The sequence below is a fragment of the Halogranum rubrum genome (assembly GCF_900114455.1).
Lineage (GTDB): Archaea > Halobacteriota > Halobacteria > Halobacteriales > Haloferacaceae > Halogranum > Halogranum rubrum.
Window position 1 is genome coordinate 27964 of sequence record NZ_FOTC01000004.1, and the last position, 57305, is coordinate 85268.

General features: G+C 56.6%; 55 protein-coding genes and 5 pseudogenes. 41 read left to right on the forward strand and 19 right to left on the reverse strand.

Annotated elements, in window-relative coordinates; genetic code table 11:
- A partial coding sequence (locus BM083_RS23680; protein ID WP_218148977.1) for a toxin-antitoxin system TumE family protein occupies positions 1-382 on the forward strand: 382 nt, incomplete at its 5' end.
- A gap of 318 nt (positions 383-700) precedes the next feature.
- Complete coding sequence (locus tag BM083_RS22885; protein ID WP_143085754.1) at positions 701-925, forward strand: hypothetical protein; 225 nt, start codon at positions 701-703, stop codon at positions 923-925.
- Positions 926-962: 37 nt separating this feature from the next.
- Here the strand turns inward: BM083_RS22885 and BM083_RS16170 are convergent, their stop codons facing one another.
- Both BM083_RS16170 and BM083_RS16175 read right to left on the reverse strand, forming a co-directional pair.
- Positions 963-1937 carry a DUF7983 family protein gene (locus tag BM083_RS16170; RefSeq protein ID WP_089870603.1) on the reverse strand — a complete coding sequence of 325 codons (975 nt, stop codon included), beginning with the start codon at positions 1935-1937 and terminating at the stop codon, positions 963-965.
- Positions 1938-2202: 265 nt separating this feature from the next.
- Positions 2203-2421 carry a hypothetical protein gene (locus BM083_RS16175; protein WP_089870605.1) on the reverse strand — a complete coding sequence of 73 codons (219 nt, stop codon included), beginning with the start codon at positions 2419-2421 and terminating at the stop codon, positions 2203-2205.
- A gap of 330 nt (positions 2422-2751) precedes the next feature.
- Between BM083_RS16175 and BM083_RS16180 the strand changes: the two genes are divergently transcribed.
- Positions 2752-3513, forward strand: a complete 762-nt coding sequence (locus BM083_RS16180) for a hypothetical protein (protein ID WP_089870608.1) — start codon at positions 2752-2754, stop codon at positions 3511-3513.
- Positions 3514-4148: 635 nt separating this feature from the next.
- Positions 4149-5045: an SOSS complex subunit B family protein gene (locus BM083_RS16185; RefSeq protein WP_089870610.1), complete on the forward strand. Its 897-nt coding sequence runs from the start codon at positions 4149-4151 to the stop codon at positions 5043-5045.
- A 534-nt stretch (positions 5046-5579) separates the two neighbouring features.
- Here BM083_RS16185 and BM083_RS16190 read toward each other — a convergent pair.
- Together BM083_RS16190 and BM083_RS16195 are read right to left on the reverse strand one after the other, a co-directional pair.
- On the reverse strand, positions 5580-6383 hold the full coding sequence (locus BM083_RS16190) for a hypothetical protein (RefSeq protein WP_089870612.1): 804 nt from the start codon (positions 6381-6383) through the stop codon (positions 5580-5582).
- Positions 6384-6458: 75 nt separating this feature from the next.
- Positions 6459-7256: a hypothetical protein gene (locus BM083_RS16195; RefSeq protein ID WP_089870614.1), complete on the reverse strand. Its 798-nt coding sequence runs from the start codon at positions 7254-7256 to the stop codon at positions 6459-6461.
- 114 nt (positions 7257-7370) lie between these two features.
- On the opposite strand from BM083_RS16195, the gene BM083_RS16200 reads away from it, so the two are divergent.
- The 6 genes and pseudogenes from BM083_RS16200 (at position 7371) to BM083_RS22890 (ending at position 12007) form a co-directional block, all read left to right on the forward strand.
- Positions 7371-7829, forward strand: a complete 459-nt coding sequence (locus BM083_RS16200; protein WP_089870616.1) for a hypothetical protein — start codon at positions 7371-7373, stop codon at positions 7827-7829.
- Between the two features lie 153 nt (positions 7830-7982).
- A pseudogene (locus BM083_RS16205) lies at positions 7983-8488 on the forward strand (transposase); the annotation flags it as partial.
- Between the two features lie 163 nt (positions 8489-8651).
- The gene (locus BM083_RS16210) at positions 8652-9608 is read left to right on the forward strand and encodes a transcription initiation factor IIB (RefSeq protein WP_089870618.1); all 957 of its coding nucleotides are present in this window, start codon (positions 8652-8654) and stop codon (positions 9606-9608) included.
- A 129-nt stretch (positions 9609-9737) separates the two neighbouring features.
- The gene (locus BM083_RS16215; protein WP_089870620.1) at positions 9738-10610 is read left to right on the forward strand and encodes a biosurfactant protein 1; all 873 of its coding nucleotides are present in this window, start codon (positions 9738-9740) and stop codon (positions 10608-10610) included.
- Positions 10611-10833: 223 nt separating this feature from the next.
- Positions 10834-11238, forward strand: coding sequence for an SWIM zinc finger family protein (locus BM083_RS16220; protein WP_089870622.1), 405 nt, complete (start codon positions 10834-10836; stop codon positions 11236-11238).
- A gap of 202 nt (positions 11239-11440) precedes the next feature.
- Positions 11441-12007 (forward strand): hypothetical protein, encoded by a 567-nt coding sequence (locus tag BM083_RS22890; RefSeq protein ID WP_143085755.1) that lies wholly within the window; start codon positions 11441-11443, stop codon positions 12005-12007.
- Positions 12008-12417: 410 nt separating this feature from the next.
- On the opposite strand, the gene BM083_RS16225 is transcribed toward BM083_RS22890, so the two are convergent.
- From BM083_RS16225 to BM083_RS24230, 3 genes are all read right to left on the reverse strand, one after another.
- A complete protein-coding gene (locus tag BM083_RS16225; RefSeq protein WP_089870624.1) occupies positions 12418-13971 on the reverse strand; it encodes an FG-GAP repeat protein in 1554 nt (517 codons plus the stop codon).
- Positions 13972-14410: 439 nt separating this feature from the next.
- A complete protein-coding gene (locus BM083_RS23440; protein ID WP_245756912.1) occupies positions 14411-14563 on the reverse strand; it encodes a hypothetical protein in 153 nt (50 codons plus the stop codon).
- A gap of 224 nt (positions 14564-14787) precedes the next feature.
- Positions 14788-14988: a DUF7835 family putative zinc beta-ribbon protein gene (locus BM083_RS24230; RefSeq protein WP_089870627.1), complete on the reverse strand. Its 201-nt coding sequence runs from the start codon at positions 14986-14988 to the stop codon at positions 14788-14790.
- A 362-nt stretch (positions 14989-15350) separates the two neighbouring features.
- Between BM083_RS24230 and BM083_RS16240 the strand changes: the two are divergent.
- The 7 genes and pseudogenes from BM083_RS16240 to BM083_RS16265 all read left to right on the forward strand — a co-directional run.
- A pseudogene (locus BM083_RS16240) lies at positions 15351-15584 on the forward strand (hypothetical protein); the annotation flags it as partial.
- A 43-nt stretch (positions 15585-15627) separates the two neighbouring features.
- Positions 15628-15759: pseudogene (locus tag BM083_RS22895) on the forward strand (IS5/IS1182 family transposase); the annotation flags it as partial.
- Positions 15760-16888: 1129 nt separating this feature from the next.
- Entirely contained in the window at positions 16889-17872 is a 984-nt protein-coding gene (locus BM083_RS16250) for a formate/nitrite transporter family protein (RefSeq protein ID WP_089870631.1), read from the forward strand.
- Between the two features lie 250 nt (positions 17873-18122).
- Entirely contained in the window at positions 18123-18344 is a 222-nt protein-coding gene (locus BM083_RS22900; protein ID WP_143085756.1) for a hypothetical protein, read from the forward strand.
- A 202-nt stretch (positions 18345-18546) separates the two neighbouring features.
- Positions 18547-19038 (forward strand): DUF7995 family protein, encoded by a 492-nt coding sequence (locus tag BM083_RS16255; RefSeq protein ID WP_089870633.1) that lies wholly within the window; start codon positions 18547-18549, stop codon positions 19036-19038.
- Positions 19039-19206: 168 nt separating this feature from the next.
- Positions 19207-19470, forward strand: a complete 264-nt coding sequence (locus BM083_RS16260; RefSeq protein ID WP_089870635.1) for a DUF7389 domain-containing protein — start codon at positions 19207-19209, stop codon at positions 19468-19470.
- Between the two features lie 54 nt (positions 19471-19524).
- The gene (locus BM083_RS16265; RefSeq protein WP_089870637.1) at positions 19525-19746 is read left to right on the forward strand and encodes a DUF8129 domain-containing protein; all 222 of its coding nucleotides are present in this window, start codon (positions 19525-19527) and stop codon (positions 19744-19746) included.
- A gap of 29 nt (positions 19747-19775) precedes the next feature.
- Here BM083_RS16265 and BM083_RS16270 read toward each other — a convergent pair whose 3' ends face one another.
- Positions 19776-20216, reverse strand: a complete 441-nt coding sequence (locus tag BM083_RS16270) for an HVO_A0114 family putative DNA-binding protein (protein ID WP_089870639.1) — start codon at positions 20214-20216, stop codon at positions 19776-19778.
- Complete coding sequence (locus BM083_RS16275) at positions 20203-20511, reverse strand: toxin-antitoxin system TumE family protein (protein WP_089870641.1); 309 nt, start codon at positions 20509-20511, stop codon at positions 20203-20205. The genes BM083_RS16270 and BM083_RS16275 overlap by 14 nt, the downstream gene beginning before the upstream one ends.
- 432 nt (positions 20512-20943) lie before the next feature.
- Here BM083_RS16275 and BM083_RS16280 point away from each other — a divergent pair.
- Positions 20944-21540 (forward strand): annotated as a pseudogene (locus BM083_RS16280) (RNA-guided endonuclease InsQ/TnpB family protein); the annotation flags it as partial.
- Between the two features lies 1 nt (position 21541).
- Here the strand turns inward: BM083_RS16280 and BM083_RS16285 are convergent.
- From BM083_RS16285 to BM083_RS23450, 3 genes are read right to left on the reverse strand one after another with little or no spacing between them, the layout of a single operon-like run.
- The gene (locus tag BM083_RS16285) at positions 21542-23785 is read right to left on the reverse strand and encodes an amino acid permease (protein ID WP_089870643.1); all 2244 of its coding nucleotides are present in this window, start codon (positions 23783-23785) and stop codon (positions 21542-21544) included.
- Positions 23782-24258 carry a universal stress protein gene (locus BM083_RS16290; RefSeq protein ID WP_089870644.1) on the reverse strand — a complete coding sequence of 159 codons (477 nt, stop codon included), beginning with the start codon at positions 24256-24258 and terminating at the stop codon, positions 23782-23784. The genes BM083_RS16285 and BM083_RS16290 overlap by 4 nt, the downstream gene beginning before the upstream one ends.
- Positions 24259-24261: 3 nt before the next feature.
- The gene (locus BM083_RS23450) at positions 24262-24423 is read right to left on the reverse strand and encodes a hypothetical protein (protein WP_177197668.1); all 162 of its coding nucleotides are present in this window, start codon (positions 24421-24423) and stop codon (positions 24262-24264) included.
- A gap of 356 nt (positions 24424-24779) precedes the next feature.
- On the opposite strand from BM083_RS23450, the gene BM083_RS16295 reads away from it, so the two are divergent.
- The 10 genes from BM083_RS16295 (at position 24780) to BM083_RS16345 (ending at position 34629) form a co-directional block, all read left to right on the forward strand.
- Complete coding sequence (locus tag BM083_RS16295) at positions 24780-25559, forward strand: Lrp/AsnC family transcriptional regulator (protein WP_089870646.1); 780 nt, start codon at positions 24780-24782, stop codon at positions 25557-25559.
- A gap of 168 nt (positions 25560-25727) precedes the next feature.
- Positions 25728-26150, forward strand: coding sequence for a universal stress protein (locus BM083_RS16300; RefSeq protein WP_089870649.1), 423 nt, complete (start codon positions 25728-25730; stop codon positions 26148-26150).
- A 595-nt stretch (positions 26151-26745) separates the two neighbouring features.
- A complete protein-coding gene (locus tag BM083_RS16305) occupies positions 26746-27033 on the forward strand; it encodes a DUF211 domain-containing protein (RefSeq protein WP_089870651.1) in 288 nt (95 codons plus the stop codon).
- 7 nt (positions 27034-27040) lie between these two features.
- Complete coding sequence (locus BM083_RS16310) at positions 27041-27622, forward strand: VIT1/CCC1 transporter family protein (protein ID WP_089870654.1); 582 nt, start codon at positions 27041-27043, stop codon at positions 27620-27622.
- 2 nt (positions 27623-27624) lie between these two features.
- Positions 27625-30270 (forward strand): cation-translocating P-type ATPase, encoded by a 2646-nt coding sequence (locus BM083_RS16315; protein WP_089870655.1) that lies wholly within the window; start codon positions 27625-27627, stop codon positions 30268-30270.
- Complete coding sequence (locus tag BM083_RS23455; RefSeq protein WP_177197669.1) at positions 30260-30430, forward strand: hypothetical protein; 171 nt, start codon at positions 30260-30262, stop codon at positions 30428-30430. Before BM083_RS16315 ends, BM083_RS23455 begins: the two co-directional genes overlap by 11 nt.
- A gap of 371 nt (positions 30431-30801) precedes the next feature.
- The gene (locus BM083_RS24080; RefSeq protein WP_089870658.1) at positions 30802-31731 is read left to right on the forward strand and encodes a CBS domain-containing protein; all 930 of its coding nucleotides are present in this window, start codon (positions 30802-30804) and stop codon (positions 31729-31731) included.
- A 95-nt stretch (positions 31732-31826) separates the two neighbouring features.
- Entirely contained in the window at positions 31827-32294 is a 468-nt protein-coding gene (locus BM083_RS16325; protein ID WP_089870660.1) for a pyridoxamine 5'-phosphate oxidase family protein, read from the forward strand.
- A gap of 523 nt (positions 32295-32817) precedes the next feature.
- Positions 32818-33240, forward strand: coding sequence for a DUF7522 family protein (locus BM083_RS16335; RefSeq protein WP_089870663.1), 423 nt, complete (start codon positions 32818-32820; stop codon positions 33238-33240).
- An 825-nt stretch (positions 33241-34065) separates the two neighbouring features.
- Positions 34066-34629 (forward strand): DUF8170 family protein, encoded by a 564-nt coding sequence (locus BM083_RS16345; RefSeq protein ID WP_218148978.1) that lies wholly within the window; start codon positions 34066-34068, stop codon positions 34627-34629.
- A 235-nt stretch (positions 34630-34864) separates the two neighbouring features.
- Here the strand turns inward: BM083_RS16345 and BM083_RS16350 are convergent, their stop codons facing one another.
- Positions 34865-36100, reverse strand: a complete 1236-nt coding sequence (locus BM083_RS16350; protein WP_089870667.1) for an MFS transporter — start codon at positions 36098-36100, stop codon at positions 34865-34867.
- Between the two features lie 225 nt (positions 36101-36325).
- Between BM083_RS16350 and BM083_RS16355 the strand changes: the two genes are divergently transcribed.
- The 5 genes from BM083_RS16355 to BM083_RS16375 all read left to right on the forward strand — a co-directional run bounded on the left by BM083_RS16355 (position 36326) and on the right by BM083_RS16375 (position 42506).
- On the forward strand, positions 36326-39199 hold the full coding sequence (locus BM083_RS16355) for a bacterio-opsin activator domain-containing protein (protein ID WP_089870669.1): 2874 nt from the start codon (positions 36326-36328) through the stop codon (positions 39197-39199).
- Positions 39200-39317: 118 nt separating this feature from the next.
- A complete protein-coding gene (locus tag BM083_RS22905; RefSeq protein WP_143085757.1) occupies positions 39318-39461 on the forward strand; it encodes a rubrerythrin-like domain-containing protein in 144 nt (47 codons plus the stop codon).
- Positions 39462-39463: 2 nt separating this feature from the next.
- On the forward strand, positions 39464-40765 hold the full coding sequence (gene gdhB, locus BM083_RS16360; protein ID WP_089870671.1) for a glutamate dehydrogenase GdhB: 1302 nt from the start codon (positions 39464-39466) through the stop codon (positions 40763-40765).
- 466 nt (positions 40766-41231) lie between these two features.
- A complete protein-coding gene (locus tag BM083_RS16370) occupies positions 41232-41990 on the forward strand; it encodes a uroporphyrinogen-III synthase (protein WP_089870673.1) in 759 nt (252 codons plus the stop codon).
- Between the two features lie 138 nt (positions 41991-42128).
- Entirely contained in the window at positions 42129-42506 is a 378-nt protein-coding gene (locus tag BM083_RS16375) for a DUF488 family protein, N3 subclade (protein WP_245756913.1), read from the forward strand.
- 151 nt (positions 42507-42657) lie between these two features.
- On the opposite strand, the gene BM083_RS16380 is transcribed toward BM083_RS16375, so the two are convergent.
- A complete protein-coding gene (locus BM083_RS16380) occupies positions 42658-43059 on the reverse strand; it encodes a hypothetical protein (RefSeq protein ID WP_089870675.1) in 402 nt (133 codons plus the stop codon).
- Between the two features lie 138 nt (positions 43060-43197).
- On the opposite strand from BM083_RS16380, the gene BM083_RS16385 reads away from it, so the two are divergent.
- The 3 genes and pseudogenes from BM083_RS16385 to BM083_RS24155 all read left to right on the forward strand — a co-directional run bounded on the left by BM083_RS16385 (position 43198) and on the right by BM083_RS24155 (position 44337).
- Entirely contained in the window at positions 43198-43482 is a 285-nt protein-coding gene (locus BM083_RS16385; protein ID WP_089870937.1) for a hypothetical protein, read from the forward strand.
- Positions 43483-43671: 189 nt separating this feature from the next.
- The gene (locus tag BM083_RS16390; RefSeq protein ID WP_089870939.1) at positions 43672-44079 is read left to right on the forward strand and encodes a PPC domain-containing DNA-binding protein; all 408 of its coding nucleotides are present in this window, start codon (positions 43672-43674) and stop codon (positions 44077-44079) included.
- A 73-nt stretch (positions 44080-44152) separates the two neighbouring features.
- Positions 44153-44337: pseudogene (locus BM083_RS24155) on the forward strand (hypothetical protein).
- Between the two features lie 45 nt (positions 44338-44382).
- Here BM083_RS24155 and BM083_RS23830 read toward each other — a convergent pair.
- Positions 44383-44790: a TRAM domain-containing protein gene (locus tag BM083_RS23830; RefSeq protein WP_245756914.1), complete on the reverse strand. Its 408-nt coding sequence runs from the start codon at positions 44788-44790 to the stop codon at positions 44383-44385.
- 199 nt (positions 44791-44989) lie between these two features.
- Here BM083_RS23830 and BM083_RS16405 point away from each other — a divergent pair, with 199 nt between their 5' ends.
- The 3 genes from BM083_RS16405 to BM083_RS16415 all read left to right on the forward strand — a co-directional run bounded on the left by BM083_RS16405 (position 44990) and on the right by BM083_RS16415 (position 47672).
- Complete coding sequence (locus tag BM083_RS16405) at positions 44990-45916, forward strand: ArdC-like ssDNA-binding domain-containing protein (RefSeq protein ID WP_089870677.1); 927 nt, start codon at positions 44990-44992, stop codon at positions 45914-45916.
- 78 nt (positions 45917-45994) lie between these two features.
- The gene (locus BM083_RS16410) at positions 45995-46318 is read left to right on the forward strand and encodes a DUF6788 family protein (RefSeq protein WP_089870680.1); all 324 of its coding nucleotides are present in this window, start codon (positions 45995-45997) and stop codon (positions 46316-46318) included.
- Positions 46319-46505: 187 nt separating this feature from the next.
- Entirely contained in the window at positions 46506-47672 is a 1167-nt protein-coding gene (locus BM083_RS16415; RefSeq protein WP_089870683.1) for a pyridoxal phosphate-dependent aminotransferase, read from the forward strand.
- 321 nt (positions 47673-47993) lie between these two features.
- Here BM083_RS16415 and BM083_RS16420 read toward each other — a convergent pair whose 3' ends face one another.
- Both BM083_RS16420 and BM083_RS16425 read right to left on the reverse strand, forming a co-directional pair.
- Entirely contained in the window at positions 47994-48953 is a 960-nt protein-coding gene (locus BM083_RS16420) for a CPBP family intramembrane glutamic endopeptidase (protein ID WP_089870685.1), read from the reverse strand.
- 367 nt (positions 48954-49320) lie between these two features.
- Positions 49321-51048, reverse strand: a complete 1728-nt coding sequence (locus BM083_RS16425; RefSeq protein ID WP_089870687.1) for a glycoside hydrolase family 13 protein — start codon at positions 51046-51048, stop codon at positions 49321-49323.
- A 483-nt stretch (positions 51049-51531) separates the two neighbouring features.
- Between BM083_RS16425 and BM083_RS24160 the strand changes: the two genes are divergently transcribed.
- Positions 51532-51966 (forward strand): DUF488 domain-containing protein, encoded by a 435-nt coding sequence (locus BM083_RS24160; protein ID WP_089870689.1) that lies wholly within the window; start codon positions 51532-51534, stop codon positions 51964-51966.
- Between the two features lie 284 nt (positions 51967-52250).
- Complete coding sequence (locus BM083_RS16435; protein ID WP_089870691.1) at positions 52251-53591, forward strand: chymotrypsin family serine protease; 1341 nt, start codon at positions 52251-52253, stop codon at positions 53589-53591.
- A gap of 1319 nt (positions 53592-54910) precedes the next feature.
- Here BM083_RS16435 and BM083_RS16440 read toward each other — a convergent pair.
- Both BM083_RS16440 and BM083_RS16445 read right to left on the reverse strand, forming a co-directional pair.
- Positions 54911-55675, reverse strand: coding sequence for an IclR family transcriptional regulator (locus tag BM083_RS16440; protein WP_089870694.1), 765 nt, complete (start codon positions 55673-55675; stop codon positions 54911-54913).
- Between the two features lie 378 nt (positions 55676-56053).
- Complete coding sequence (locus BM083_RS16445; RefSeq protein WP_089870696.1) at positions 56054-57088, reverse strand: zinc-binding dehydrogenase; 1035 nt, start codon at positions 57086-57088, stop codon at positions 56054-56056.
- Positions 57089-57305: the final 217 nt, after the last annotated feature.

Consider the following 57305-nt stretch of genomic DNA (forward strand, 5'->3'; position numbering starts at 1 on the left):
GCGAGTCGCACAGCGGCTTGGGTCACAGCCCTTTGTCACGCAGGTCAATCCATTTCCCTCACACAAACCGGCGACTGTCGAGGTCGTCTTCGATGCGACAGCCTATCCAGACCAGGTCTCGCGGGTGTACGTCGACCTCGAAGTCGAACGCAGTGGCAACTTCTACATTCATTACGTCGAACAGTGGGACGGTCACCAGAAAGAATGTCGGTGGGACCGCCACGAGAATCCACATAACAACCGAGACCACTATCATCCGCTCCCCGATGCGTCCACTAACGACGCTGTAGATCGAGCGTATCCTGCTGACTTCGTTGCGGTTGTTGGAGAAGTGCTTGCGGAGATTCAGTCTCGATGGGGAGAGACGTTTGACGAAGTCTGAGTTACGCACGATGGGGTGTCGTCCTCGCCACGGGATGTCGTTAAGATTCGTTCTGCTGTATAGTCCACTATGGAACTCCCGAAATCCTCTCTCCTCAATGTTGCCCGCGGAGCTGGTGTACTCGCGTGTCTCAGCGGCGGGTATGGGTTCTTGTTCATGCTGGGCGCATTCGGGCCCGTCTCATGCTGGACGACGCAGACGGCCACCGAGAGTGCCAGTGGAAAGTCCACCACTGTGGTCACTCGTGGTTGTGAAGCAGGAATCGACTACCTCTTCGGGAGCACAGGCGGCAACGCCCCAGTCCTGTTTGGTTGGGCCATGGTACTGATCGGACTCGTCGCCTTTGGCGGAGCTGCTGCGTGGCTTGGCTATCGACACATCATCTGGGCGACCGTAGCCATCGGGACGAGTATCTCGATTCTCGGTATGCTGAGCATCGGATGGTTCTTCGTGCTTCCAACGCTGTGCCTACTGATTGCCGCGGTCGCGCTCACCGTCCAGGCCCGCCGAGAGAGTACTGGGAGACGCCCAACGGCGATTTGAGAACGAGATCCAAGACGGTAAGGCCCCAAATTCTGCATCAGGAACGTGAGCCGACTTCCGTCCCAGGCGTGAACTCGGTCAACTCCTCAATTCGGCGTTCGAGTGCCTCGACTTCCTCGCGTAACTGCTCGGCTTCTGGGTCATCACTTGCAGTGAGTCGATCTTTCAACCCTTGCAGTCGCGTTTGCTTGTGTTCGTCGTCGACGTCGGCTTTCCGGACGTACGCACGTTCTTCGATATCGTACACTGCCGACTCCGGAAGGTCGGTCACGTCGAGTGCGTCATCGACTTTCTCGCGGTCGATACCCATGACCTGTTCGCGAGGGACACCCGCATTTTCGAGGACACCCAATACTTCCTTGTCGTCCTTGAGGGTGCGATTGCGTCGCGTCGTCCGCTGGACGGATCCGTACTGACCGTGGACGGGTTGGTCGTGGTGGAGTCGGTCAAGCAGGCGTTCCCGGACCGACTGACGGAGGTCACCAGCGTTGCGCTGGACGTCCGAACACAGCGTGTAGAGATTGATGAGCACCGGCGTCTCGCACTCGGCGAGTGCCGTTGGGTCGTGCCGTTCGAGCGCGTCGATGAGAAGCAGCATATCCGCATAGACGTCGAGGTCGGGTTCGACGCGTTTCTCGTCAGCTGCAGTGGGCGTGCTTTCAACGAGTTGTGAACTCGTCGGGTCGTCGGTTGCAGTAATCGTTCCGGCCCGCTCGTCGCACTCGTAGCGAGGGTGAAGACTCAACACCGCCGCATAGGGTTCGGCGTCGGGTGGGAGTCGGCTCAAGTCGAACGTGCCACCGACCTCCTCGATCCGCTCGGCAAGTGTCGCGAACTGGTCGCGCTGCAGCGGTTGTGAGTCGCCGGAGTCGACGAACTCGATAACGACACGGTGTTCTTGGCTGTCGGTAATGTGGAATCGCGTCTCCGTGAGCGGCGTCACGAGTGTCGCCTCAGCGGGGAGTGCATCGCACTCCTCGAGCAACGTGTGCCAACTCCCAGTGAATGGCATACGCGACACTTGCCGCCAGTCGATAAAACGTCTCGGCTCGCTTTCGACGACGAGAAAAATTCTGGTTCGCTAGCGGGAGTCTCCACGTGTTGAAATCGGTCAACCGCGACGTCTCATACTCGCCCGAGAGCTTCGGAAACGGTGGAGTCTGTCGTCGGTGTTGCAGAGCAGTGTTAACCAACGCAAGCCGCACAATTCCGAGTTTGTTGGTTAACAAGATGGCAAGTGCTCAGTGTCTCGATGTTCTGGCTCTTGCCGGGACGTGTTACGGAGTAAGCCGGAGTCCGTTCGTCGATTCATAGACGTACCCCTTCAGCAACAGCTGTTCGAGGAGGTCCTCCGCCTCTGGCCGCTCGAACCCACCGTCAGTGAGGAGATCGACAGCTGCGTCGTGTGTAATCGTCCCGTCCTTATCGCTTCCCTGCGTTATCAGTTCCAGCGCAGTTTGCTGTGACGGCGTCAACGGGGTTGACGAATGCCGCATTATTCATGTCTCTGTTGGCGACCACCGAGACTGTTGGGGTTGTGTCGGCTTCTTGGGTTTCTGTTTGTTGTGTGAACCCGGGGTCACTGATTCTTCATCCTCGACGTCGGATTGTCTCATATCAGACAATATATAATAGCGAGACACGAAGTCTGACCAGATTTCGATGCCCTCCAACCAACAAGACGACTGTGAGAGTGAATACTGATGAGACGCCGTGGAGTACTCACATCGCTAGCGTGTGGGGCCAGCATGTTGGCTGGATGTGCGACCCGCGAGAGAGACAGCCGCAGTCCGGTCTCAACGTCTCAACCTACACCGCCACCAGATGTGACGACATTCACCGAGACGAAACCACTCCCCGAACCGAGTGACGTGTCTAGCCGTGCAGTTGCTCAATCGTTCGTTGAGACATACGAACAGCGCTACGTGTATAACGAACTTGTCGGTGGATTCGGGAGCTCAGGGGTAGCGGCGAAGATTACGGTTGAGCCAGCGCGTGTCGCTGTCGTCCACACGACTGACTCGGGGTACTACGTGTTGTCCTCCTGTCGGGGATCCGCACGCTACTTCGACCCAGATGGATCGCCGAGTAGCGCAACCCGTAACGCTTCGAGTGTTGCCCACTTCGTGAGCGATGAACTACACCGGCGAATCCCGTTCAATGCCTATCGGTGTGAGCGGCCTGTCGTTCAGACAGCCACTGCGAACAACAGCGACGAGCCACTCGCCCGGTTGCAGATCTACGACTTCGAGACTAAGCCCGATTACGAAGACTTTGAGCAGGGTGGACGAACAGTCGACGTCACCGTCCGGAACGCCGACGAGGAGGTCATCCTCGAGCAAGCATATCAAACATCGCTTCCGTTGACGGTTCAGCCCGCAGTCACCGAAACACCAGGGTCGTATACACTCGCTGCCTCGCTTACCGATGGACCGACGGTTCAGTATGAGTGGGACCTCTCAACACCGGGTACTCCCAGCTGGTGGGCACTCTGTCTAGTAATCACGGCTGGTGGCACGTTGGCTATCAAACTGTGGTACCCAAATGAAGAAGTTGGCGTGCCATCGAATGGCGTCTGTAGACACTAACGTGAGAAGTGCCCACCTTGTCGACGTATTTGGAGCGTTTGTTCGCTTCCGTATTGAGTATGGAGCGACAGTCGAGAATGAAAGCCCCCGAAAGCCCCCGGACGTTCGACGGCTGCGCCTCGCTGCGGTCCTCGCTCCGCTGTGGTCCTTACGTCGGCTCGCTCGCCGAGCGTCCGGCCCCTTTCAGTCCCACCCGGTGTAGAGTGGTTAGCGTCGCTTCATCACTGTCTACCAGGTGTGACGCTTCGGTACGCCCGCTCGCCGTCCGGTCGGCCGGTCGCCTGCACTCGGCTCACGCTGTTCGCCTCGGCACGCCGCGGGACTCCCGGTGGTCGTCCCGCGCGTCGTTCGCTTCTCCCGAAGCGCCAGCGGGTTAGTCAGTCGACGCCTGCGCTCCGGTGGGTGCTCGTCGTCGACGAGACTAACTCCGCTGGCCACTCGGACCGGCCTGTCCGGCGCGCGTGCTTGTCTGTGTCCTCCGTATAGGCGCGCTCTCGCTCGCGCCCCAGGGGGCGCTCACGAAGGCGCGAGCGAGAGCGCGGAGACGAGTCTGTCGGGTGACGGTGTGAGAAGTCCGCGATGTTAGTGCATCGCGGTGTCGGGCGCGTGAGCGCCTTCAGGTCTTGGTGAGACCAATGTCAAGTAACAACGCAACCAGTAATGTAGTTTCGGTCGATGAACAGGCGTTCGAGAAACAAGACGAAGCGGAAGTCGACGAGGACGGCTTCGAGGTCGTCGATGAGACGCCGAAATTCAGAGCGACGGTGCAGATGGAAGTGCAAGCGAAGGTGGATGCGAACCACCCGGACGGAATCGTCGACACGAGTGACGAGCGCATCTACGGGGCAACCCTCGAACAAGAAGAGCGCATTCGGGGTCGCGAGGAAGAGCTAGAGCGCATCAGTGCCAGAGCGACGTTTGGAACGCAAGCGGGACGAGAAGAGCGGTCGCGAGACGTGGCGGCGACACGGAGTGTAGAGCGACGGACGAAGTTCCAGAAGCGAGCGGCGAGTGTGGATGTGTGGGCCGACCCAGAGCGAGCTGATCCACGTGAAGAGCTGACTCAGGACCAGTTGGCGGCGGTGAACACACAGGCGGTGCGATTGAGTGAGAAGCTCGATGGCTGGTCGCGAGCGGCGATTGGGCGGCGACTCGGTGAAGTCGTCGCCGGTGAGACGGACATGATGAGCGCGGTCGTCAGCGTGTTCGAGGCGTTGCAGACGGCGCCGGGACAGGTGGTACCCATCGGGAAGCTCGAGGATGTGAATCGCAAAGAGGTGAGTGTTGAAGGGCGCGTCGAGAAATTGTGGGTACCCTCCCATCCAAGTATCAGCCAAGTGGGTCTCATCGCGGACGACAGTGGACGAACTCGAGTGACGGTCTGGAAGGCGTCAAATGCACCCCTGATGGACGAGGGCGAGCAGGTGCGCATCGATGGCGCGGCGCGAAATTGGTACGAGGGACGTGTCTCCCTGGCCGTCACTGGGTGGTCGAGTCTCACCTTCCCTGAGCGCGGTCGGTGGTGGGAATAGCCGGACGACGTGGCCTTCTTTTTGTTACGTGCCCGTTCGCCCGCTTCCCGCCGCCCCACCCAACCTCCACGGTCCGGGCGGCTCGCAGAGCCGCCGGGCTTTCGCTATCGTTCGGTGGTGAACTCGTTCCGTATCGGCGGTCTTGGATTGTTCTCGGTTGGTGATAGGTTTCTGTAGCCGTGCTAAATCGAGACCGCAGTCTCGCATATCTGAAAATTACAGAAGACATAGATCCCAAGTAATTCACGCTAAAAGTATGGGTGGTTCTCATCGAGGTGCTCTCCATTTGCTGGGTACAGGCTCATGGCCGGGTTAGCGGGATGCAGTATTACTACAGTCCTTGAGGTCAAGAAAGGCTTGAAAAGCGTACTGCCGAAAACTACGCGACACACTTTCTGAGATGGGCGTAGCGGAGGAATCAGACACCACCGATCGAGGGCATCTCTAGCAGGATGTGTTTATCATCGGCCATCAGAAACCGGATGAATCACACAAAAAACTTTGCTAACGATGCTATTAACGTGTGTGACTCTGCTACATGCAGTTTGCCCAGTTGTGGTCTGCTTCGCTCCAATCTTTCTGGGTGTGGCCCATGTAGTCCTTCTCCCCATTGGCGCAAAAGTCCCAAGACATCCCACCACCAGCATCGACTGAGAAACCGCAGAGTTCGAGTGATTTGTAGGTGTGGACGTATTTCCCAGCGATGGTTGTCGAGTCACTATACCCGCTCTCGGTACGAACGTGGACGCCACCGTACCCCCAGTCGCTGTCGTTCCTATCGATGTGCACCGCGTCGTGATACTTAAAGCTCAGACCGTTCAGCATGTTGCTGCGGTCATAGAATTCAACGTTGCTACTATTGACCCAACTGTCGTTTTCGATTTCGAATGTGTTGTCAGGCCATCCGATCGAGAACCCGTCTTTTGATTCGACGCCCCAAGCATTGTCACCAGTGTTAAGATCGAAAGTATACTCGAAGTAGATATCGTACGGGTCAGGGTTGCAGTTCCTGTGCCAGGCCGTTATGTTGAGCGTACCGGTCATGTTACCGTCGTACAATCGGCTGGTGGATAGCCCGTCTTCTTCCCCCCAGTGGCTTGACTGCATAGGGCTTTGGGTAGAAGTAGTCCAGACTGGGTACCCCTTCTTGCGGAGGTATTTGACGAATTTATCGTTGTCACCGGTCTTCTCACGGAGCCTTCTGGCACGTTCTAAATCGCGCCGGAACTGGTTCTCCTGTGCGGCAGTGACAGTGCCGGCCGTCGAGAGACCAATGGTGCTTGCGCCGATCGTCTTCAGTACCTTTCGTCGACTAGTCTGTCTGTTGTTTTCCTTCATTTGTGTGATAGTGGTGTGGGTTGGTAAATTCGTGTTAACTTGTCTATATTGATGGATACTTTGCAGTCTGATTAGTTATTGGCAGTTTGCCCAATACTGGTCAGCCTCGCTGTAGTCCGTCTGCGTGAATCCCATGTAGTCCTTCTTCCCGTCGTTGCAGAAGGACCACGACGGTTCTCCTGACCCACTCGCAGAGGCTCCACAAATGGTTAGGTTATCATACGTATGAGCCCACTTCCCGGCAAAAGTGGAGCTATCGCCGTATCCACTTTCTGTATTCATGTAACAGCCACCGTACCCGGAATCGTAATCATCTCCCCAATACCCACCGAGGCCCGTGTCGTCATATTTGAAGAAAACGGCGTTCAAGCTGTTATCCCGCGTGTGGAAATCGACGTTGCTACTCGATGTAGCTGAGTTCTCTTCGTACTGGAAATCCGACGCAGGCCATCCAACAGAGAACCCATCTTTGTCACCATCCCCACTACCGCCGTTCATGTTCCACTCGAAGTAGTATTCTGCATAGACATCATACGGGTCTGGGTTACAGTTTCTGTGCCACGCACTCACGTTGATAGTCGCGGTCAACTCGTCACTTGAAAGCCGCTGCGTTGACGGCCCATCGTTCCCTCCCAAATGAACCTTGTCGTGCACTGTGTTCGATTTTACAGCGTAACCCTTCTTCTGGAGATATTCAATGAACTTGTTATTCTCCCCGGTCTTCTCCCTGAGTTTGCGTGCCTGGTCAACGTCGCGTCGGAATTGGTTCTCACGTTTAGCAGTGACGGTGCCGACCGTTGAAAAGCCGATTGCGCTCGCGCCAATGGTTTTCAATACATTACGCCGGTTCGTATTGTCTTGTTTCCGAACCATCACCTATTACTTTCAGATGATTTTATATATATCTTTTCATCCAATTGGTTTGGTAATTCTATATTGGAATCAAGAATAAGATATTTGTATTTGGGTTATAAACACAATCTTGAAATGTACCGTCGGAAATTCCTCGCAACGAGTAGTGCCCTCCTGAGCCTCGGAATAGCCGGATGTCTCGCCGGCGCCGATGGAACAGACAAGACACAGAATAAAACTGTAAGCGACGAGGCCCAGAATCAAGCTGGAAAAGTTCAACTAAAACGAATCCGCATAGAAAACCACTCGGGAAAGCAGACCCTTTTCAATGTTGACCTCGCCCGTAATGGAGACCATCCGTATCACAGTCAACTGGATATCGGACCCAATGAAACAGTCACCATCTCGGATTGGACCCAAACCGGCAGAACCTTTACCGCCGTCGGTATGTCAAAGCGGTTTGGAAATTACGAGATGGTAGCTGTCAATTCAGCCGAAGAGCAGTCGATGAAAACATTGGAGATCCACTTCACAATTGATGAACAAGGCGATGTTGCCGGAACAGTCAAGCCAATTAGCGACTCGAATGCATGAGCGTTTGACTGTAAATTGATTCCCGGATTTGAAAGGCGACGTGCATGTTGTCTATTGGATTATCGTAGCCAACCGGATATTCAGAGACAGACTCTTTGACAACGGCACTCGGTTCTGCATCAAGAATCTATGAACTCCTACGATAATCCCTATGGATACGCCGCTCTTGATAGCACGTTCTTCGACCGCCGCCGTGCGTCTCGTACTTCCGCCAGCGGTCGGGGAGCACCGTACAGACGCTTAAATTAACGACATTAACTGATGTGGAGTACTCTTGGAGTTCTCGGCGTTCACATCACAGCGTGGTGGAAACACGATACGAAAGCCAAATCGCAGGTCGTCCGCCGGTACGAACGCGGAGACCTGCAGTCCGTGGCTGCCGACAACGGATTTCAAGAATGGCACATCGATACGAGATTGCCGCATACGACATTGAGTACCTTGTTCACTACCGTGGATCATCACCGAAAGCAGCGGTGAACAACGTGCTCAACCAGACAAAAGGCTACTCTCAGCGTTGGATGGCCGAAACGTCGTACTCAACAACGAAGCGCTCGCTCGGCGATGCCGTGCGAGCGCTGGGTTGGTATCGTCAGTTCCGTGAAATTGTCTTGATGTTCGCTATCACCAACATAGAATCGCTGTGTGAGTCGCTTTAACTGTCACGCAGCATCTATTCAATAGAGCAGATATTCTCTATTCAGCACGCACCTTCTGTCAGCACTTGGAAAATTCGACGAGACAGCAGTGTTGTTTTTCTGCCCCTGAGGGGTGAGGGGCGCGTGGAGACGTGCGATTCGTCTAGTGTCCTTCGTGAGTACCATGGCAACGAGAAACATCTACGAAACGGCGTTCGACGAAGACGTCCAGTGTGAGTCCAGTTCGAACAGCTGTCCCGAATGCAACGGTCACGTGGCAACGAACGCCCTAGAAACAGTCTGTGAAGACTGTGGGCTCGTCATCGCAGACCAGCAAATCGACCACGGCCCCGAGTGGCGCTCGTTCGAAGACGACGACACCAACCGCGAACGGACGGGCACCCCACTCACAGCGGCCCGTCACGACCGGGGCTTGTCGACCACGATCGGGCGCAGCACCGATGGGAAGAACAATGCACTCTCCAGTCAGAAACGATGTCAGCTTGCCCGACTGCGACGTGAACACAGTCGTAGCCGGTTCCAGTCGAAAGCCGAGCGCAACCTCGCACACGGGTTAGGTGAAGTCCGAAGAATCACGAGCACGCTCGAACTCGGTGGCTCGATTCGCGACCAAGCGTGTCAGCTCTTCCGGAGTGCCCAACGCGAGGACCTCTTGTTGGGTCGGTCGATTGAAGCGATCGCCGCCGCCAGCGTCTACGGAATCTGTCGGTGTCACGGACGGCCACTCGCACGTGACGATCTCGTCGACGTTGCTCGTGTCGACCACTCAAGTGTCACGAACGCGTACAAGACGCTCAACAAAGAACTGGGTCTCCCGACACAACCCGTCGCCCCACAATCGCTCATTCCGAAGCTCGCCTCGGAACTCAATGTCAATTCACAGGTTCGTCGTCGGGCACGGGCGCTTGCCGAGCGCGCGCATGAGACGTCCATTACGAACGGCTATCAGCCGTCTGGGGTTGCTGCAGCCTGTCTCTATCTCGCCAGTCGTGAACACGGAGAGTCACTGACACAGACACAGGTTGCAGCGGCCGCTGGAACGACGCCGGCGACATTGCGAGCACGACATGCAGAACTCATCGAGCTAATCGACGGGGAGGTCCAAGTCGCATCAACGTAGGATTCATTCAGGAGAGGACAGCGTCGACAGACAAGACGAGTGCTTCTGTGGCCGAACGCAACCCGAGTACGCTTCGTCGGGGTCGTCTGGATATTGAAATACGAGGACGGATGAAATCGAGACAAGCCGATGACTGACCACTACGCCGACTACGAAACACTTCGTCCCGTGGGTGAAGCGACCCGGATGCCGGATCGCGAACTCGATGCTCGTTTCGACGCTCAGAACAACAGTCGTTCCATCGCAGGCTACCCAGCCGAGGCTCAACAACGAGAGACAACGTGTGCTTCCTGTGGGACGTCGATCCCACCCGGCCAGCCAAAGTGCCGATTCTGTCTCACACACCATCTCGATCCATCGGACGAGCAGCATCACTCGGACACTGAGCTGTCGCTGCTGCACGTTGTGCACCTGTTCGTCGAGTCGTCGACGTACTACGGCGCCGTCGCAAAAGGAGCCGCTGCAGCGAGACTGCTTGTGACGAATGCGTCCGATCCCGCCGTCGACGAGTGCCAGCTCATCTACGACTTCGACGAGGAGCCTGCTGCACAGTTGACCGACGCGTGGCCAACACTCTCCCCTGCGCTGCGAGTCGCTTCGAAGTATGGTGAGGAGGTGCTTGCAGTTGCCCGTGAGCGAACGACCTGGGGAAGCACAGCTCGCTCATTGAATCAACACGCGACGTACCTCTACGACGAGAGTGGGAGCGCCATTCGAGATCAAGCGAAACTCTCGACGCTCCTCGAGAGCGCCGGCGACGACGGCTGGCTCGTGCCAGCGATTGCACTGCAGCACGCTCCCGTGGAGACGCGTTCGGAGTCTCAGGAACACCGGATACCAACGAAGAGGTCGCTGCAGTGTTGGGAGTGTGACCGAGAGACGATACATCGGCTTTCGACGTTTGAGGAGAGTCCTGGCGACAAGTGGAGTGGACAGCCAATCTGGGAGTGCAATCTCTGTGGAACACCCTGCTTTGGGTCAAATCCGGGAATAGAGACGTAGGGTCGCGCAGAGAAATTCCGAGAGAATGGTGGGGGAGGAGGGCCGAACTGTCAGCGAGTCATTGTGCCGACAGGAGTAGCGAAGTGAGTTCCATATAAATTCTTTCTGGTGAGAAAGCTCGTGAACGGAACTAAACAGCAGAGTGGTTCCGATTTGTATCCTCGGAGAGATTTTATCCACCCCCTGAAGGGTGCGGGGCACTCGAGAGGTGCCTCGTCGACCCATGACGAATGCATTTGCACACCTCGACACAACCCGGAGAGTCGTCAAACGAGCCCAGTATGAGGCATTCGAGTTCGAATGCTGTGAGGGCGGTATTCGCGTTAGAAACTGTAGTCACGCCGAGCCAGCAGAGCACGAGTACCACGTCACCGTCGACGACGGAGTTCCGGTAGCGTGTGAGTGTCCAGCCGACGCGAAGTACTCGTCGGCGTGTAAGCACCGTGTCGCAGTTGCGATTCGAACTCCACTCCTCGATGCCGCTGCAACGCAGGCGGTCGCCGACGGCGGAACCGTCGTAAGCGACGGCGACGCTGGGGAGTCAGACGAGTGCGACTGTGCAGACCTTGGCGACGGGTTTCCCTGCTGGGAGTGCTATCGAACGGGGAAGCGAACACTGCCGGAGTAGCACCGGCTTACGGCTCACAAAGCGAGCAGCTATCGGTGTGTTTCTCCAAGTGGTGACAGAAAGCGCGTGCTGAACTTAGAGGGTGAGTCTTGCACGGCAGCTATTGACTCATTTTGGTATTGTAAGAGGTGAAGCAGCAGCCTTGGTACGACTGTCTCGTATTTCGACAAGAGCTATATTTCAATTGAGTGTAAGATGTGTAATGAGTCCTCCACTCTCTCGCCGTCGGTTTCTCACTCTCAGTGTAATTGCTGGTGCGAGTGCTATTTTTGCCCTCTCCAGCCACGCTGAAGTCACGCTCTTCGGGTCAAATAGAGTTCGATGCCGAGGAGACCCCGTTTCAATTGAGAAGACAGTACTCGATAAACCGGGGTACGATGACGGCTTTGAGTACATCAGTTCCAAGAAGATTGTCCGAACCGTCACGCTCGCGAATAGTGAAGGCCCAGTTGAGTTTACAGAGCAGCGCTTCAAGAGGTGGGCAACTATTCAGTGTAGAAAAATAGGTAGTCAGCATGTGGAGGCTGTAACCGCCGAGCGTCTCGGGACAGATAAGATTGACTCGGCTATCGGAACTCATGCTGAGAAGTCAGTTATTGTACTGGAACCATTGACAAACCTCACGTCCGACTCAAACCCAGCCGTTTCGGTTTCTCAACTTGCAGACGTTGCTCCAAAATCAGTCACTGTGACGGTGACATTGGAAGACAGCACACTGACGCAGTCAGTAGCTGTGTTTGCCGATTATGTCGCACGGAGGCCCGGATAAACCACACTCTCGTGCTACACTTGCGCCCTGAGTTCAGCATGCCCGCAGAAATCTCTCTGAATGCTGTCAGAAGTCGCGTGCAACACTCAGAGGCAGTATTCAGCAATCGAACGACATTCAATTCGCGACGGTTCAAGTGAAATGACTGGTAGCTCGTTTCAGCGAGTTACTTGAATTACGGAAGGAGGGTCAAAGCGCCGGCGGCTCCAGAGGGCTGTCCTCTCGCTCTAGGTATCCATTTGAGGGTAATAGAGAGCGCACGATTTGCTCATATTTTGAAACACCGATTTCAGCAGGAAAACTCGCACAGGCCCGAGGACCTTCAGGAGATGTATAGACGGATTTATCGGCCGTCCAAAACGTAGCAGGGACTTCACGATTTCCGTGCACCAACAGGAGTTCTACCGGTCCTACCGCTTTCTATAGGCGGCAATATCCTTCTTGGTGAACTCTCCGTCGCCGTCGAAGTCCAGCGCGACCACCTGCGCGTTCGTGAGCTGAATCTCTCCTTTCCGGTGGGCGGCCTCCAGTTGCGTCAAGCGCGAGACGTCGTGGCCGTCGACGTCACCATCGCCGTCGAGGTCCTCGTAGAGCCCGTCACCGTCGAGATCTTGGGGATCGACTACCTTTCCGTTCTTTAGGACGATCGGCTCCGGGAACACCGCCAACTGCTCCAGTTCGAACACGTACGCCGAGCCCGAGTGGCGACCATTGTCGTCGTCTGTATACGCCCCAATGAGGGCGGTGGTCCCGTCGGCGTTCACCGACACCGAGATGCCGAAGTCATCTAAGGCAGCGGCGTCGCTGGCGGTGAGTTTCGTCTCGGCTGGTGGATCCTGGCACAGGTCGTAGACGTACGCCGATCCCGATTCAGTGCCAGCGTCATTATTTCCCCAAGCTCCGACGAGGGCAGTTGTTCCGTCACTGCTCACTGATACGTCGTGGCCGAAGAGATCGCCGTCGGCGGCGTCGCCGGCAGTGAGCTTCGTCTCGGCTGGCGGATCCTGGCACAGATCGTAAACGTACGCCGATCCCGATTCAGTGCCAGCGTCATCATCTCCCGAAGCCCCCACGAGCGCCGTGTTCCCGTCGCCGCTCACCGACACCGCTGAGCCGAAGAAATCATCGGCGGAGGCGTCGCTGGCGGTGAGTTTTGTCTCTGTCGGCGGGTCCTGGCTCAGGTCATAGACGTACGCTGAACCTGAGTATTCGCCAGTGTGATCATCTCCCCGTGCCCCGACGAGGGCGGTGGTCCCGTCGGTGCTCACCGACACCGCAAAGGCGAATTCAGCACCGCCGGCGGCGTCGCTGGCGGTGAATTTTGTTTCGGTCGGTGGGTCCTGGCACAGGTCGTAGACGTACGCTGAGCCTGAGTATTCGTCAGTGTCGTCGCTTCCGTGAGCTCCGACAAGGGCAGTGTTTCCGTCACCGCTTAGCGAAACCGCGTAGCCAAAGAGATCGCCGCTGGCGGCGTCACTGGCAGTGAGTTTCATCTCGGTCGGTGGGTCCTGTCTCAGGTCATAGACGTACGCTGCCCCCGATTGAATGCCAGCGTCATTATCTCCCGAAGCCCCCACGAGCGCCGTGTTCCCGTCGCCGCTCATCGACACCGCAAAGGCGAATTGAACGCCGCTGGCGGCGTCGCTGGCGGTGAGTTTCGTTTCAGTCGGTGGGTCCTGACTTAGGTCGTAGACGTACGCCGACCCTGAGCCAGGTCCAGCGTCGTCGCTTCCGTGAGCTCCGATGAGCGCCATACTCCCGTCGGCGCTCACAGATACAGATACGCCGAAGTTATCTAAGGCGGCGCCGTCGCTGGCGGTGAGTTTCTTGACCTGAGTAAACAGTCGGGTGGATCGAACCTCGCTAAGGCGGCCGGCGGCGACGAGCGAATCAAGTTGGGCACCGAGAGCTGTCCCGCTTCCGGCGACGCTTGCGGTGCCGAGGATACCGAGTGCTTTGAGCATCCGGCGGCGGGAGTGATTCGCTATCGGGTTGGTTGATCTCGTATGGGTTTTGTTTTGCACGTGAGTTCTCCTCCAGATGCCACCCGGTGGCTTCCAGTGTTAACTAATTGACTTGATTGGTGATAACGTTGCCCGTGATTATTCATGTAGAGTTCAATACCATTGGAAGTGGGACGAAAGAGAGGTGGCTCCGACGATTGGTCGGGGCTGGCCCTCGGAAGAGTCGTACAACCGGTTTTGCGGTCACATATCCCCGAACGTGCCGAATTGAAGATTGTTCTCTTTCCGAATCCATCTTCTGTAACTACCATTTTAATCCCTCATCAGATGGCAACGGTAGGTAACCGACTTGCGCCCTCTCTTCAGCACGACCGCAGAAACCTCACCGAACGCTGTCAGGAGTGCCGTGACACACACCGTGTAGAACACGTCGCGGCCGTTACTTCGTAATTTGGAGGCCAGTGCCGGTCTCGTAGAGATAGCCTTTCAACAGCAACTGTTCGAGGAGCGCTTCGGCCTCGGAGTGCTCGACGTCGCCGGTACTGATCCAGTCGATTGCTGTGTCGGGTGTGAACGGCTCGTCTGTCTCCACCGCCTGTTCGATCTGCTCGAAGGCTGTTTGTTGTGTTGGGGTCAATTGGTTCGGCGAATGCCGCATTGGGAGTCAGTGGTATCGTGATGCTGTTACTATTATCGGTTGCTCGCCTGGTCACGATGTCGTGTTCGTAGACTCAACGATTACCGTGAAGACATCACTTGCTATTTCAAGAGTGAGTGGACGTCGCGAAAAGAGTACCTTGTGCGGCGGTGACCGTCTCAAGCGTTGTTCATCCGCAGTGCTGTCTTGGTTTGACATTCCATGCAAGTCGCCACGCGATACGGCTCGCGGGAGTACTCCGCGTTCTCCGATTTTGAACTCTCTTTCCGGAGCTCCACCCGGACCTTGTGGAGCGTCTCGCGTGCGCATTCAGAGCATGCTTCTGTGGTTCCGTCAAGGTCGGATGGTTTGGTTGCCATAGTAATCTGTAGGACTCGCGGAGACCGAATAAAGACGGAACTCCGTCTCGAATTGTTGTACTCTGTTCCGGATGTTTTTCGACTCTTAATCACAGCACTGCGTTGGCTTCCAGCCTGAAACACATCGAGTAGTAACGAGAGCAGTCTCCCCGTCTCTAAGCTACCCGACCGCGAACGTGCCCACGATCAAGCGCTCAAACAGGTCACCGAGACGAACCAGGGAGACATCGACGTCAAACACATCGGCAACCTCGGGGGAACTCGCCTTTGAATCGTTTTGCCGTGAATACCTGCCCATGGAGATGTGGCACTGGGAAAACAACGACGCCATGCGTCTATGTAATCCAGAGAGCTACTCGGGCCATGACTTCGAGGTCTCTGAAGCTCAAGGAGACGGACTTCCCGATTACAAAGGCGGGGTCGTGACGCATAAATTTCTACGCACCTTCGCTGACTACATACAGCCCGACGAAGAACTCGATATCCAGACAGCAGGGTTCACGGAGTGCCGACTCCCAGTCCTCGCAAAGCGCTACATCATCCGGGAAGGGGAAGTCCTGTACGCGGACCTCAGGGCCCCTGAACCAATCGACAAGTGGCGTCGGACAGTTCTGATTGAAGCAATCAGCCGGTCGCGCGTCGATTTTCTTCGCATTGAAGCATCGGTTTGGTGAGACGTTGCAGGCTAGAACGTGGTTTGGACAGTTCAGAGAGCTCGTCCTAAAGTCCGCCGTCAGAAACATAGAACAAGCCGTCAAGGTCTCACACTAGCGTTCTTCCGCGTCTAAACAAGGCACAGGGCACGCAATGCACTATCCGGTTCACATTATGTCCGTCAATCTCCTGTGCGCAACCAATTGAAAGATGAAACTCTGAGCCTTCAATTCTACCAATTTTGAATGTATATTACTACAGAAATTATCCATTTATAACGTGTGGCCCTAATGTACTTCAGTACAGCACCGGTTGACCGTAAAAATGACTACCTATACTGTTTACAGGTGTAGTGATGGGCACTATTACGGTGACGGGGACATCTGGAACCAGCTTGAGTCGGGAGCGTGGACACCGTGTTGCTGGGATACGGAATCTGGAAAAGAGTGGATAGAAAGACAAGACGGAGAGCTACTGATTCTCGAACCGATTTCCAAAACTGACCTTCCAGAATCCGTGCGAACTGAATCGGCTGCCGCTGGCACTGTTGTCAAAAATAGCGACCAATAGCAGATGAGTTGATCGAAAGCAACTGGCTAGGTTACACTGAGTCGAAGAGAAGGTCCACGAGTTGAGTCGCGATTTGAATCCGACAATTCGTGAACCGACCATCTCAGTACACACTGTAAGTTGTGCTACCGAGTCAGAGGGAAGGTGTGCACAGTCGACCCCGACGCGCCGTGGTAACTCGTCTCATTCGCTGACATTCTTTTCGCGGTGAATGTGGCCGCTAACACTCCCGTATTTGTAAACGTCAGCACTCACACGAACTACACGCTCTGTTCTGAGCAATCCGACTCGCACATACTGGATGCTGTGCCAGTGACCGATTCGCGCCCTCTATTCAGCATGATTGCAGAGACCTCACCGAACACTGTCAAGAGTCGCGTGCTGAGTATAGAGGATGTAGTCAACGGAATGTCAGCTTCAGAGGAATAGTCACCAGTTAGTTGGCCCTGACTCACATGCACGGGATAACGGAACGCCATACGTCCGAACGCCGGTAGCCGTCTCCCGCTTGCCGCTGATAAATTTATAATGCTACATATTGTCACCCATATTCGGGGAGAGACATTATGGTACCACCATTTCATCTTAGTCTGGGATCGCGGATTATTCAGGTCCGACGAGCGGACCCGACTCCGAATACAGTCGAACCACAGCAGCTGCTGTCTGGAGGGTATTCATGAGCGACGAATCCGAGGACTCGCCACCAGTCGTCCGATCCCAGGACCGGGCTGCTTCCGGCGTCCCGGCAGCGGGCTGGGCACTCGGCGATCGCTTCTCATGGAATGAAATCCATCAACGGCTGCTCGCGTCCGCCGACGAGGAAATCGCCAGCACGCTCTCGGAACTGTTTTTCAGCGGTTTCACCGCCGGCTTCGCGATCGTCTTGACGTTCATCGGCTACACGGTCGGGACCGCGACGTTCCCAAACAATAGATTCCTCGCCGCAGTGCTGTATCCGATCGGGTTCATGTACATCATTCTCGGACGGTACGAACTGTACACCGAGACCACTCTCCCACCGGTCAAGCTGGTGCTGACCCGGTTGGCCAGTCTCCCCTTGCTGTTACGCATGTGGAGCGTTGTCCTGCTGGCGAATGTCATCGGTGCCGCGTTCGGCGCGTTCATCCTCGCAAACACGCACGTACTTGCGCCGGCAGAGATGGAGGTCGGAGCCGAATTCCTCCAGCACGGCCTCGAACTGGGCTGGTGGGACCTGTTCTTCAAGGCCCTGTTCGCGGGGTGGCTTGTTGCTGGCGTGGTGTGGCTCCATACGGCTGCGCGAGACACGATCTCGCGTGTCGTAATCACCTATCTCGTCTTCTACACGATTCCCGTCCTCGGCCTGTACCACGTCGTGAGTTCGGGCGCTGAAGCACTCTTCGTCGTGTTTCTCAAGACGCCGAGTCCGGGGGTACTCACCCTGATTTATGAGTTCTGGCTTCCGATCCTGCTTGGCAACACGACTGGTGGCGTCGTATTGGTCGCGCTCGCGAGCTACGCGCAAGCCGTGAGACGCCGGTATCCGGAGATTCGGGTTCTGTCGAGCCGGGAGATGCTGTTCAGTTTGAAAGGCGGTCGCCCGTTCGAAACGCCGAGACCGGGCATCCAGTTACCGGAAAACGGTGGTGGACCCGAGGAGGAATCCGACACAACTAGGTGACGTTGTACTATAGACAACCTGCAACTCTCCATTTTGTGGGATGGTGCTGAATATGCGCGCTGAGTTCAGCACGACCACAGAGACCTCACCGAGCGCTGTCACGAGCGGCGTGCTGAACTTAGAGGGTGTATCTGTCACTGAAATCTTGTTTGCTTAGTCCCATCGGTGCTGAGTTGACCCAGGTATAGCACAAGTATTCATTTCGGATTGTCACAAAATCTATTTATCTACTCTATTGATTACTACGCATATGCCCTCCCAGAAAGCAGGAAGAATAGTGGCTCTGATAGCTGTCCCAGTAATAGTCTGCTCTGCGGTCTTTGTCCTATATGCCGGCGTGACTGGTTCTTTACCAGCGATTTTTGGTTTCGAGAAGGGATATGCTATCATAGTTGGTTTACAGCTCCTAGCAGCGATTCAGATGTTGCTAATTGGCTCTAATTCTCGTCTACTATCATACGGCTCTGACTGATAGCTTGCCCATACATAACATCGAGACTCAAGCAATCGTGTGACCGACTTGCGCGCTGAGTTCAGCACGGCTTCAGAAACCTATCACAAATTGTGGATTAAACGAGAGCGACGAGATACATAGAAACTAGAGCACACCGGAAAGCGTTTTTCTGCCCCCCAAGGGTGCGGGGCGTCACACACATCGCGTCCCGAGAACCACAATGCACCAACTCATCTACGCGCTCGTTGAAGCACCGAATCGGGACGATGCCCTCACCAGAGGTAACGCAGCGTTCGACCGACTCGTCGGCGTCGGCCCCGACACCGCTGCCGTCTTTGATTACTACGTCACGTTCGACGACGAGACAACGTCTGTCGCCGGGAAGGCACGGTGGGGTGAACTACCCGTGGTGGCACCGGTCGGCTCCGACGAGGGATCGGAACTCCTGGAACGAGGATGGAACGCAACGACCGAAGAGTTCGAGCGGAATCTCGAACGAGTGCGAGCCGCCGTCGACGAGTTCTCTACTGAGGAACTCATGCGCGACAAAGAGCTTGCTCGACACGCTTGCTACAATCTCGGGGCGTACCGTGGCCCGTCGCTCTTCCTGTACGATGAGTACGGCGGGGCGATCCGCCATCGCGACCAGCTCGATCGCGTCCTCGAGTCCGATGAGCAGGTGTGGATTATCCCGGCGGACGTCCACTACTAAGCGAAGAATCGCGCGAGGAAACGGGCACTATGGTCTTAACCAACAGAGCGCGACCGTTGCCGTTTCTGTTGGTTAAGGCGATGACGAACCTGCGAATTCGGTGAGCGCCGAGTGAGTTTTTTCACCCCCAGAGGGGTGCGGGGGACAGAGAACCCTCGCAGTAAACCAATGACTGACGACAACCCAACAGCGACGGAATCGAATCGAGAGGAAGCAACTCAGACGGAATACGTCGAGCGCAGCGACGTCGGCGTGTCACTGACGGTGAAACTGAAACGTGGAACGGCGACGAGAGACCAGGACGAGCTGACGGCCAAGGCCAAGGCACGAACGCTTGCGGAGGCCCGTGACGACATGGACACGCTGCGAGTGTATCTGCACGACCTCGCCGAGGACGTTCGGCAGATTCAGCCCGACGACGAGTCAGAATAGAGCGCTCGGAGAGCTGGTTTTTCGCGCCTCCAGAATGGCTGGAGGCGAAACTTAATGAGCAACGACTCGGCCGAATCAACGACATCGACCGGCCTCACACCCGAGCAGCGTCTCGAAGCGCCGACTACCAACCTCATCGATGCAGGTATCGCGACCATCCACGACATGGCGACGCTTCGAGCCTGTGTCGCCTACGAGAACGCGAATCAACAGCGCGTGCGGATTCTCCGGCGACTCGCAGAGCGGGCACAGGAGATTCGGACACAGGAGAAATGAATCGTATCGGTGAGAGACAAACGGATATCTCAGGCCTTCGCGCTATCATCAACTGGTTCTGTATCAGTGATCGCAACCGGGAGTTCGATATTGATGTCATCGTACCACACCGTCGGCTTTTTCGAGCGACCAGCCTGCTCAAACTCAACTAGTCCGAGCGTTTCGAGCTCCGAGAGGTTGTCATGAACCTGCCGGACGTCGCGACCGACGAGTCGTGCAGCTTCACGAATACTCTGTGGCTCTTCGCGAGCAATGGTTTGCAGGAGCTGGACGTTTCTTGCTGACAGCAATCGTTGAAGATCTTCCTCCCGCTGGAGGACGACCTCATAGAGTGGCTCTGGTTCATCGCCCGCTTCAAGGGCTGCGAGCTGTGCTTCGACCGCATCGAAAGCATTGTCAGGTGTGCCGACCCGAACGGTCAGCGTCCGGCGGTCGTTCGGTTCATCATTGGTTGGTTCAGTCTTGCTCATATTCATTCACCTCGCGTCGAAATCGCTGCAGGACCTCGACGTAACTGCCGGGATACTCGTAGTCGCTGTCGATGTCCTCGCCAACGTGACGTTCGTGTCCTTTCGTCTCCGGATGGGCATTGTCGTAACGGAGAATCGTGTCTCCCGCCTTATTCCCGTAGTGCATGCTGTACTTGATTCCCTCAGGGTAGGCTTCTGACTCAGGAACGGACCACACCGAGATATGCGCGAAGCGATCCGATTCCGGATAATCGATTGTTTGATCGATGATTCGTTTCGCACCATTCCCGGCCATCTAATGTTGTTATGCACCACATCATCATATATGTTGTTGTAGGGAACAACAGTACCACAATATCGACGAGAATCAGCAAACGCTCGCCGGCAACGAGGCGGCCGCTCGCTGCTTGTTCGAGAAGTAACCAACAGAGTGGGGCCGATTCCGGTCTTGTTGGGTAATGCATCCCGCAGTAGTGTTTATCCGCCCCTGAGAGCTGCGGGGCGGCGGTGCCTCGCAGGTGACTCCCTGTGTCCATCCACGACTTCTCAGAACCGACCAGCGACAGCGCGACAAACTCCTGTATCTTTGTGTCTTCTCGAATAATCAAGAGCGAGAAGTCGGAGTCGTCTCGATATTGAAATACGAGGACGAATGAAATCGAGACAAGCCGATGACTGACCACTACGCCGACTAGGAAGCACTCCGCCCCCTGGGTGGAGCTACCAAAATTGGGAGAAACAGCGTGTCATTGTTGCTCAACGATACGCGGAGTTGAAGCAAAAGCGACGTGACTTCCTTCACAAACTCTCAAACTACTACGCGAGAGAGTACGACCTTATAGCGGTCGAAAACCTTGACGTGAATGGGCTGGTTGAGTTACCATCTGATTCCCGAAACCGCGCTGGCTCCGCGTGGGGAACGTTCCTCCGAATGCTCGAATACAAGTGCGGACGAGAAGGGACGCACTTCGTCACAGTCGAGCCAGCAGGAACAACAAAGGAGTGTGCGTCGTGCGGTGTCACAACAACAAATCCACTGTGGGTTCGTGAACACGCCTGCCCCGCGTGCGGATTCACAGCGGATAGAGACGCGAATGCAGCGTGGAACATTCTTTCTCGCGGTCTCGACAATATAGGAGTGGTTCACTCCGAATCAACGTCCTCAGAACCGCAGAGTGGTTCTGATGTGCGGACGAGAGCGTCGCTCTCGTCAACGCCTGTGGAGACTGCGCTTCCTGTGGATACTTCAGTATCTGCAAAGCGCGTCGTCGAAACAGGAAGCCCCGTCCTCAACGAGCGCGTCAGCGCGAGTAGGGCGGGGTAGTTCACCCCAACAATCGCTCCCGAATCGACCGAGCATGTGGCCGTTCAGCGAGTAGTACGGACGTGTCGACGGCATCAAGTACGGATAGATTCAGCGACCCCCCGATGATTCGCGAGAGCAAGCCACGCTCAGTAGCTCCGACGATGATCAGTGTCCGGCCAATCGCTGCATCTCCGATTGCGGTTTCGACATCACCTGTCTCTACCAGTAAGTCGACTTCGTCCAGCCCGTGCTCGGCAACCCATTCCTCTAAGAACTCGCGACCCGTCTCCACGTCGTCGGTCACGTGGAGGACCGAAACGTTCGCGTCGGCTGTTTCCTGCAGTGCCCGAGCGACTTCCGCAGACAACTCAGAGGAGTGGCCGCCCGCGGTTGGGAGGAGGATCTCGCTCGGATCGAATCCTCGTTCGTCGAGAACGAGAACGTCACACGGCAACTGGTGAATCAACTCGTCGAGTCTTCCCTCGGCACGACCCCCGGCGAGACGCGTCCCTCGGTGACCCATGATGAGTCGATCAACGTCGTGCTCGCGTGCCGCATCGAATACCTCCCCAATCCCCTGATGGGAGAGGATCGTTCGCGTCTCGACGGGGACACCGAGCGCTTCGGCGTCAGCCCGGGCGTCGGTCAGTAGTTTCTCCGAGGTCTCGGAAATACGCTCGCGCCGCTCGGCGGCTGCCGCCAGCGATGTCTGGTCTGGCACCTGAATGACGTGGGTCGCGAGGAGTCGCCCGTCATCGTGTTTCGCAAGCGCCGCTGCCAACGTGACGAGCGAGTGTTCGGTCCGGGGGTTCGAGAGCGCGACCATCGTCGTCGGACCATCCGTGTCAGCCCCTGAACCATTCGGTGCGACCGTCGCCGCTGCGTCGACGACAGACGAGGGCAGCACCTCCCCGCGACTCAGAATGTGCCGGCCGAGGAGCCCTTGTCTGTCGGCCCGACGACGTGCGTACGCGAAGTACCACACCAGCGCTGCGACGACGAAGGCAGCCGAGAGGAGTAGTTCACGCTGGCCGACGAACGCCAGCAATCCGAGCGAGAGTATCATTCCGAGGATGGGGGTGATCGGATAGAGCGGCACCCGGAACGCGGGTTCGTACTCAGGGTCGGTTTCCCGGAACACGATGAGTGCGGCGTTCATCAGCGCGTAGACGACCAGATGCAGGACGCTCGCCGCCTTCGCGAGAACTTCGATGTCCTGGCCCAAGAGCGCAATGAAGACGACGATCATCGCACCCGTGACCAATATCGACCGGTATGGCGTCGCGTACGAGGGGTGGATCTCGTTGAGCCAGTTGGTGACGATCCGATCGCGTCCCATCGCGAAGTTGATCCGTGCCGACGCGAGGATCGACGCGTTCGCGCTCGACGCCGTCGCGAGCAGCGCACCAAGCGTGACAATCGTGACAGCGATCCCCGCGAGACCACTGGGGAACGCGACTTGCGTCGCCTGTGTGAGCGGTGCGCTCTGGCTCAGGTCCACCCACGGTACCACACCGAGCATGATGCTAACGAGAATCGCGTAGAGGACCGTCACGATGACGACACTGCCAATAATCGCTAGTGGGAGATTCCGTCCGGGATTCTTCAGTTCCTCAGCGACGGTCGCGATCTTCGCGTACCCGAGAAACGAAACAAAGACCAGTGCCGTCCCCGGGAGGATCGCACCGTAGCCGAACGGCGCTGCCCCACCGTCACCGAGGAGTGTCGCCAGGTCGAACGACAGCCAGCCCTGGACTGCGAACAGGGCCAATATTGCCAGCAGAATAGTGACGATGACCGTCTGCACCCCACCAGTCTCTTTGGCACCAATGTAGTTGACGCCCACGAAGACAGCGCCGGCGATGAGTGCACCGACTTGAATATCGGTGAGAAACAGGACACTAGGCATCGAGATCAAGGTCGCGAGATACTGCCCAAATCCGATGCTGTAGAACGCGCTCGCGAACGCCAGTCCCATCCAGTCGCCGAGCCCTGCAATGGAGCCGAATAGGGGACCGAGGGCTCGGTTGACATAGTAGTAGCCACCGCCGGCTTTCGGCATGGCTGTCCCGAGCTCGGAGACCGACAACGCGTTCACCATTGCGATGAGCCCGCCAATCACGAACGAGAGTATGACGACGGGGCCAGCCGTACTGGCTGCCACACCTGGCAGCACGAAGATACCCGCACCGATCATCGTGCCGATCCCGATGGTCAACGCCGAGAGTAACCCCAGATCCTTCGCAAGTTCTTCGTCGCTCATTCGCCGCCCCCTGTGCTGCGTGCCCGCGTACTATCGTTCGACGACAAGCGGGCCTCGTCTACCGCATGGAGTGAAACGACGGGGAGTTTGGGATCTGTCACGAGACGGGCAGCGGTATCGCCCGAAAGTAATCGGGCGAACCGATTGCCCCCCCGGGGACAGAAGGCAATCGCTGTTGCACTAACGTCGAGCGCAACATCGACGATCGTCTCGGCGACGTTTGTCCCGAATTCGAGTCGACGTTCGACCATTACCTCGTCTCCGAGTCGTGACTCGACGGCTAAGAAGAACTCTCTCGCGTCTGACTCTCGTTTCTCCATTGGGGCTTTATCCACGACTCCGCCCCCTTTCTCGATGACGTGTACCACGGTGATGTGTTTGATCTCACTCAGATGTGACGTTAGGACAGCTGCGGTCACGGCTGCGTCCGTTTCGTCGGCGACTGGAACGACGATGTGGTCGAGGAGAGACATTTGTCAGCCACCTCCATCGACCGTCGATCCACACGGATTCTGGTGCACCTGATAGTCGCGGACGATGGATTGCCGGGGCAGTCTCCGTCTCGCGTCGAGACAGCGAACGATGGCGTCCGCTCGGCGTCTACCGAACGGTTTCCGGTCGGTCCTTGTTCCGTCCATAACCGAGGGCAGTTTCGAGATTATATAAAGACTCCCATTTAAATTTTTGACTTAGAAAAAATAGACACCCAAAATTTTTGTCTTAAAAATATAATGGGCTGGTCCGCTGTCGGATGCTAGCCTAGCTATCTATGTCACGACGAAACTCGGTTTACGTTGATTCCAGGTTTAACGCTGTTCTCGCATCGTTTTGGACAGCTAGCAGCACCCTACGGTTCTGTCCAGAAACGGCAGTGACCTCTGTCCGATCCTCCCCCACGAGTTTCGGTATCGAAAAAAAACACCCCGCCGAAGAAAATGTTATATGAGTCTGCCTGGTATTCTATTTTGCAAACCGAAATGAGGCTCGTTTACATATGCCCTACCACAACACCGACCATCGCCTCGACGAAATCGACAGGCGCATCCTCCACGCGCTCATGGACGATGCCCGTAACGCGTCCGCCAGCACACTCGCCACAGCGGCCGGTGTCTCCGGAGCAACCATTCGAAATCGTATTCACAAACTCGAGGATGCTGGAATCATCCGCGGTCACACCACACAGATCGATTTTGAGCTAGCCGGCGGCAAACTCACTAACCTCTACCTCTGTGACGTCCCTGTCACCGAGCGTGAGGCGCTCGCCTACGAAGCGCGGGCAATTCCGGGTGTGATCAACGTTCGGACGTTGATGACCGGTCGGCGTAACCTTCACGTCCTCGCTGTCGGCGACAACACCAGTGATCTCCGACGCGTCGCGCGACAACTCACAGACATGGGGATCCACATCGAGGACGAAGATCTCGTCGAAGAAGAACTGTTCACCCCGTACGGTCCATTTGACCCTGACGATGGCGAGCAGCCACCCGAAGCCAACGACTTCATCAGCCTCACTGGCAACGCGAGTGTCGTCGAGGTCACTGTCAAGAGTGGCGCTCCGATCGCAAATCTCACGCTCAAAGACGCGTCACAGCAGGGTATTCTGGATGAGGAGACGCTTGTCATCGCCATCGAGCGAGACGATCTCGAACTCACCCCTCACGGCGACACCGTCGTCCAGCCCGATGACATCGTGACCGTCCTCTCGCGAGCCGGTAGCGATGGGGCTGCACTGTCGGCCTTCCGCGAATCACAGTCGGAACCGGTCACACGGTAAGATCACAGAGTATGCCTGCACTGAGAGCGCTGCTCCGGCACGTGTTTGGGTCCGAGGACATCCTGTACGAGTGTCGAAACTGTGGCACGACTCTCGAAGAAGACACTGAACAGTGCCCTGAGTGTGGAGCGACAGATATCGCAACCTACCAACTCACACCATAGATTCATGACCACTCACATCACCGATCACATTCTCGTCCCCGTCGCCGATCCTGAAGATGCACGCGAGACGGCGCTCGCGCTCGAACCGTACGCACCCAACCACGTGACGGTCTTACACGTCGTTGAGAAGGGTGAAGGCGTTCCGGACAAGACGCCTGTCGAGCAGTCAGAACAGCTTGCCGACGAGGCGTTTACAGCGTTCCAGAAAATAATTCCCGATGCGGAGGCTGCGACTAACTACGGCCGCGACGTAGTTGAGGGCATCATCGAAACGGCCGACGAACTCGACGTGAGTGCCATCATGTTCCGGCCGCGCGGTGGCTCTCGAATTGTTCAGTTCCTCGCTGGTGACCGCTCACTCAAGTTGATTAGCGAGGCCAACCATCCAGTCATCGTCTTGCCAGACACCGCGGAGTCAGAGGAGTAAATACTACCGTCAAGTGGAGCGTTACAGGTCTCGACCAGTTGTCGAAGCTGATCATTACCGTTGAAATCACGAGCGGCAGGGCGAGTCGTCCGAGAGAGACAGGACGACCGGTACGCCAGTTCAACCCACCACGAGATGGGGACGCTCTTTCGAGTATTTTTGCTGAACTTTTTCCGTGCGAACCACAATCAGGATGGGACGCTTGGTTCGGTCGGTGTGACCGTCGAGACCGGAGCATACTCACACTTCGAGGCCACGAAGCTCTGAGTTCACTATGACGCTACTGATGGCCGCGCCAGATAGTCGATTGACTATCCGTGCAGAATACAAAGAGGAACCCCGAAGAACGTGAGGATTCATTAGCAAAGGGACAGATGCGAGCCATGAGCAGTGGTGTTCCGTGTAGCTTCTCGTCATGCTTGTGGAGATAGACGTCTGCCTCAGTACTCGCGTAGCACCAAATCCCGGGTGGTGGCTGTTTCCGACGGCGTGCTCGATCCCCACGGATATGCAACGAGTAACACCCGGATGTCGGGAACTGTAGGGGCGAGAGCCACCCCGACCTTAATCAGTTAGGTGATGAAATAACTTACCAATGCTCAATGTGAGGCGGCTCGTGCTGGATCTGTTGAAACCGCACGACCCAGATGTCGTCACGTTCGCTGAATCGGTCGCTGGCTGCGAAGGTGTTGCCGGCGTAAACGTCGTCTTGATGGAGACAGACAAGGAGGTTCAAAACGTTAAGATGACTATCGAGGGGGACTCTGTTCCAGTGGACACCGTCCACGACGCTGTTGAGGACCTCGGCGGAACGGTCCACTCTATCGACGAGGTGGTCTGTGGGGAGGTCATCGTCGAAGAAAGCAAAACACCACAGGACTGAACTCGTCATGCTCTCCCGTCTGAAACGCCTGCTGAGAGCGCTGGAGCGCGATGACGTCCGCTCTATCTCGCGGCGATACTTCATCTCGAACGGCTTCGATGGCGCACTCACCAGCGTCGGCGTCGCTGTCGGCTCATACCTCTCGGGCGTCCCTGACGGGCTGGTCGTCTTCAAGATCGGTACCGGAGCCGCGATTGGGCTCGGCACGTCAGGCGTCTGGAGCGTTTGGGAAATCGAGCGTGCGGAAAAACGAGCCGAACTCAAGCGCATCGAGCGCGCGATGTTGACCGACCTCGACGAGACACAGATTGAGCGCCAAAAGGCCGGTGCCAGGCAGGTGAACGCGCTGATGAGCGGTATCGGGCCGGTCATCGGTGTCGTGTTACCGATGCTCCCGTTTCTCCTCGAAGGAACACTTCTAGGCTTGCGCGATGCCACGCTGGTCTCTATCGGCGTCGCAGTCTCCATCCTCTTCGTGTTCGGTGCATACCTCGCCGACATTTCCGAGCAGAACTGGATCGTCGCTGGCGCCCGGATGGGCCTGGCTGGTATCGTTGTCGCGTTACTGAATCTCGTTCTACCTGGGTGAGTATGACTTGGCACGATCGATCCATCGATGCAGTGTTCGAGGATGTGGACAGCGACACTAACGGAATCTCGACAGACGAGGCAGAACGGCGGCTCGAAGAAGTCGGCGCTAACGAGATCACGAGTGAGGAGGGCCGAGGAGCCCTCGAGGTACTCGTCTCGCAATTCACTAGCGGACTGGTGCTCATCCTTGTGGGAGCCGCAGTACTATCGGTCGCTGTCGGTCACGTCGTCGACGCCGGCCTCATTACGATAATCTTGCTTGCTAACGGCGTCTTCGGGTTCGTCCAGGAGTATCGCGCCGAACAGAGCCTCGAGGCGCTTCGGAAACTGGCCGCCCCGAATGTGACCGTCCACCGCGACGGGACGCGCCAGGAGATCGATATCACTGAAATCGTTCCGGGAGACGTGCTAGTGCTCGAACAGGGTGACGCTGTCCCGGCCGATGCTCGGGTCGTCGAGTCGGCGAGTCTGCAGGTCGACGAAGCACCCTTGACCGGCGAGAGCGTTCCCGTCGAGAAGCTCACGGGGGAACTCGACAGCGAGACCCCGCTGGCCGAGCGCGAGAACATGGTTTACCGGGGGACGACCGTCACTCGTGGCCGGAGCAAGGCGGTCGTCGTCGAGACCGGCATGGCCACGGAGATGGGGACCATCGCGACCGAACTCGCGGAAGCCGAGACGCGCCAGACGCCACTCCAGCACGACCTGGACCGTCTTGGGCGACGGATCGGATTCGGCGTCGTCGTCCTCTCGGCGCTCGTGGTCCCCTTCTTGGTGTTTCGTGGTACCGCCCTGTTGTCTGCAGCACTGGCGGCTATCTCGCTGGCCGTCGCTGCCATCCCAGAGGGCTTGCCCGCGGTCGTCACGTTGACTCTGGCGCTCGGTGTCCAGCAAATGGCCGACGAGAACGCGCTCGTCCGAACTCTCCCGGCCGTCGAGTCACTCGGCTCCGTGGACGTCGTCTGTACGGACAAGACCGGAACGCTCACTGAGGGGCAGATGCACGTCGCTCGCCTCTGGGTCCACGACGAGGTGATTGATGAATCGTTTGACCCAGACGACGACCGCGTCGGTACCCTGCTCCGAATCGGGGCACTGTGCAACGATGCCGACGATGAACGCGGTGAGCCGACCGAGCAGGCCTTGCGACAGGCTGCCATCGAAGCAGGTATTGACGTCGCCGCGCTCCGGAACGACACTCCCCGCGAAGACGAGGTTCCGTTCTCCTCAGACCGCAAGCGGATGGCGACCGTTCACACCGACCGTATTCGTGTAAAGGGTGCTCCCGAAGTCGTCCTGGAGCGGTCGACGCACGTCTTGACCGCCTGTGGCGTCGTAGAATTAGACAACGCAACTCGCAACCGAATTCGAGAGCAGGTCGAAACGTTCGCCGACGACGCACTACGCGTCCTCGCGTTCGCCGACAAGCCGACCGACGACGGTGGCGACCCTGAGGATAATCTAGTGTTCGTCGGCCTCCAGGGACTCATCGATCCGGCTCGGCCCGAAGTCGCAGACGCCATCGCCGAAACCCACATCGCGGGTATCAATGTGAAGATGATCACGGGCGACAACCGCCTCACTGCGCGGGCCATCGGACGCGAGGTCGGCATCGAATCCGACGTCCTAACTGGCCCCGAGCTGGATGCGATGGACGACGCGGAACTGCGCGAGCGCGTGAAAGACGTGGACATTTACGCCCGAGCTACGCCCAGTCATAAGGTACGTATCCTGCGTGCACTGCAGGACGATGGGCGAACGGTCGCGATGACAGGCGATGGCGTCAACGACGCACCCGCGCTCAAGAACGCCGACGTTGGCATCGCCATGGGCGTCCGGGGCACGGACGTTGCTAAGCAGGCCAGTGATATCATCCTCCTTGACGATAACTACGCGACCATCAAGAACGCCATCCGACGCGGACGGACCATCTTCGACAACGTCTGGAAGTTCGTCGCCTACCTCCTGTCGGCCAATCTCGCGGAGGTGCTGCTCGTGTTCGTCGCGTCCCTCTTTGGCTACCTCATCCTCCCCGCTGTCCAGTTGCTTTGGATCAACCTGCTAACCGATGGTCTCCCGGCACTCGCACTCGGGGCCGACTCCGCATCCGGCGACGTGATGCGCCGAGAACCACGTGAATCCGCGGATGGTATCATCGACCGACCGATGACGGCGCTCATGGGCGGCGTCGGTCTGACGACTACCGTCGTCCTCCTCGGAGTGATGTTCCTCACGCTTGACGGGGCACCTGAAGTGACGCCGTACGCCATGTCGATGGTGTTCACTGGGTTCGTCGTCTTCGAGTTCGCCAAACTGTACGTCGTGCGCTGGTCCCGGGGGACATCGCCGCTGACAAATCCCTGGCTGGCGGGAGCCGTCCTCGCATCGTTCGTGTTACACCTGTCAGTGCTGTACACTCCCCTGAATCAGTACTTCGGGACAGTTCCGCTGAGCATCGGCGATTGGGGACAGCTTCTAGCTGCGCTCGCAGTCGCCTTCCCTGGATTCCTCGGAATTGCGTGGTACGTCCGGCGGTCGACCCGCGAACACCGGACCGCACAGAACCGAACGGGCGACAAGCCACACCGCCAAGAAGACAACGAACGGCAGAAGGGAACGACGGAACGGGGCCAAGATGCTCGTTGAACTCGGCTTATTCGTACTTGGCTTCGCGTTCCTCGTGTTCGGTGCGAACCGCGCCGTAACGTCTGCCGGCGATCTCGCACTCTACTACGGCGTCTCGCCGTTTTTCATCGGCGGCGCTACCATCGCCGGCCTCACCACCGGACTCATCTCGGCCGTCTAGCATCTCCCGCTGTTCTAAATTCCCAGTCAGACGATCTACGAGAATATCCCTACATTCGGCTTCTTCGTCTCCTCCACCTTCCTCTCGGTCTTCATACGTGGCTGTACAATACCAATCGCACCCTTCTGTCCGGCCTCCCCATGCACACGGCATTCAACTGGGCAACGGGGTGTTTCTGGTGCTTGAGTCCGACCCCGCGAGCCTCACGCTTCTGATACTGCTCGCCGCGATGACCGTCGGTGTCGTCGCCTACTGGGGCTCATCGACGCATCACGGCCCCGCTCACGGTCCGATACCACCGTCGCTGCATCCTCTCATCGATTTATATAGTCGCCAAATAACCTCTTGGCACGTCGTACCGACATACGATTATGACGTTCCCGATTCGCGTCAACGACGTGATGAGCAGTCCGGTCGAGACCGCTTCGCCCGAGACAACTGCTAGCATTGCCGCCGGCCAATCTCGTGCAGCCTCGATTGGATCACTGGTCGTCGTCGAGGATGAAGAAGTCGTCGGCATTGTTACCAACGACGACTTCGTGCGACTACTCAGTGAGGAGTCAGACCCGAAAGAGCGCCCACTATCGGAGTTCATGTCACGGGATGTCGTTTCAGTCAATGCAAGCGCTCCCCTCGGAGACGCAGTCGAAACGATGTTTGAGCACGACATCGCCCGGTTAGTTGTTTTTGATGGTGACGAGCTGGTTGGGCTGGTCAGCACCGATGACATCGTCCGTTGTGTCCCTCAAATCCTCCAGCGGCGGGAAATCGAACGGTACGAGGGACAGACGGCTCGCTATCACCGATATCAAGAGACCGTGTACGATGAAGACGACTGGGATGTCGATGGTACGGGACTCGACGATCACCGCGTCAACGTCGGCGACAGAGTCGAATTTTCAAAGACAATCTGGGAACACGATGTAAGAACCTTCGCGGCCGCCAGCGGCGACACCAACCGGCTCCACCTCGACAACGAGTACGCCAGACAGACGCGGTTCGGCCGGCGGATCGCCCACGGAACGCTCATCAGTGGGTTGATCAGCGCCGCGTTGGCCCGCCTCCCTGGCGTAACCATCTACATTTCACAGGATCTCTCGTTCCTCAAACCGGCCGACATCGGTGACCGCCTCACCGCGGTCTGTGAAGTCGTTGAGGACCTCGGCAGGAACAAATACCAGCTCACGACGGACGTAACCGATTCGAACGGCGAACGGCTGATTGAAGGGCAGGCCGCCGTCCTCATCGACGAGACACCGGAGACTGGCCGGGTAACCGTTGAGGCCATCGCCAGCGGCTAGTTGGGCGATCAGCAGACGATCTCAACTTGTTGTTTATCTGGAAGTAGGAGACAGCAGACGGAATTATGCCACTCGCTAGCGTACCTCGAAGCGGAATGACTCTCGACGAACTCACCGACTTTGGGATGCACGAGATGACTGACGAAGAGGTAGAAGGGTTTCTGTCTAGCCAGAGCATGGGGACACTCGGACTCTCAACGGAGGCTGAACCCTACTTAATTCCAATGTCCTATGGGTATAACGGAGGTTCGCGTCTCTACTTCTACTTCGTCGTAGGGAACGGTAGTCGGAAGGTAGAGTTGGCCAACCAGGCAGAGTCGGCAGCGTTCTTGGTGTATAGCGCTGAGACGGCATTTAACTGGCGGAGTGTCGGACTCATCGGGACGATTCGGGAACTCCCGGAAGACAGTCGTGGTGACATCGACGAGACGGAGATGCCAACGTGGCGACCGGAACTATTCGAAACCGCGAGCGAGTCCTTGGAAACACAGATATACGAGTTCCGGATTACGGAGTGTACCGGTGTCCGACACACGGGTCTCCCACCGGGCTTCTACGGTTGAACGTGCCGTTGTCTGGAGTGAGCCGGGCTGCTCAGGGACGGAGCCAGATAGAGTGCGACCCATTGCTCTCTCGTCGGTTGCCTTCCCTCAACGAAAAGTGACGGAACAGCGGTGTTCACGACGAACATGCGAGTGAGCGTCTGTAGCGCGAAGAACTGCGTATCCTCGTACGCCGTGTTAGCAGCGCGATTCGAGTTGAACTCATCGGAGTCGTGATTACGAGGGAGTCGGGTCATCCAGCAGGCACGGTCCGAGAGCGGGTCAAACGTCACCAATATCGAGTCTCGATTGTATCGGCAGGAACGAGGTGGTCGAAGAAATGAACGCTCCCGACGGTGGAACGTATCCGCACTGTGGGCTCGATATGCACGAGAGTGGCCCGTTGATGTGTCCGCAATATGGTGCCCCTCGCTGACAGATTAGGCCTGCCTAAATCGGAATCACATTTCTACAATATCTATCGTACCGTCGCCGTCACAGGTGCCGCTCACAGTTATTCTGTCTGGGTGCCTACCTCATACACATGTCCGAGACGTCTTTCGACACAGAGATCGACACCGAAATCGCCGACCGCATCGTAAGTTTGTCCCGAACTAGTCTTGGTGACTCGTTGCGGAGTGTCCTCTACTTCACTCCCTCTGCCTTCGATGTCCTGTACGTTCGTCGAGACCTCTATGAGTCGACCGAGGTAGCTCGACCAATCAAGGAACCGCTCGTCGAGTTCGAGCAAGTCGGCTTCGCAGAGGCACCCGTTCGAACGGCAATCTCCCGGCGAGAAGGGTCATCTATCGGCCCTTACGAGTTCACGGTTCGCTTCCACAGTGACGGATTCGTCGTCAGAGCAATCGAAGGCGACGGCGGTGTCATCCTCACGACAGACAGCATGGACGTCACGGCGTTCGAGGAAGCAATCAACGCCATTCAACGACTGCTCGTCGAGAGGTGAGGGTCGGTCTCACAATATCCGTGACACGACAACTCACCCAGTGAGTTTAGAGAACACCTGTTCGAAGTTTTCGAGCGCGTCCTGGGAAGTTCGTACGCTTCTTGTCGGATTCACGCCCGTCCAAACAGTGGACACCGAATCAAATGAAGGATGTGTAGTACAACAAGCCAGATGAGACACCCTTGAAACCGACCTCGGTACCCCACAAAGCATCCTCGGCTAGCGGTCGCTTTGTTTCCTCGGCCGCCACCAACAACTGCCAACTGGTACGCGAGGTTCCGTAGTCCACCGCTGACTGTTGCGTAGGGAGCACTGTTGGGGTCACTTCCATCACTACCGGCTCGATTGTTCCGGCCGCCACCGACCACGGCAAAACTATCTAATGCCTGATTTTCGAGTCCCCCGGCGACGACCGGAAACCGGCCCAAGACTTGGTTTCGTCTCCCCGAGAGAATCCCGTCTTTGTCGAGGTCAGCTTGGGCCGACGCAGTCCCTGTCCCGACGACACTGGCCAATCCCGCTGCCGCCAGTGCTGCAAGTATACTCCGTCGAGATGTGGGAGACGCTGATTCCGTTCTCAGCTCCCCCTCACGATTGCTGCTCGTTTCCCCGTCTGCTGTATCCGCTTCATCTGGATGCGTTGTCATTGATCTTGTTCGTCTTGTACCCGTCTCAACTGGGCAGTGATTTTCTCTGGCTCTTCCGACAGGACTACTCCAATTGAATCACATCATTCTTATTACAACACATATTGACACAATTCCGATTACAAAGTAATTTGCGCAAGATTATTTCTGTAATGTATGTCACAGTCGAATGTAGGGTGTGGGAGAATACCTACGATTCGCGGTGCTATGCGTTGATTTAATAGGATTTCCTCAGTGGGGGGGACTGCGGACAGTTCTATCTACTATTGAGCGCCCAGTGAGAGATCTCGTGGAGCTTCCGACCAACCGGCTCAACTCGTTCGACATCATGTTATCTTTGCTCGCGGCCTATACCGATTACATCGTTGGTGTCCTCGAAAAGGAGAGTGGCGGTGAAGCACCAGAACTGGGCGAGATCGACGACGCGCCCTACTTCGAGAAGTCGTACGTGTTCCCGCGCGATTACACCTGGGTCTCGGACACGAATCTCGTATCGAAACAGCACGTCATCCAGGCTGCCGTCGAGATTGCATTCACCGGCGAATTGAGTGGCGACGAGACACAGACGGAGATTACGTCGCTCGTCAAGCGTGCACAGGTTGCTGAGATTGACGTTTCCGAACAGGAGGTCTGGGATGTGGTCGACGAGCGAGAGAGCGAAGGCAACGCGCCAGCGACGTACAGCTGGGTCCATCTCAACAAGTTCCGGAAGTTCGAACTGCACGGCCGATGCCTCCCCTGAACTACAGAGGAGGAACTCCGAGTCGCCGTCTCGGAGCTTCCCTCGCCGACCCCACGTCCCGCATGGGAGAAGAGCGAGGAGTCCTGAGTAAACTACCCAGCCCTATCGCTCACCTCACAGTTCGCACTTGAGGGTGTCGTCAGAACGCAAAAACTAGTGAGTAGAGAAGGTGTGGATATAGCGTAGGATGAGAACTGAATAAATATCAATCGGTAAGTTTGAAGACGAAATTATATCAAGACTCGACTCGCGGGAGATAATGACCGGTCTCTCGTCGGACACCACCCACGAGAATTACGGCCGCAATCAGTGGTAGGGCCGCACAACAGAAATACACGGGCCAGAAGCCGACGGAATCGACGATCGGGAGTGTGACGATGGGGCCGAATCCACCGCCGATATCCCCAAGCACGTTGTTCGTTCCCACGGCACGACCCATCTCCCCGTCGACAACAAGATCGCCTAATAGCGCCATCAGAGGCCCGCTCGTGCCGCCCTGCCCGAGCCCAATGCATACACAGGCGATAGCGAGAGTTATCACAGAATCTGCAAATGCGAGCAGCAAGAAACCGATCGACGTGACGCCCAGAAACAGAAGCAAGATAGGGACTCGTGACTTGTTCCGATCACTGACGTACCCCCCGAGATACATCGAGAACCCCGCAGCGACAACGGTGAGGCCCATGAACAAACCTGAGGAGCCCTGAGCATCGAATCCAAATACACCGAGTTGGTTCTGGCCGATAAATAGGACGAGTGTCGCGAACAGCGCCCCGACGTAGACGAAGAACACGGCGAAGTTTACCATGCCGACCGTGACCGCAGGGAGACTCGTGTTGATCTCCCAGGGTTTGACCGACCGATTCTCTCCCCCTTCGACGTGTGTTTCGGGCACCGTCTGGTATGCGATGACGCTAGCAAGGAATGCGAAGACGGTAGCGACCGCGAACGCGACGAGGTTCCCGGAGAGTTCGCTGACCAGACCGCCAAGTACCACTCCAGTCGGGAAACCGAACAGGACGCCGCCTCTGATGAGCCCCATATTCGAACCTCGTGATCCACCGTCGCTGATGTCGTCGGCAATCGTGTAAGCGGTCGCGAAGACGAACGCGCTTCCGACACCCCAAAGCAGACGAGCAACGATGAACCACGCTTCAGGAAGTGGTGCGATCAGTGCGATAACGTAACCCGCCGTAGAGAATCCCTGGATGAACATCCCGATGACGAACGGTTTTCTCGTCCCGAACCGGTCCACAAGGCTTCCAGCGGGCGCGTTCGCGAACAGACGTGAAAACCGGTTCGCGCTCAAGATAATCCCGACGAGAAACGGGGAGATTCCGAGAACAGCACCGAGGTTCGGTAAGATAGGAAAGATCACGCCGCCGCCGAAACCGATGAAAAACGTGCTAACGATGACCGACCCAAGAATGAGTCGTCCCTCGGTTACTGACCCTGAGAACCGAATATTCATGCTTGAGACGGCCGTGTTTGATACGCTTGAGTATGACTATTTCAGAATCGACATTTGAGTGCAAATCTTAGAGACGATTCTTGAGGGGTTAGACAGCAAACGGCTTTGTTCACGGGTGGTTGATTAACGAACCATGCACCGACACTCCGGCATGGCCCAGCAAAGCTGGAACCGAACTCGAATCGGTATCAAGAGCAGCGTTGGTTTTTGCTCTCTATTCGAATAATGGACTCTCCACCAACCGTCCTCGATTCGTCGACGATTTTGCTCGTCGGGACGAACGACTGGATTACAGAACTTGCCGCAGCGCTGAAAGCACAAGCTGACGCGACTGTACAGCGTGTTCGGACCAAGTCAGAGGCAACTGACGTCATTCGGACGCACACCACGGACTGTCTCATCAGCGAGTACGCGCTTGGAGAGGCGACCGGACTCGAACTTCTCAGAGAGATTCGCGCCGAAACCACTGCACTTCCAGTATTACTCGGTACTGCCGCCGGAAGTGAGGCTATTGCCAGCGAGGCTATTGAAGCTGGAGTCACCGATTACATCGCGCTCACGGATCCAATCGAGCGGATGACCGAAGAGCTCGTCGAACGAACTGAACGTGCTATCCGGTCCGCACAGCGGTCGGCCACGCAACGAGAGCGGGCCAGACAGTTCGACGCAATCTTCAACGATTCACGAACCGCAACGTGGGTGCTTGACCCGAATGGTGCACTTGCCCGTGTGAATGAAACAGCACGACAGATGATCGATGAAGACGTCGAAACGCTCGTCGGCGAGCCATTCTGGACACTTCCGTGGTGGTCGCAGGCCGATGCAACTGAAGCGGAAGTGCACCAAATCGTGGAGAGCGCACTCGATGGGACGTTCGGAAATGTTGTCGTTCCACAACCGCAACACATCGAGAATCCGCGTGTTGTCGATCTCTCCGTGCGCCCGGTCGAGAACGAACACGGTGACCTCGTTTCGATTGTCGTCGAAGGTGTCGACATCACCGAGCGTGTCGACCTCGAACGCGACCTTCGCCGATCAGAGGAACTCCATCGAGTTACGCTCAACAACATGACCGACACCGTCCTCATCACGAACGAAGACGGTGAGTACACCTACGTCTGTCCCAACGTCCACTTCATCTTCGGGTACACGGCTGACGAGATTCACGAACAAGAGGCGATCGGCGACCTTCTTGGAGACGATTTCTTCGACCGTGACGAACTCGCGGCCGAGGGCGTTCTGAAGAACATCGAGACGACCGCGACGGACAAGGCGGGGAACGAACATACGCTCTTAGTCAACGTTCGAGAAGTCTCGATTCAGGACGGAACGCTCCTCTTCAGCTGTCGAGATATTACGAAACGCAAGCAACGTGAAGAGGCGCTTGCTACTCTCCAAGAGACCGCTCGTGATTTCCTGTACGCCGAGACCCATCAAGAGATTGCCCAACACGTCGTCGACGATACACCCGGTGTTCTCGATTTGGATGCGAGTGCAGTCTACCTCTTCGATGCTGATACCAACGACCTTCGACCTGCAGCGCATTCGACAACGATGAGAGAGTTGAATGGGCCGCTTCCAACCGTTCACGCCGACGGCGAAACCCTCCCGAGTTTTAGTTTCGTCGAGGGCAAGACACTGTTCTTCGACGATGTCCACGAAGCAGACCGACTCGAAAATCGGGCGACTGACCTTCGCAGTGCAGCCTACATTCCACTCGGCAACCACGGCGTGTTCGTCGCTGGTTCGAATCAGGTTGGCGTCTTCGATGACGTGACGCGGGAACTAGCCGATCTTCTCGCCGCAACTGCTGAAGCAGCGCTCGATCGTGTCACACGAGAGTCCCGACTCCGGAAGCAAGATCGAACGCTGCAAGGCCAAAACGAACAGCTCACTGCTCTGAATCGCATCAACGAGACGATTCGAGAGATCGATCAAGCGCTCGTGCAAGCGGAAACACGGGAGGAAATCGACCATACAGTCTGTGAACTGTTGACCGCGGACGACCGGTTCAGATTCGCCTGGGTTGGCACGGTCGACCCGACGACCGACACCGTCGAACCACGAGCGTGGGCTGGAAGCGAACGTGGATATTTAGATAGCCAGACGTTCGCTGTCAACGCATCGGATACAGAGCCGGCCGGACAAACTGCCGCGACTGGTAACGTGACGATAGTGACTAACGTCGCTGCTGGGCTCCGCGACGAGCCGTGGCGGAAGGACGCACTCGCTCGCGACTATCTCTCGGTGTTGAGTATTCCCCTCGTCTACAACGACCTCACACACGGGGTATTGACGGTCTACGCGCCGACTCAAAACGCGTTCGACGACACGACAGAGGCTGTGCTAGCTGAACTTGGCGAAACCATCGCATCTGCTCTCAGTGCGATCGAGCGGAAGAATGCGCTGCTGACGACGTCGATGACGCGTGTCGAGTTCACAGTCGACGATTCGGCGTTCGTCCTCTCTCGGCTTGCAGAGGACGGAGCGTGCACACTCTCGTATCAGGGCGGCGTTCAGCAATCTACAGAAGGAAGCTACGTGTTCGTCACCGTCGAAGAAGGGTCTCTGGAGGGTGTCGCAGAAGCCGCCTCACAGTTGGTTGCAATCGACGACGTCCAACAGATCAGTACCGAAGGAGACGGTGGTGTCTTGCGGCTCCGTCTCACACAGCCATTTCTCGCCTTAGAGTTAGCCGACCATGGCGCAATCTTCCGAAAAGCGACTGCTGACCCGACCTCTACGACGCTTGTCATCGACATTCCGGACAGCATCGACGTCCGAACGATCACCCAACTCGTTCATCAGACGTTTTCAACTGTCGTACTCCGTTCGAAAAAGACGCTCGACCAGTCGATGGAACACGACCTCTACTCGAAGTTCCTCGAGAAGTTGACCGAGCGCCAATTCGAGGTGATTCAGACAGCATACTACAGTGGGTTCTTCGAGTCACCGCGCGAGAGTACGGGAGAAGACGTTGCAGAGACACTCGGTATCTCTCCACCTGCGTTCTACAAACACGCTCGAACCGTCCAGCGGAAACTGTTTGCAACAATTTTCGAGGAGAGCAGCCTTTCACTCGCGGAATCTAGCAAGTAGGTTAAATAATAAACCACTTCCTTAGAGAGGGGTTTGGTAGTTAACTGCCAGATATTCCCTAATACACCTATTATGTCGATTCAGAGTGCCCCGGATTCGTGGCACTCGAAAATCCACTATGAGAGATGTAAACCCCCAGCCGGACGAGAAAACCCCATACGAGTGCTTCCAGTGTGGAAACATCGTCATCGAGGAAGATAGACCAGGGCAGTGTCCCGACTGCAGCGGACCGATGCGAAATCGACAGATACCGATCGAGTAACCATGGTATCCCAAACTCATACGACTCACGACAAGTCGGATGATGCGACGACGGATTTGGACCAGTCAGAATCAGCGCTTGAAACGGCTCGCCGACAGCTGCGTAGTGCTGCCACTCACATAGACATCGACTCGAGCATCGTCGAGCGGCTCAAGTATCCAAAGAAGGTCCACGAAGTAACGGTTCCAATCAAACGAGACGACGGAACAGTTGAGGTGTTCACGGGCTATCGAGCACAACACGATAGCGTCAGGGGACCATTTAAAGGAGGGCTTCGATACCACCCCGAGGTTACTCGAGATGAGTGTGTTGGGCTCGGAATGTGGATGACGTGGAAGTGTGCCGTTATGGACCTCCCGTTCGGGGGTGCCAAGGGTGGCATCGCCGTCAACCCGAAGGAGTTGAGTCCAGAGGAAAAAGAGCGGCTCACCCGTCGGTTTGCACAGGAACTTCGTGACGTCATCGGCCCTAACCAGGATATTCCCGCACCCGATATGGGGACAGACCCTCAGACGATGGCGTGGCTAATGGACGCCTACTCGATGCAGGAAGGCGAGACGACACCGGGCGTCGTCACCGGCAAACCACCTGTTGTCGGTGGTAGTAAAGGCCGTGAGGAAGCCCCCGGGCGGAGTGTCGCGATTATCACACGGTTGGTGTGCGAGTATTACGACCGACAGCTGGAAGAGACGACGGTAGCAGTCCAGGGCTACGGGAGTGTCGGTGCGAATGCGGCCCGACTACTCGACGATTGGGGCGCGACCGTCGTCGCCATCAGCGATGTCAATGGTGCGATGTACGACCCAGCGGGAATCGACACGGCATCAGTTCCGTCGCATGATGAGGAACCGGAAGCAGTCACGAAGTACGCCGAGAGCGTCATTTCGAACGACGAACTACTCACACTCGATGTCGACGTACTCATTCCCGCCGCCCTCGGGAATGTGATCACTACAGAGAACGCAGGAGCGATTAGTGCAGATTTTGTCATTGAAGGTGCGAACGGCCCGACGACGTCCGCGGCTGATTCGATTCTTGCAGAACGAGATATCGCAGTAATTCCTGACATTCTCGCTAACGCCGGTGGGGTCACTGTGAGCTACTTCGAGTGGCTCCAAGACATCAATCGACGAGCGTGGTCACTCGAACGGGTAAACGACGAACTCGACGCAGAGATGCAGGCCGCGTGGGATGCGGTTCGAGGAGAGTTTGAACAGCGTGATGTCACCTGGCGTGATGCGGCCTACATCGTTGCACTATCCCGAATCGCAGAAGCACACGAAGCACGAGGGCTGTGGCCATAATCAGATGCCTCACCCCTCCGCTCTTCAGGCGTGGCACCCATCGACGCCACTCGAGCGAGAGCTTTACCGAATATTCCGGCTGTCATCGGTTGGGAGCGCAGTGACAATAATGAGCTTCGCCGGCTATCTTTGCATCGGCAGTGCGCTCCACATCGCTGGGGTCTATACACCCTCATTCCCACTGATGAGTTTCTCTGATCCCGTGTTCACGATTCTGAGTTTCCTCGTCGGGGGATTCATCTGTCTCCTCTCCGGGTCGCTCACGTGTCTCACACTGCTAGTGAGTGTAAAAGATGCTAACGCCGAATTTGTTCTATTGACGAGTCTCATCGCCTTCGGCTTCGGTGCAGCCACAGTCCGAATCACAGTGAACCCAGTTCTAACCTGGTTGGCTGCGCTCTGACCAGTATAGAATCCTGAAAATGACGAATTACATGAATCACTACACACGAAGTTCGGGTCGAATATGATCAACAACACGATCTCTCAAAGATGTAAGCCGACGGTAGCCGTTCTCCGGCCTGACGACACTCGTATCGTCGAGGCAGTCGGGTATCTCCGGTCACTTGGGGCTTCGCCAGTGGCAGACCCCATGTTGACGATACAACCGACCGGAGCGACACCTTCGGTAGGAGACTATTACGTCTTCACAAGCCGGACCGGAGTACACATAGCTGCCGAACAAAATTGGCTTCCGGGTAACTCAACAGTGTGTGCGGTCGGCGAGCGCACTGCATCAGCATTACAGGCCTGCGGCGTGTCAGTAGATATTGTACCGTCGACATTCACATCCGCTGGTCTCGTCGAAGAACTTGCTGGGGAGGTCGACGGATCGACTGTCGAGATTGCTCGAAGCGCTCACGGCAGCGACGTATTAATCCAGGGACTAGAGGCTACCGGTGCAGACGTCCATGAAACGCAGTTGTACCGATTGGAGAGACCACAAGCAGCTGGTCAATCTGTCTCGCTTGCAATCGACGGCCAATTGGATGGAATACTATTTACCTCACCGAAAACGGTCGACCACCTTTTCGAGATTGCCGCGGAGCAAGACAATGTACACGCACTCCAACAGGGAATAGCGGAGACAGTTATTGGGGCCATTGGAACGCCGACCGCTCGTGCAGTTCGAGGGCATGACATCACGGTGGACGTCCAACCAGACACAATCGAATTCCCTGAGCTCGCCAATCGCACCGTGAAGGAAATCAACACCCGCAATTGACTCCTGCATCCTCATATCCGGTGTACAGCAACTCTTGCCGAGAGATTGACTACCTCAACCTTTTACCACTAAGACAGAAACCATGACCACAACTAACCTCCTCAAAGACAGTACGTCGCAGCGCTGCAGCATAATCTCGTGGACATACCAACGGAGGCAACGCTCGTGGGTGTGGTTCGGCGGCCAACCAGCTGGTTCAGAACAACAGTCGATGAAAATTATCCAGCACTCGGCCCCCCAGCAGACCTCCTCGACGAATGCAAACAGCGCCACGAGGATTTCAAGATGCAGGGGCTGTGTGACGAAGGGGCACATAATGCTGCTTGGGACGACGTGGAGTTTGAGAAGCGGTATCAATCATATCTTACTGAAAACGTAGATGCCCTCAAAGCAATCAACGAACTTACCAGCCGGCTTCGCGATGGAGAACACCTCGTCTTAGTTTGTTTTGAGAACATCAATCAGAAACGGTGCCATCGCACGCTTCTCAAAGCCCACCTGAATGCACAGCTGTAGTCAATTGTTCCGTCCAGTGTAACTCTTTTTTCAGTTCTTCAGTTTGTGATTGACTAGCGGCGCTTCGAGCCTGTGTCGCCTACGAGAAGGTAAATCAACAGCGCATTCGGATTTTCCGACGGCTCGAAAATCGGATACAAAAAAAAATGACTCAGTTTGAGTCAGAAAGCCAATCGTGCCGTAGCTCGTTGAGAGCGATTAGCACGTAGAGCAATCCGACCAGCCGCGTTCCTTCGTAAACCCATGGTCTCCACTTGCAGTTGCTTGCGTCGGTGTACGCAAGCGGTGTTGCACAGCCAACAAAGACATGTGGAGAACTCACGGCGAGAATTCCGATAAGACCGAGGACTTTCTTGAATCTCGAATACGAGGCGTCACTGCTCCACACAAGCAGTAACAAGGCGATTCCTTCAACCCGCGCACCAGTCATAACCCAGGACCGCAACTCGCACTCATCTGGGTCCTCGAGGGCGACCCGCTCGGCAGTCGCAATGAGCGCTTCTGGTGCCAAGAGTTCGATGAGACCGATCGTTGTGAGTATCTTGCGGAGCATGGCTACAGATTAAACGGTTACCCATATAACACGTCGTCTGTTTGCTGACCCATTAGAGAACCATCGTGGTGACCACGGATTGCAGTCGGGTCTCCTGAGAAGTTTTTCGAGCCCCACATGGCTGGAGGCTGGGTTCAGATGAGCAACCGACTATACATCTCAGTGCATCGTCAGACAGCCTTTAGTGACGACGGCCAGCTCGAAGTAACCGAAATGAACGTCGAAACTTCACTCGAATACTTCGGCGCTGAGGCTAATAACCGCAATCGCGAGTCGCGACGTGACCAACCAGCGGCGAGCGAGTCCGGCATCGACGACCGACCGGAAGTGGCCCGTGTATCCGAGGGCGATCAGTTGACTTTGTTCGTGGGTACTGACGAGAATCAACAGACGCTCGTCGTCACAGAGGCTACCGATTATTGAATCTTGATCAGATTAGGCGACTAATCACGAGTATGTTGAATAGACATGGAGAAACTACACAGATTTTAGGTCGTGATAGCGTTGGTTGAGTTGACAAATTCCGAATTGTCTCATTCTCGTGTCGATATCAGCGAGTTGTGGTATGCGAAAAATTGTATGCACTGCCGCTTGAACCGACACGTGGACACTATGGACTACGTCGAAGAAGATGAGCAGATCATCATCAGGCTCGACCCCGGAGAGCAGGTACTGGACTCACTCGAAACGCTCCGTGACGACCTGGACATTGAGAACGGATTCCTGACAGGCATCGGCGCCGTCGATACGGTCACACTCGGGCACTACGACGTCGACGAACAGGAGTACATGGAGGAAAAATTCACAGGGCAGTTCGAGGTGACGAGTTTCCTCGGGAATATTGGCCCTGACAAGATTCACACCCACATCCAGGTCGCTACCCGTGAGTTCGAGTCACTCGGCGGGCATTGCTCGGGGGCACGAGTTTCAGGGACGTTCGAAGTCATCATCACGCGGGGTGAGACCCCATTGACGCATCAACTCGACGAACAAACAGGGCTTGACGTGTTCGACATCTGAACGACCTGGCAATCCAGGGAGTACACTCTGTCTTTTTCGAACAACCGAGTTCAAGATATGAGCGCTTGCAGAGGTGTCGACCTATTTCATATCCGTTCAGTGTCTCAAACCACCAACTCCCCACCTTATCCACACGGGTATTGCGACCATTCACGATATGGCGACGCGTCAAGCCTGTGTCGCCTACGAGAACGCGAACCAACACAGGTGCGAATCCTCCGGCGGCTCGAACACCGAGCACAGGTGGGGTGGAATTGATTTCTTGGAGGCTGAAACACCACGAGACCTAGAATACGGCCTCTGTCACTCGTAGTAGGGCTTACGTTCGATTAAATCTGCAAAGCCAACTGACTCGCTCACATCAGTGACCTCAACAGTTACTCGTTCGCCTTGTTCAGTGTCAGGAACGACGAGAACGTATCCACGGTCAGTACGGGCAATGCCATCGCCCTGTTCTCCGATGTCTTCGATGTCGACGGTCCGCTGATCCCCTTTCTCAACCGGTGCGAGGTTCTCCCGGTTCTGCACCACCTCGTGGGTTGACGGAGTGTCATCAGTAGTATTAGTCACAAAGACAGCCACGCGGTGAACATCGCCTACTTGTATATCGTCTGTTGTCACTTCCTGTTTCGGCACTTCGAGGATGTATGAATCTCGCTGCTCATCCACCCGGGCGCTGAAGAGATAGAGTAAATCGTCTGGAATTTGCATATGTAACGCTCGTCTGTGAAATCTTGTCGTTCTCCCATCTTAACCTGGTGATTAGCAGTAGAAGGACTCGTCTGCGGTCTTTGTGAGCTCAGGTAGTGTGGCACGTAGCCGGAGGCTGAGAAACCGCTCCTCGCCGGCGAGTTTTTTTGCCCCCGAAGGGTGCGGGGCATTCCAAACCTGGAGTGCTCGCGAGAAATTCATGGCGAGTAGTGACTATGCAGCGGTGTCGTTCGACGACTCCGACACCCGACGTGACGAGATGCACAGTACCATCGAACAGTGGATTGACGACCTTGTCGACTCCGTCGACGACGCACAAGCGAGTGCAGAGTTCCAAGCATGGCTTGACGTCCAACGGCAGTTCCACGATTACTCCTACCGGAACACACTCCTCATCAAACAGCAGTGTCCCGAGGCCAGTCGCGTCGCCGGGTACCGAACCTGGCAAGATGAGTTCGACCGCCACGTCGAGGAAGGTGAGCAGGCCATCTGGATTTGGGCACCCATCATCACCAAACGGTGTCCCGAGTGTGAGAACTCGCCGAGCTACCACGCCAACACCGACTGTGACTACAACGGGACGCCACCCGAGGAGTGGTCGAGAGGGCTCGTCGGGTTCAGACCAGCCCCTGTCTTCGACATCTCACAGACCGACGGCGAACCGCTCCCCGACCTCGAGACAGCCGCGACGGGTGACGCTGGCAATCTCGTGGAGCAACTGACTGACGCGGCTAATGAACTCGGTGTGACGGTCCGAATTGTCCCCGAAGAGAAGTGGTCCCACGGGAGTGCACGCGGTATCTGCCAGCGATTGAGCCTCGTCGACATCCAACCACTCGTCGAGGTCAAGGACCGAGCAAACGAAGCCGACCTTGCACGGACGCTGGTTCACGAGTACGCGCACGCGCTGTTGCATTTCGACGTCGACGATGACACCGAGCGGGCAAAACGCGAGGTGGAAGCCGAAGCCGTGGCGTACATCGTCGGGCGGTACTGTGGACTCGATACGAGTGGGTCAGCGTTCTACCTCGCCTCGTGGGAATCCGACGATGCAGACGTGACTCGCGAGCGACTCGGACGGATCAGTCGAACGTCGACAGAGATTATCGCGCTGCTTGAAGAGTGAATCGACGCTGAACCAGATTCTACTTAACCAACGCAGCTTTGCTGTTGGCGTCTGTGTTGGTTAACACGACGGTGACCCATGTCCGATTCCCCACCAACGCCGCCTCAGAACGTCCCAAGCGGTATCGCTGAGAAGCTTACCGACCAGTCTCCCGACGTGTTGCGAGACATCGCCCGATACGCTGACGAACTCGCCGAGCATCGCGAGCGCGAGGCGCAACTTGCAGAACAGGATGAGCAGGATGAAGAGGTCGAAGCGGAAGCAGACGATCGCCCGGGTGACGTCCCCTCAAAGGCGACGATTACGATCAAAGAGATCAACGACCATCGTTACTACTACTGGCAATGGAGAGAGGGTGAGAAAATCAAGTCGAAGTACAAAGGGCTAGTCTCGGACGAATAGGCAACACCCGTGAACTACCCCACCCTACCGCTCGCCTGACGGCTCGCGCTTGAGGGTAGGGCTTCCTGTTTCGACGACGCGCTTTGCAGGAACCGAAGTGGTCCCCGTAGGGAGCGTAGTCTCCACAGGATCTCACGGTTTGACAGATATCCGAATAATCAAGAGACTGGTTCACACAGTATGAGCGATGACCGACCGTGCCGTGTCGAATCGAGTCGCACAGATTGAACCCCAACAGATTCGTCGCCTGTTCGACTTAGCAAACGAACACGATGCTGACGATTTAGTCCACCTCGAACTCGGCGAACCTGACTTTCCCACGCCGGAACACGTTGTCGACGCGGCAGCGACGGCGGCGCGCGAGGGTCGGACGAACTACACGCCCAACGCCGGTATCAGGGCGCTCAGACAGGCAATCGCCGATAGACTCCGTGGTCGCGACGTCGACGCCGAGCCTAACCGCGTGGTCGTGACCACCGGCGGAGTGGAGGCACTCTACTTGACGCTGTTAACCGTAACCGACCCTGGTGACGAAGTTGTCGTCCCCACACCAGCGTGGCCGAATCCTCTCTCACAGGCGCGGTTGACGAACGCCGTCCCAGTCGAGGTTCCGTTGTCACCCGTCGATGGCTTCGCTTTCGACGCTGACCGAGTCGTCGACACCATCACCGATCGAACCGGCGCCGTCGTTTTGACCTCCCCGTCGAACCCGACCGGTCGGGTATTCGACGTTTCGGCTATGGAACGTGTCGTCGAGGCGGCCGTCAGCCACGATGCCTACGTCATCGCCGACGAGGTGTATCACGAACTCATCTACGAGCGGTCCCAGTCTAGCCTCGCGGCCGTCACGGACTATCCGGAGCGAGTCGTGACCATCGACTCCTGCTCGAAGACGTACGCGATGACAGGGTGGCGTGTTGGTTGGTTGAGCGGTCCCGCCCCCGTGACTTCGGCCGCAACGAAAATTCACGAGAGTACCACCTCGTGTGTGAACACGCCCGCCCAGTACGCTGCCCTTGCCGCGCTCACCGGTCCGGATGCGCCGGTTCGTGAGATGAAGGCTGCCTTCGAACGGCGGCGTGACGCGGTCGTCGAGCGAATCAACGAACTTCCCAGCGTCTCGATGACGGTACCCGAAGGCGCCTTCTACGCATTCGTCGACGTGAGCGCGCTTCGGGGTTCAAGCATCGAAATCGCCGAGCGACTGCTTTCCGAGTACGACGTGGTCGCTGCGCCCGGAAGCGCATTCGGCGACGCCGGAGAAGGGTACCTCCGCTTCAGCTTCGCGAACGACCTCGAACGAATCGAACTCGGACTCGACCGCTTCGAGCGGATGATTGAGACAGAGACCTGATTCAAGCTTCGCATAAGCCGGTGACTGCGTTAGTTGGAGTCCTCCTTCTGGATGGACGTCTCATCAGTGACCATTGGGAATCTATATGGTCGTTTGTCGAATACGTCCTCTGCCTGCTTCACGTGACTTGTGATAGGGGTTAGTGAGGTTTCTATGGTCGTGCTGAATACAGGGCGCGCACTGATCGTGTAGCCACCGTGTCAATCGTCACTATCGTCATTAAGGAGTTCGTCGAGTGTCCGATAGGATGCGTCAGTTTTACCTGAAAATATGATCCGAAGCGACGAACGTGGCGAAGTAACTTGTTGTGTAGATACGTAATCAATCGAACGATCTATTGGCACCCCACGACCGTAATCGAGGTATCTCGTATCGATTTCCGAGTGCCCACGCGACGACGAAGACCAGCGGAAACCCAAGCATGGAGGCGAGCATCACTATGTTCATATCACCATTTAGGCCACCCGCCGTCTTGATGTGGAACACATTGAGAATGAGGTTGTCCAACGTGTGGGCAAGCCAAGGGGTCCAGAGGCTGTTCGTCTGGAAGAAGAGATACCCGAAGACAAAGCCGGCGCTCGTCGTCAAGAACAGCAGTTGGACCGCCTGATCGATTGCTGCAGACGTCGTCAGTTGACCGGTCACGAGACCGTGGAGCGGGAACACGAGGTGCCAGAGGCCGAATAACATGGCTTGCAGCGCGTTCGCTCGCCAGAACGAGAGCCGGTGCATGAAATGCGTGAGGAGCACGCCACGGAACAGCCCCTCCTCCAAGAACGAGTTCAGAAATGTTCCCCCGACGTACACCACCGTGAAGAGGGTACTGGCTGTCGATCCGGTCATCGGATCAATCGCTCCGAAGAGGAGTTGCGGGGATGTCTCCCCGACGACGAGGAGGGTGAACTGAAGTCCGTACCCAACGAGGAACAGGACCATGAAGGGGAGGCCACCAATCACGAAAGACCAAGTAACATTCTTCGAATGCAGTCCGATAGCACGTAGCGGCTGTCCCAGAAGCCACAGATAGCCAAGCACGACAAAAATCCCAAGCACTCTCGATGCGATTAGCGGAAACGGAACGGCGGACAACTGAAGGACGAAAACATCAACAAACTGTACAAAGGAAACGACTAGGAGAAGCGCAATTGCGAAGTAGACCGGATAGGTCAGCGACAACTCGAAGCGCCACTCGGCACTGGATGGATCAAGTGATGCGTAATCCGAGTCGTGGGGGCCATCTGCGGACCCTTGACTTTCCTCTGACGCTCCGTTAGACGACATCAACAAATCCTTATAATGAGATGTGAGCGCATGGACAATATAGTTGGGGGCACTCGGTGCAGTCTATCACAACGGATTCTCGTCGGTGATATACGACAGTCTTCGAACGTCGCCCGGAAACCGGTGTCATCGTTCGCATCACCGCGAGCGTGCGATCCTATCGGTATCCTCACTCGCCGCAGATCTCGCTCTGATGCATAAACTCTCTGTATGTGTCACGCCGCTTCTGACAGCGTTCGGTGGGTTTCTGTGACCGTACTGAACTCAGGTCACACATCGATTACATGATCTCTCCGGCTCGGTCGCCACTTCCAGAACGTGAGTACGGGAACAGTGACGACGCTATTGAGGGGTGTTTCTGTCTACGTCAGTACCGATAGACAGCTGCTTCGTAGGGGCGGAACAACAGTTCGTCAGATTGGGTCGCCGTTTCCTCGTAGTTCGAGAGACACACAGACAGGTCGGTGAAATCGAAGTCGACCTCGGTCTGTCCGAGATCGATCGTGGCGGGGTTCTCTGACCAGTTGAGTACGATTAGCAACCGATCATCGCCAAGCACTCGAGTGTACGCGTACACCTGCTCGTGGTCAGGGAGTAGCAGACTGTACTCACCGTAGACGAGGGCATCTTCATCGTGTCGAAAGTTGATGAGTTCCCGGTAGTGGTGCCAGACCGACCCCTCGTCGTCCCGGGCAGCCTCGACGTTGATGTCACGATAGTTCTCGTTGACGGGGAACCACGGCTTTTCGTCGGTGAACCCTGCGTGCTCGTCATCTGACCACTGCATTGGCGTCCGTGCGTGGTCACGGCTTTGGGTGTTCCAGAACTCTCGCAGCTCCTCCGGGGAATCCGCCTTCCCAGCGGCGAGGTAATCCTCGACAGCACCGATCATCATCGGGTCGTCAAGTTCGTCGAGACTCTCGAACTCGGCGTTCGTCATGCCAATCTCCTCGCCTTGGTAGACGAACGGCGTCCCGTGAGTAGTCAACAGGAACGTCGCGAGGAGCTTTGCGCTCTCTCCTCGATACGTTCCGTCATTGCCGAATCGAGAGACGATTCGGGGCTGGTCGTGATTACCGAGATATTGTGCGTTCCACCCCTCAAGTTGGGTCTGCCAGCGACTCATGATTCGCTTGAACTCTGGGAGACTCCACTCGCCTCCTCCTTCCGGGTCCCATCGTCCGCGTGGACCGACGTCGATGTCCATGTGCTCGAAGTGGAAGAGCATGTCCAGTCCGTCCCCCTCTTCACCGAGATACTCGGAAGCGATGTCGACTGTCGTCTCTCCCATCTCGCCGACGGTCACGACGTCATAGTTCGCGAACGTCCGGTCATAGAGTTCGCGGAGGTAATCGTGGACACGGGGACCGTGACTAAACACTTCGGATCCGATAGGCTTCTTGTCAGTAGTTCCGTTCGGGAGACCTTCCGGCTTCGAGATGACGTGAATCGCGTCGAGACGGAACCCATCGATTCCCTTTTCGAGCCACCATTCGACGAGCGATGCAATCTCGTCGCGCACGTCCGGGTTACGCCAGTTCAGATCTGGCTGTTTCTCGTCATAGAGGTGAAGATACCACTGTTCACGTATCTCGTCGTAGGTCCATGCCGACCCCCCCATGAATGATCCCCAGTTGTTGGGCGGAGTGGGGTTACCGTGTTCGTCTTCGCCCCCATCGCGCCAGTAGTAGTAATCCTTGTAGGCATCGTCTCCACGACGGGACCGCTGGAACCACTCGTGTTCGTCCGAGGTGTGGTTGACGACCAGGTCCATGAGTAGCCGCATATCGTGTGCGTGTAACGCCTCCAGAAGGGCCTCCCAGTCGGCCATCGTTCCGAACTGCTCGTCTATCGAGCGGTAATCGCTAATGTCGTAGCCGTTGTCGGCTTGTGGTGATTGATAGACGGGACAGAGCCACACGACGTCGATTCCGAGTGAGTCCAGATAGTCAACCTTCTCTGTAATACCCCGAATGTCACCGATACCGTCGCCGTTGCTATCGTTGAAGCTTCGCGGATATATCTGATAGGCAACTGCCTCTTTCCACCACTGTCTATCAGGCGTATCAGACGAAACGGTGCTATTAGGAGCCATTTGAATATGATGAGGATACAACTCGACTCCGAATGAGTCTTGGGTCGTCGACAATCGGGACTAAGAGTGATTTCGAGACTGGAGTTTCAGTGTCTGCCACGACGTCGAAGAGTTCTCCCGGTTCGGCAGAGATTACTTGACGGATACGTTCTCTCTCCATAGGAGACCTCGTCGTTGAGTCGCTGGGATAAAATGTGGCCGTTTGTTGAACCAATTCTCTACGTTCAGCACGCACCTTCTGTCAGCACTTGTAGAGGCTAACGAGACCGCCTAGCTGTACTTCTGCCCCTGAGGGAGGAGGGGCGCATGGAGACGTACGATTCGTCTAGTGACCCTCGTGAGTCCCATGACAACGAGAAACATCTACGAGAGTACCACGAAAGATATCAATACCCGCAAGTGGCACCAACATCCACAGATCCAGTGGACAGCATCTTGCCGGGGAATTGACTACCTCAGCCCCCATCCACTAAGTCAGAAACCATGACCACAACTGACCGCCTCGAGGATACGTACGTCGCAGCGCTGCAGCATAACCTCGTGGATATTCCCACCGAGGCTACGCTCGTGGGTGTCGTTCGGCGACCAACTAGCTGGTTCAGAACGACAGTCGACGAGAACTATCCAGCACTCGGCCCCCCAGCAGACCTCCTCGACGAATGCAAACAGCGCCACGAGGATTTCAAGATGCAGGGGCTGTGTGACGAAGGAGCCCATAATGCAGCCTGGGACGAAGTCGGATTCGAAGACCGATATCGGTCGCATCTCACCGACACTGCAGATGCTCAGGAGGCAGTTATAGAACTCGTCGAGCGCCTTCGGAGCGGAGAACACCTCGTTCTCGTTTGTTTCGAGAACACCGACCAGAAGCGATGTCACCGGACGCTTCTCAAAGAGTATCTCACTAGACAGCTGTAATCGGCCGCTCGTTGTGGGGACTCTCTGTTCGAGCGTTTCGATGTGCACGTCGTCTCAAGTAACTCACCTAGATGCTCCAATTGACCGAGTCTTCGTAGCATCGATATGCGCAAGGGTCTTCTGAACGAGGTTGCGGGCGTGAACTCGTCAGGTCACTTCTCCCACCGTGAGGATCACGTCGTACTTCACCGGTTACATGCGCTTCCGGGGTGGCTGGAGATTCCTACGGGCCAACAGTGATATTATCACGCACGCCTTTTCTCAAACACAACGAGAGTTAAGTTATGCCCTGCACCAAAGATTTTGAGCACTTACTCGAACGCAAGAACGTCATCGGCGTCGAATACGACGAGGAGACGAACACCGTGACAGTCTACGTCTCCCAAAAGCTTCCCGACAGCGAACTTGCAGACGAAGACAACGTGAAGAAGCTCGTCACCGACGCCGACGTCAAAGTGGAAGACTCCGGCTTCGACGAGGAGCGCGATGGGTTCGACGCACTCTCGCTGACCGTCGAGATTCCGGAGGCCGAGACGGACCGCAAGGACCGCCACCGCCCGGTCGTCGGCGGGGTGAGCGAGATAAACGCGAAGTCCACCGCAGCAACCGCGGGACCGTACCCCGCCCGTATCACCGACACATCATCGGGGAAGTGGAGCGACGACGCCACGGAGGGCGATCTCGTCCGCTTGTCGAACAACCACGTCTACGCTCGAGTAAACAAAGCGGAGTTCGGCGAACCCATCATTCAGCCCTCACCGCGTGACGGTGGGAAGCACCCCGACGACGAGACGGGCACGTTGCAGGGGTACGTCCCGGTCGAAGTCGGTTCGACAGTCGATGTGGCCGCCCGCTCCGTGAGTGTCGAGCGCGAGTCCCCGGAGTACCACGAACTCGACGATTCGTGGCCGACGGCTGTGCGGCGCGAAGATTACCGGTCACTGAAGGGCGAGACAGTACGGAAAACTGGACGAACGACGGGCGTCACGAGTGCGGACGTGTCGGCGGTCGGCGCGAGCGTTCGTGTGAACTTCGGTGACGCCGGCACGCTGACGCTGCGCGATCAGCTCATCGCCGGCCAGATGTCGAAAGGCGGCGACAGCGGGTCACCCGTCTTCCACGACGGAAGCGGCGAACTCGTCGGCCTCCTGTTCGCGGGGTCGAAGCGACAGACGATACTCAACAAGATCGGCAACGTCGAGTCGCAACTCGGCGTCGAGCTCCTGACAGAAGAACCGGGTGACGGCGACGACGGAAACGGTGGTGACGGCGACGGTGATGGAGGAGAGGGAGATGATGGAGATGGGACGCGGACGTACCGTGAAACACTGGACACTACGGTCACTGTCTCGATGGACGGACCAGAACTATCACTGGAGTCCTTCTCGATGCAAGGCGATATTTCGCCCGGCGAAGAAGCCGAGGCGACGGCGACGGTGACCGGAACCGACACTGGCACGGGCTGGCTCAACGTGCAGGGTGAACAGTATACGTTCGAACTGACCGACGAGCATGCCGACAGCGGGCGGTACGTGAGGAGCGTGACGGTGCGCGTCGTCGTGCCAGAATCGGCCGGTGATTCCTTCGAGGTCCACGTCGAGGGAGGATACGTCGTCAAAGCGTGATCAGGGCGCAAGATGTACTTGGGCCTCTCTCGGTTAGCTCGTCACGCAACTGGTGACCGATAGCCCCCGGCGACGACATCGTTTCGCAGCGGTGTCATCGAAGTAGCCCGTGACGTTCCAGTTGGCAGTAGTGTAGATTTCGAGTATAATACTAATAATTGTCAGTTCTGTGTCGGTGCTCTCGATATTGCGTAACAATGGGGTGCAGAACACAACTGACAACCACAGACGGTGCCGGCTCAAATGGCGTCGTGATCGGGGAGGTCGTGACTCGACTCGACGACGACCGATTCCATCTGTACACTGGGTCCGGTTCCAAGACAAGCCGGTTAATTCCCAGTTGCCCGTTAGCGACCAGAAATCTGGCGATTAACGAGACGACTCTCCGAATCTGTCGCAAATATCTCGTCAGCGACGCACTCTCTTTCGTCGATTCTGCACCGTGGCTACAAGCGATGCTCCACCCACACGACCTCAGGTACAGATGTGAACAAGAGAGCAATCAAACAGTGGGGACCTGTCACTCGTCAGTGAAATTCTCGAACAGGTCGAGAGACAGTCATATAATTATACTGAAAAGACACCGTCGGGAGCTGGTTGCAATCGTTCGCTTCGCGTGAGATCAGATAATCTGAGCACTACCGCGCTGCCAGCACTCAAGCGTTGGAGTGACTAGAGTCTCTTTGACAGATCTCAGCGTAGCGTCGAACGGTAACTCTTCGACCCGCCCGTTCCGCATCTGAATCGTGTTAGTCTATCGTCTGCGACGTGCCCCTGCCTAAAGATACGCTCGTCGTCGAGGGTAGCCCCGTTCACTCCTGTGACTACGGATCGAAATCTGGACATCAATCGATACTGCGCACGTGTGGTTTAGAGACACTTTCACCAGTATCTGACATTCGTCCCCCGTTAAAACAATTACATTATTAGTATTGTAATACTAGTGTAGTGACGCCAGCTCCGGTGAGCTGTCTATTTGACTAGCTGATATCGGAGTAAAGGAAACAAACTACAACCACCTCTTGCTAGAGGTCGTCGAGGAAACCGTCGTAGACTACGTGAGCATCGGGGAGACTTTCTGTCGACGTCGGCGTGAAGTCTGGTTCGAGTCGCTCAAAGTCCGCTCAGTTTGAACCGAGGGGTGCACTGGTGGTCTAACAGCTTCGGTCTAGTACATCTCTGTTCGACACCGTCGAATTTCAGTTCGTCCGGTTGCAACCGGTCGCAGACGGGAGTACTGCCGCGGCAAAGGCCGGAGTCTCATCGAGACACTCTCGGAGCAAAACGGAACCAGCACGCGTGTGTGAGTCCTCCCTGCATCACTGGAAGGCCAGCCGCAGCTCGATTTCGTTTGCGACCCCAAGGATGAGGTCGGGGATCTCCTCGTGGAGCACAGTCCCCTTGATACGGTGTGTCGGCCCCGAGATACTGATCGCACCGAGAATCTCGTCGTCGCGGTTCATGATCGGGACGCCTACTGCCCGGAGTCCACGTGTACTCTCCTGTTGATTGATCGCGTACTCGTTAGCTCGGATCTCTTCGAGTTCCGCTCTGATGGCTTCGGTGTCGGTTATCGTGTGTTCGGTGAACGCGACATGTTCGCCTTGGAGGACGGACTCACGCCGCTCTTCGGGGAGGTACGCGAGGATTGCCTTGCCGGCAGCCGAGATGTGGAGTGGGAAATGTCGTCCGACCCAAACGTTCGTCTGGACCGCGTTCTTGCCGTACGAACAGTAGAGATGGACGCCGACCCCGTCCTGTTCGACGACGAACTGTGCCCGCTCTTCGGTCTCGATGGCCAGTTCATCCACCTTCTGACGAATCAGTTCGGGGAGATACCGATCTTGGACGGTGCCACCCAAATCCAGCATACGTAGCCCCAGCTCGAAGCCGTTCTCGCCCTCGATCAGATACCCCTCCTCCGCCAACGTGTGAACGTGGGCGTGGACCGTGCTCTTGGCGAGTGAGAGTTCGTCTGCCAGTTCGGTGATTGTCTGTCCTCCCGACTGCTGTAGTGACTGCAGTATCCGGAGGAGTGTGATATCGGATTTGATGCGACGCGGCGATCCGTTTGTGTCTCCCATGTGTGCAAGATGATGGTATTCGCTTAAATGTTTTACTCTGTCGAACGCTGTATTTCCCGTATTTGAGGGTCGTTATACAGATTAGAGGTTCCTACAGCCCGAATTCATCCGTTTAAACTTTATTCGATGTTAGCGAACGAAATCCGAGTATGTTCGCTGTCATCGAATGATTAGTGATAACAAATGACACAATATTTCGGCACGTTCGAGCGTTGGAACTACCCTGTCTCTGAGCAACGACAGTCCGGGCCTCGATAGAGAACAAAAAACAGCCCTCCTTGTCGTTCACGGTGTCGACAGGACGTCTGCGGCGTACTACTGCCTCGAAACGAGTCGAAAGTCAACTTGCTGTATCTGCGTCAACAAGCCAAGGTTGACCTACTCACCCGGTCGGATCACAACCTTCCCGACGACGTCACGGTTTTCTAGGGCACGATGCCCCTCGTGGATTCGGTCTAGCGGCAGAACACGGTCGACACACGGTTTCAGGTCGCCAGTACCAACCAGCCGACCGACCGTCCGGAACTCCTGGCGGTTGCCCATCGGGGCACCCAGAATCTGGCGATGGCGCTGGTACACCGACCGAATATCGATATCGGGGTCCGCACCAGACGTGGCACCGCAGATCACCATCCGGCCCCCAGTCGCGAGGCTGTCGATACTCGTCTGCCACGTCTCTTGGCCGACGTGGTCGGCGACTAAGTCGACGCCACGACCGTCTGTCAGGTCCACAATCGCCTCGTCGAACGAACCGGCCGTATAGTCGATCATCTCGTCGGCGATGCTCGAAAGCGCGTCGGCCTTCTCGTCCGTGGAAGTCGTCGCGTAGACGGTCGCACCGAGGAACGCGGCGATCCGAGCAGCGGCGTTTCCGACGCCGCCGGAAGCCCCGAGGACAAGTGCCGACTCGCCCGGCCGCAGGTCACCCGCCGTGACGATCATTCGCCACGCCGTCGTGAAGGCGACAGGATACGCGGCAGCGGTCACGAAGTCGATATCTCCGGGGATCGGATCGAGGATTCCCGCAGGGACGACGAGGTACTCGGCAAGTCCACCGGGACGGCTCTCACCGACGATCTCGTAGCTCGAACACATCGTCTCTTCGCCCATCGAGCAGTACTCACAGTCGCCACAGGAGACAATCGGATACACGACGGCTCTATCGCCGGATTCCCAGTCGGTCACGTCGTCGCCGACGGCGTCGACGACGCCCGCGACGTCGCCGCCGGTCTGCTTGGGGAAGCGGTCTTCTTCGTCGGGGTGGCCAACTCGAGCGAACACGTCCAACCGATTCAGGGCACAGGCCTCGACGCGAAGGCTGACTTCCTCCGAACCTGGTTCCGGCTGTTCGACGTCGACCACCGAAATCGCCTCTTCCGGACTACCGAGTCGGGTCACGTGAGCGGCACGCATGGTTCGGCCTCCCAGGAAGCGAGTATAGTCCCGCTGAGTTTGGCAATATTTGCTGAGTCCGCGGTAGTAGAGCAGCTACGAGCGCGAATAATGTGGATTTTCGGACACCGACCAGTCACCGACCTGCGCACATATGCTTTAGTCGCTGGCCGGTAGAGACGAGGTCATGAAACGGAGAGACCGACCGCGAGGAATCACTGGAACCGCAGAGAGGTCA

Bases quoted from the DNA above. Each gene is read 5' to 3' on its own strand.
- BM083_RS22885 (WP_143085754.1), top strand. From the start codon at position 701: ATGGTACTGATCGGACTCGTCGCCTTTGGCGGAGCTGCTGCGTGGCTT.
- BM083_RS16170 (WP_089870603.1), bottom strand. From the start codon at position 1,937: ATGCCATTCACTGGGAGTTGGCACACGTTGCTCGAGGAGTGCGATGCA.
- BM083_RS16175 (WP_089870605.1), bottom strand. From the start codon at position 2,421: ATGCGGCATTCGTCAACCCCGTTGACGCCGTCACAGCAAACTGCGCTG.
- BM083_RS16185 (WP_089870610.1), top strand. From the start codon at position 4,149: ATGTCAAGTAACAACGCAACCAGTAATGTAGTTTCGGTCGATGAACAG.
- BM083_RS16190 (WP_089870612.1), bottom strand. From the start codon at position 6,383: ATGAAGGAAAACAACAGACAGACTAGTCGACGAAAGGTACTGAAGACG.
- BM083_RS16195 (WP_089870614.1), bottom strand. From the start codon at position 7,256: ATGGTTCGGAAACAAGACAATACGAACCGGCGTAATGTATTGAAAACC.
- BM083_RS16200 (WP_089870616.1), top strand. From the start codon at position 7,371: ATGTACCGTCGGAAATTCCTCGCAACGAGTAGTGCCCTCCTGAGCCTC.
- BM083_RS16210 (WP_089870618.1), top strand. From the start codon at position 8,652: ATGGCAACGAGAAACATCTACGAAACGGCGTTCGACGAAGACGTCCAG.
- BM083_RS16215 (WP_089870620.1), top strand. From the start codon at position 9,738: ATGACTGACCACTACGCCGACTACGAAACACTTCGTCCCGTGGGTGAA.
- BM083_RS16220 (WP_089870622.1), top strand. From the start codon at position 10,834: ATGACGAATGCATTTGCACACCTCGACACAACCCGGAGAGTCGTCAAA.
- BM083_RS22890 (WP_143085755.1), top strand. From the start codon at position 11,441: ATGAGTCCTCCACTCTCTCGCCGTCGGTTTCTCACTCTCAGTGTAATT.
- BM083_RS16225 (WP_089870624.1), bottom strand. From the start codon at position 13,971: ATGCTCAAAGCACTCGGTATCCTCGGCACCGCAAGCGTCGCCGGAAGC.
- BM083_RS24230 (WP_089870627.1), bottom strand. From the start codon at position 14,988: ATGGCAACCAAACCATCCGACCTTGACGGAACCACAGAAGCATGCTCT.
- BM083_RS16250 (WP_089870631.1), top strand. From the start codon at position 16,889: ATGAGCGACGAATCCGAGGACTCGCCACCAGTCGTCCGATCCCAGGAC.
- BM083_RS22900 (WP_143085756.1), top strand. From the start codon at position 18,123: ATGCCCTCCCAGAAAGCAGGAAGAATAGTGGCTCTGATAGCTGTCCCA.
- BM083_RS16255 (WP_089870633.1), top strand. From the start codon at position 18,547: ATGCACCAACTCATCTACGCGCTCGTTGAAGCACCGAATCGGGACGAT.
- BM083_RS16260 (WP_089870635.1), top strand. From the start codon at position 19,207: ATGACTGACGACAACCCAACAGCGACGGAATCGAATCGAGAGGAAGCA.
- BM083_RS16265 (WP_089870637.1), top strand. From the start codon at position 19,525: ATGAGCAACGACTCGGCCGAATCAACGACATCGACCGGCCTCACACCC.
- BM083_RS16270 (WP_089870639.1), bottom strand. From the start codon at position 20,216: ATGAGCAAGACTGAACCAACCAATGATGAACCGAACGACCGCCGGACG.
- BM083_RS16275 (WP_089870641.1), bottom strand. From the start codon at position 20,511: ATGGCCGGGAATGGTGCGAAACGAATCATCGATCAAACAATCGATTAT.
- BM083_RS16285 (WP_089870643.1), bottom strand. From the start codon at position 23,785: ATGAGCGACGAAGAACTTGCGAAGGATCTGGGGTTACTCTCGGCGTTG.
- BM083_RS16290 (WP_089870644.1), bottom strand. From the start codon at position 24,258: ATGTCTCTCCTCGACCACATCGTCGTTCCAGTCGCCGACGAAACGGAC.
- BM083_RS23450 (WP_177197668.1), bottom strand. From the start codon at position 24,423: ATGGACGGAACAAGGACCGACCGGAAACCGTTCGGTAGACGCCGAGCG.
- BM083_RS16295 (WP_089870646.1), top strand. From the start codon at position 24,780: ATGCCCTACCACAACACCGACCATCGCCTCGACGAAATCGACAGGCGC.
- BM083_RS16300 (WP_089870649.1), top strand. From the start codon at position 25,728: ATGACCACTCACATCACCGATCACATTCTCGTCCCCGTCGCCGATCCT.
- BM083_RS16305 (WP_089870651.1), top strand. From the start codon at position 26,746: ATGCTCAATGTGAGGCGGCTCGTGCTGGATCTGTTGAAACCGCACGAC.
- BM083_RS16310 (WP_089870654.1), top strand. From the start codon at position 27,041: ATGCTCTCCCGTCTGAAACGCCTGCTGAGAGCGCTGGAGCGCGATGAC.
- BM083_RS16315 (WP_089870655.1), top strand. From the start codon at position 27,625: ATGACTTGGCACGATCGATCCATCGATGCAGTGTTCGAGGATGTGGAC.
- BM083_RS23455 (WP_177197669.1), top strand. From the start codon at position 30,260: ATGCTCGTTGAACTCGGCTTATTCGTACTTGGCTTCGCGTTCCTCGTG.
- BM083_RS24080 (WP_089870658.1), top strand. From the start codon at position 30,802: ATGACGTTCCCGATTCGCGTCAACGACGTGATGAGCAGTCCGGTCGAG.
- BM083_RS16325 (WP_089870660.1), top strand. From the start codon at position 31,827: ATGACTCTCGACGAACTCACCGACTTTGGGATGCACGAGATGACTGAC.
- BM083_RS16335 (WP_089870663.1), top strand. From the start codon at position 32,818: ATGTCCGAGACGTCTTTCGACACAGAGATCGACACCGAAATCGCCGAC.
- BM083_RS16350 (WP_089870667.1), bottom strand. From the start codon at position 36,100: ATGAATATTCGGTTCTCAGGGTCAGTAACCGAGGGACGACTCATTCTT.
- BM083_RS16355 (WP_089870669.1), top strand. From the start codon at position 36,326: ATGGACTCTCCACCAACCGTCCTCGATTCGTCGACGATTTTGCTCGTC.
- BM083_RS22905 (WP_143085757.1), top strand. From the start codon at position 39,318: ATGAGAGATGTAAACCCCCAGCCGGACGAGAAAACCCCATACGAGTGC.
- gdhB (WP_089870671.1), top strand. From the start codon at position 39,464: ATGGTATCCCAAACTCATACGACTCACGACAAGTCGGATGATGCGACG.
- BM083_RS16370 (WP_089870673.1), top strand. From the start codon at position 41,232: ATGATCAACAACACGATCTCTCAAAGATGTAAGCCGACGGTAGCCGTT.
- BM083_RS16380 (WP_089870675.1), bottom strand. From the start codon at position 43,059: ATGCTCCGCAAGATACTCACAACGATCGGTCTCATCGAACTCTTGGCA.
- BM083_RS16385 (WP_089870937.1), top strand. From the start codon at position 43,198: ATGAGCAACCGACTATACATCTCAGTGCATCGTCAGACAGCCTTTAGT.
- BM083_RS16390 (WP_089870939.1), top strand. From the start codon at position 43,672: ATGGACTACGTCGAAGAAGATGAGCAGATCATCATCAGGCTCGACCCC.
- BM083_RS23830 (WP_245756914.1), bottom strand. From the start codon at position 44,790: ATGCAAATTCCAGACGATTTACTCTATCTCTTCAGCGCCCGGGTGGAT.
- BM083_RS16405 (WP_089870677.1), top strand. From the start codon at position 44,990: ATGGCGAGTAGTGACTATGCAGCGGTGTCGTTCGACGACTCCGACACC.
- BM083_RS16410 (WP_089870680.1), top strand. From the start codon at position 45,995: ATGTCCGATTCCCCACCAACGCCGCCTCAGAACGTCCCAAGCGGTATC.
- BM083_RS16415 (WP_089870683.1), top strand. From the start codon at position 46,506: ATGACCGACCGTGCCGTGTCGAATCGAGTCGCACAGATTGAACCCCAA.
- BM083_RS16420 (WP_089870685.1), bottom strand. From the start codon at position 48,953: ATGTCGTCTAACGGAGCGTCAGAGGAAAGTCAAGGGTCCGCAGATGGC.
- BM083_RS16425 (WP_089870687.1), bottom strand. From the start codon at position 51,048: ATGGCTCCTAATAGCACCGTTTCGTCTGATACGCCTGATAGACAGTGG.
- BM083_RS24160 (WP_089870689.1), top strand. From the start codon at position 51,532: ATGACCACAACTGACCGCCTCGAGGATACGTACGTCGCAGCGCTGCAG.
- BM083_RS16435 (WP_089870691.1), top strand. From the start codon at position 52,251: ATGCCCTGCACCAAAGATTTTGAGCACTTACTCGAACGCAAGAACGTC.
- BM083_RS16440 (WP_089870694.1), bottom strand. From the start codon at position 55,675: ATGGGAGACACAAACGGATCGCCGCGTCGCATCAAATCCGATATCACA.
- BM083_RS16445 (WP_089870696.1), bottom strand. From the start codon at position 57,088: ATGCGTGCCGCTCACGTGACCCGACTCGGTAGTCCGGAAGAGGCGATT.